Source organism: Inquilinus sp. 2KB_23 (assembly GCF_052115705.1).
Taxonomy (GTDB): domain Bacteria; phylum Pseudomonadota; class Alphaproteobacteria; order DSM-16000; family Inquilinaceae; genus Inquilinus; species Inquilinus ginsengisoli_A.
Genome location: NZ_JBFRHF010000020.1, coordinates 111,915 through 153,166, shown reverse-complemented (window position 1 = coordinate 153,166; position 41,252 = coordinate 111,915). Strand labels below are relative to the sequence as shown.

The following is a 41,252-nucleotide window of genomic DNA, read 5'->3' as shown; positions in this document are numbered from 1 at the left end:
CGGCCGAGTGGGAGCGCCGCTTCGCCGAGATGACCAGGCAGATGGACCGGCCGGAGCTGATGGCGATCGCGGAGACCCGCCCGGCGGCGGAGGCCGTCGCCCTGATCTGCCCGACCTTCGGGCTGCCGCCGGAGCAGGCGGAGCGCTGGGTCGCGGAGGGGGACCGGTCCCTGGCGGAGATGGACCTGCCGCCGGTGGAGGACGATCGGCCGGAACCGGGCTCGGCCGGTGTCGAAAGACGCAAGCCGCCGGACACGGGGTGAGCGCGTAGGTTGGGTTCGCGTTGGGCGAACCCAACATTCCACCGCCTGCAATGTGTTGGGTTCGCGAGCCGCGAACCCAACCTACGAGGATGGTTTTGCCTTTCCCGCCCCCGGGCTTGACCCGGGGATCATGGGAGAGGCCGAAGGCGCTTGCGCCTCCGGGATGAGTGGCCGCGCCCTTCCGGCAGGCCTGCATGGATCGGCGTTTTGCCGAGGACGGCCGGCGCCCCGGCGCCCGGCCGAACCGGCCGCCGGGGCGGAGAAAATGCAGGAGCCGACCCGGGCCGGAGGGGAACAGTTCCGAAGGTCGGATGCATTTTGGTTGACAGGCCGGCAGCGGAGATTGTCGGCTGGCGTCGTTCTTCGATCGATCGGACCGGCATATCGCGGTCCCGCTCTCCCGGATCGCCAGCATCGGAGCCTCCATGAACGACGATCGCGTGCTCGAGGTCGACAATCTCCAGGTCTCGTTCTCCCTGGGCGGGGGCCAGACGCTGCGCGCCGTGAAGGGCGTATCGTTCCATATCGGACGGGGCGAGACGCTGGCCCTGGTCGGCGAATCGGGCAGCGGCAAGTCGGTCACCGCGATGACCATCATGCGGCTGGCCGAATATGACGGCGCCCGGCTGGCCGGCGGGTCGATCCGCATGCGCCTGGCGGGGGGAGAGGTGGTCGACCTCGCCCGTCTGCCGCAGAAGCGGATGCAGAGCGTGCGGGGATCCGACATCTCGATGGTGTTCCAGGACCCGATGGCCAGCCTGAACCCGGTGTTCAGCATCGGCTTCCAGATCGCCGAGGCGATCATGCGGCACCAGGGCAAGAGCGCGGCGGAGGCGCGCACCATCGCGCTGAACGCGCTGAAGCTGGTGCGGGTGCCTGAGGCGGAGAAGCGGCTGGACCAGTATCCCCACCACCTGTCCGGCGGCATGCGCCAGCGGGTGATGATCGCCATGGCGCTGTGCTGCCGCCCGTCGCTGATGATCCTGGACGAACCCACCACGGCGCTGGACGTCACCATCCAGGCCCAGATCCTGGACCTGGTGCGGGCGCTGCAGCGCGAGATCGGGATGTCGGTGCTGTTCATCACCCACGACATGGGCGTGGTGGCCGAGATGGCGGACCGCATCTGCGTCATGCTGAAGGGAGAGATCGTGGAAACCGGAACGGTCTACGAGGTGTTCGAGACGCCGCTGCACGCCTACACCCGCTCGCTGCTGGCCGCGGTGCCGCGCCTGGGCAGCATGGCCGACAAGGACGAGCCGGAGCGGTTCCCGCTGGTCGAGCTGCGCGATGATCCCGGCCTGGTCGAGACGCGCGGCGCCCAGGGCGTCGAAGCGGTGCCGGCATGACCCGCGCCCCCGTGCTGGCGGTCGAGAAGCTGACGACCCGCTTCGACCTGCGGTCCGGCGTCTTCGGCAAGGTGACGGGCCGCGTCCATGCGGTCGAGAACGTGTCGTTCGAGATCTTCCCGGGCGAGACGCTGGCCCTGGTGGGGGAAAGCGGCTGCGGCAAATCCACCATCGGCCGCAGCATCCTGCAGCTGGACCGGCCGGTCTCCGGCTCGATCCGGTTCGAGGGGCGGGAGACGCTGGGGCAGCCGGCGCGCGAGATCCAGGCGCTGCGCCGCCAGGTGCAGATGGTGTTCCAGGACCCGTTCAGCTCGCTCAACCCCCGCATGACCGTGGGGCAGGCGATCGCCGACCCGATGCGGGTCCATGGCGGCCTGTCGCGCGCCGAGGTCCAGGCGCGGGTCGCCGAGCTGCTGCAGCGGGTGGGGTTGACGCCCGAGCATGCGCGGCGCCACCCGCACGCCTTCTCCGGCGGCCAGCGCCAGCGCATCTGCATCGCCCGCGCGCTGAGCACCCGGCCGAAGCTGGTGATCGCGGACGAGGCCGTGGCCTCGCTCGACGTCACCATCCAGGCCCAGGTCATCAACCTGCTGATGGACCTGCAGGCGGAAACCGGGATTTCCGTCCTGTTCATCTCGCACGACATGGCGGTGGTGGAGCGGATGGCCCATCGCGTGGCGGTGATGTATCTCGGCCAGATCGTCGAGATCGGCAGCCGGCGCGAGGTCTTCGGCAACCCGCGGCACAGCTACACCCGCAAGCTGCTGGCCTCGGTCCCGGTCGCCAACCCGCGGGAGCGGCCGGAAAACCGCCTGCTGCTGGCGGACGAGATCCCCAGCGCGGTGCGGCCCGCCGACTTCCAGCCGGTGTTCCTGCCGATGCAGCAGGTGTCGGACCGGCATTTTGTGCGCGCGGAAGCCTGACGGGCCATGAGCTGGGGTTATATTCCAATACGCTAAAGGATTTTCAGAAAGGGGAAATTTGGGCGTATTGGGTATGGTCTTCTCGCCGGGCCTCAGACACACTGCTGGCAGATCGCCGTTCCAGGCGACCCCATAAGGGCAAACAACGCCCATCAGCAGGAGGCTTCTCGATGAAGAGTTGGATCGGCCCCAGCCTTGGCATCGCCTTGCTGGCCCTGTCCGGCACGGCGCAGGCCGAGCTGAAGAATCCCGGCACCCTGGTCTATCTGTGGACCGACGACATCCGCACGCTGGACCCGGCCTATATGGCGGACACCGCCAACACCTACGTGTCGATCAACACCTACATGCGGCTCCTGAACTACAAGGGCAGCGAGATCTCCGAATTCGTGCCGGCCCTGTCGACCGAGGTGCCGTCGCTGGAGAACGGGCTGATCAAGTCCGGCGCGGACGGGTCGATCAGCTACACCTTCCCGATCCGCAAGGGCGTCTACACCCACAAGGTCGGGGTCAAGGGCGCGGACGGCACCATCGCCTGGAAACCCTATGACGAGCTGACCGACCAGGAGAAGGCGGCGATCGCCCCCGGCTATGGCGAGCTGACCGCCGAGGACGTGCAGTATTCGCTGATGCGCGCGGTGCTGCAGGGCGACAGCTTCATGGCCAATGCGGTGACCGAGATGATCACCGCCGGCAAGTACCCGAACATCGAGGCCTGGGCCACCGACCTGGCCGGGGTGAAGACCTTCGCCGAGGTCGACCAGGCCGGCCTGGCCAAGGTGCACGACGCGCTGGCGCAGAAGATCAAGGTCGAGGGCGACAAGCTGGTGCTGGTGCTGGACGCGCCGTTCCCGGCCACGCTCGGCATCATGGCGCTGCCCTTCGCCACCTCGGTGATCGACCGCGAATGGGCGCGCGACCAGGGCGACTGGGACGGCGGCGCCGCCACCTGGAAGCCGTTCCACAAGCCCGAGATGGGCGCGGACAAGCTGTTTTCGGTCGAGAACGGCAGCGGCCCCTTCATGGTCGAGGACTGGGACCGGTCGCAGAAGAAGATCACCATGAAGCGGTTCAACGGCTACTGGCAGGGGCCGGCGTCGCTGGAGCGTGTGGTGCTGCGCTCGGTGCCGGAATGGACCACCCGGCTGCTGCAGCTCGAGGCCGGCGACGCCGACGTGGTCACCACCCCGGTCGAGTTCCTGGAGGAGGTGGGGTCCAAGCCCGGCATCAAGGTGACCGAAGGGCTGCCCAAGGTGTTCGGCCGGTCGCTGTTCTACATGTGGCCGGTCAGCGCCGTGGACAATCCGGCGATCGGCAGCGGCAAGCTGGACGGCAAGGGCATCCCGCCGGACTTCTTCAGCGACATCGATGTGCGGCAGGGCTTCAACTACGCCCAGGACTACCAGCTGCTGCTGGACGACGTGCATCTCGGCAAGACCGTGCAGCTGCGCGGGCCCACCGTGCGCGGCATCATGGGCTACCGCGCCGACAGCCCGGTCTACACCTTCGACCCGGACAAGGCGGCGGAGCATTTCAAGAAGGCCTGGGGCGGCCAGCTCTGGGAGAACGGCTTCGAGATGACCGCCTACATGACGCAGGGGCGGACCGAGGCCCATGCGGCGCTGTCGGTGCTGCAGCAGAACCTGGCTCGCATCAACCCCAAGTTCAAGCTGAAGATCCAGGAGCTGCAGTCGGCCACCTTCGCCGACAAGATCTATGGCGGGGCCGACCCCAGCGCGCCGATGGCCTACATGGGCTGGGGGCCGGACTATTCCGATCCGGGCGGGCCGCTGGGCGCCGCCACCTACTACCTGGCCAGCACCGGCCTGGTGGCCGGGATGAGCGGCAAGGGCTACCAGGAGCTGATGCGGGAGAAGTTCGACCCGCTCCTGAAGCAGGCGTGGACCACGGTGGATCCGGCGGAGCGGGAGAAGATCTACGCCAAGCTTCAGGACATGAGCTACGAGTACGCCACCACCCAGTTCCTGTGGGAGGAGTACGGCTTCATCGTCACCCGCGACTGGATCGACGGCTACGTCAACAACATGATCGTCTACGGGGCCTGGGACTTCTATCCCATCACCAAGAAGGAAAAGCAGTAGCCGCCGGGCCGGGCAGGGGCGCCAGGCCGGCGTCCCCGCCCGGCGCATGATTCCTTCCGCCCGGGACCTTCAATGCTGGCTTACACCATCCGACGGCTGTCCTTCATCCCGATCGTCTTCTTCGCGCTGACGCTGATGATCTTCGCGATGCAGATGATGCTGACCCCGACCCAGCGCATGCTGACCTATGTGCCCGGGCCCGACGCGCTGAAGGGCGGTGCGGCCCAGGTCGCGGCGCTGATCGAGAAATACGGTCTGAACGACCCGTTCCACCTGCAGTACGGCCGCTGGATCGGCAACATCCTGCAGGGCAACCTCGGCTGGTCGGAGACGGCGCGGATGCCGGTGGCCGAGGCGCTGGTCTCGCTGTTCCCGGCGACGCTGGAGCTGGTGATCTTCGCCTTCGTGCCGGGCATCCTCGGCGCGATCTGGCTGGGCAGCCGGGCCGGTGTGCACCTGAACCGGCCAATCGACCACGGCATCCGCCTGTTCACCGTGCTCGGCTGGTCGTTCCCGGTCTTCGTCTTCGGCCTCCTGATGCTGATGGTGTTCTACGGCTCGCTCGGCTGGTTCCCGCCGGGGCGGCTGAGCCAGTGGGCGCTGATCGAGGTCGGGGGCGACGGCTTCCGGCGCTGGACCGGGCTGAACACGGTCGACGCGCTGCTGAACGGCGACTGGCCGGTCTTCCTGGACGCGCTGCGCCACCTGATCCTGCCGGTGGTGACCCTCAGCTACGTCAACCTGGCATCGATGACGCGGATCATGCGCACCTCGATGCTGGAATCGCTGCGCCAGGACTATGTCCGCACCGCCCGCGCCAAGGGCCTCAGCGAGCGGGTGGTGCAGAACCGGCACGCCCGGCGCAACGCCCTGCTGCCGGTGGTCACCGTCGCGGGGATGGAGGTGGCGGCGATGCTGGGCGGCGTCGTCATCACCGAGACAATCTTCGACTATCACGGCATCGGCCAGTTCGCCGCGAACGCGGCCGCCAACCTGGACTTCCCGGCGGTGCTGGGCTTCGCCCTCTATTTCGCGCTGGTGCTGGTGGTCCTCAACCTGGTGGTGGACCTGCTGTACCCCTTGTTGGACCCGCGGGTGAGGCTGGCATGAAGATCGTCGCGTATCTGCTGCGCAACCCGTTGTCGCTGCTGGGCGTCCTGGCCCTGGTGGGCTTCGTCGTCGTCGCCGCGCTGGCCCCGGTGATCGCGCCGCCGGAGCCGTACCAGTCCTCGCCCTACGAGATCCCGCGCAGCGGCTTCCGCGCCACGCCGCAGCCGCCCTCGGCCCGGGCCCTGCTGGGCACCACCGAGGGGCAGTTCGACATCTATTACGGCCTGGTCTGGGGCACTCGCACCGCCTTCAAGATCGGCCTCGGCGTCGTCCTGATCTCGACCCTGATCGGCGTGCTGGTGGGGGCGGTGTCGGCCTTCTACGGCGGCATGGTGGACGAGGTGCTGATGCGCATCGTCGACGTCTTCCTGGCCGTGCCGTTCCTGATCGCGGCGATGGTGCTGACCACGCTGCTGGGCAAGGGCATCGGGCCGATGACGATCGCGCTGACCACCTTCGGCTGGATGAACTACGCCCGGGTCATCCGCAGCGAAATCCTGCGGGTGAAGGAGCTGGACTACGTCAAGGCCGCGCGGTCCTACGGCACGCGCGACATCCGGCTGCTGCTGCGGCACATCCTGCCGAACGCGTTCTTCCCGGTGCTGGTGCTGGCCACGATGATGACGGGGTCGATGGTGCTGACCGCCTCCGCCCTCAGCTTCCTCGGCGTCGGGGTCGAGCCGGGCTACGCCGATTGGGGCCAGCTGATCAGCTATTCCCGCAACTGGATCGTCGGTCGCGGCGACAGCCCGTTCCGCTATTGGTACACGCTGGCCTTCCCCGGCGCCGCGATCTTCCTGTTCGTGCTGTCCTGGAGCCTGCTGGGCGACGCGCTGCGCGACATCCTCGACCCCCGCCTCCGGACCTGAGAGGAGACGACCGAATGGACGCCCGTGCCCTGGCCGCCGGCCTGGAGGAATTCATCGCGCATGAGGTCGGCGACAAGGCGATCCCCTCGATCTCCTATGCCGTGGTCGACCGCGACACGCTGCTCGCCACCGGCCATGTGGTGCGGCCGGATCTCGGCCACCGGCTGGACGGAAGCTCGCTGTTCCGCATCGGCTCCCTGACCAAGATGTTCACCGCGATCGGCATCATGCAGCTGGCCGAGAAGGGGCTGCTCGACATCGACGCCGACGTCTCGGCCTACATCCCCGGCTTCTATCCGGCGAACCCCTTCGCCGGGCGCGAAAGCGGGCCGCACGGGCCGCAGGTGTCGTTGCGCAAGCTGATGAGCCACACCGCCGGCCTGGTGCGCGAGCCGAAGGACGGCCACTACCTCGACGACCGGCGGCCGGGGCTGCAGGTGACGGTCGAGGGGCTGAAGACCTCGGTGTTGAAGGAGGATCCCAGCGCCGGGATCATGCACTACTCGAACGCCGGCATCGCCGTGGTCGGCTGGGTGCTGGAGCAGGTCAGCGGCCTGCGCTATGCCGATTACGTCGCCCGCAACATCTTCGCGCCGCTGGGCATGGCGGACAGCAGCGCCGCTTTGGCGCCGGAGATGCGGGACCGGCTGGCCCCGGCCTGGATGTGGGATTTCGACCGCGACTTCCCCGCGCCGGTGTTCGACCTCGGCGGGTCCCCGGCCGGCGCCATCTTCTCCACCGCGCCCGACATGGCGAAGTTCGCCAGCTGCATGCTGCGCGGCGGCTTCGCCCCGGATGGCCGCTCCGTCATCTCGCCCGCCAGCCTGCGGCAGATGTGGACGGTGGTCGGCCGGCGCCCGGCCGGCCACAGCAGCAGCCAGAAGGGCTACGGCCTGTGCTTCGGCGTCGGCGAGGTCGATGGCTGGCTGTCGGTGGGCCATGGCGGCGCGGTCTATGGCTACGCCACCCAGATGGCGGCGCTGCCCCATGCCGGGCTGGCGGCGCTGACCTTCTCCACCCTCGACTTCAGCAACCAGATCGGCGACCGGCTGGCGAAACGGGCGCTGCAGCTCGCCTTGGCGTCGCGCCGGATGGGCCGGCCGCCGGCGCCGCCGGCGAAGCATCCGCCGCTGACCGCGGCGCACCTGACGGCGATGCCGGCCGTCTACCAGGCGGCGGATGGCAGCGAGAGCGTGGAGCTGCGGGAGAAGGACGGCCGCCTGTACCTGATGGGCGAGGGCGTGCCGCTGGAGCTGAAATGGCGCGGCGGCGACGCCTTCACCATCGACGGCCGCATCTATGGGGAGGGGGCGGACTATCCGCATCTCGACCTGACCGTCCACGCCGACGGGGCGCTGGGCTGGAAGGGCCAGGACTGGAACCGGCGCAACACCATGGCTTCCGACGTGCCGGCCGAGCTGGCGCCGCATCTCGGGGTCTACGGCCCGGACTTCAACCCGACCCATCTGCTCTACGCCGACGGAAAGCTGAAATGCCTGATCGAGTATTTCTGCACCCATGACTGCGAGCAGCTGCCGGACGGCAGCTGGCGCATGCACGGGATCCTATACGAGGGCGAGGCGCTGGAACTGGCGGCCCGGGAGGAGGAGGGCCGCACCGGCATCCGCGTCGGGCCGATGTTCCTGGTGCGCCATGCGGACGGACCGGCATAGCGACCGTCCATCGGCTCCCGGGACGCGGCTGCGGTGTCTCCTGATGGGCGATCCGGCCGGTTGAGCGGGCGCTGTCATCATCCGGTCATGACCGCCGTACTAAACCCGGTGAGATGCATGACCCCAGGATCGACAGCGCCGCCCCGCCGGCGCCCGTGCAGCCGGCCGATCGCGGCCGGGGACGCACAGCCGCCGCGCCGCTGCTGGCGCTGGACTCCTATTCGGTCTCCTTCTCGCACGGCGGCGACCGGGTGCCGGTGGTGCATGGCATCGACCTCGCCATCGCGCGGGGCGAGGCGCTGGGCATCGTCGGCGAGTCGGGTTGCGGCAAGAGCGTCACCTGGCTCGCGGCCCTCCGGCTGCTCGGCAAGGATGTCGCCGTCTCGGGCCGGGTCCTGCTGGACGGCCGCGACCTGACGCAGGTCTCCGAGCGCGAGATGTCGGCCGTCCGCGGCGGCCGGATCGGCCTCGTGTTCCAGGATCCCACCAGTTCGCTGAACCCGGTCTACCGCATCGGCGGCCAGATCTGCGAGGCGCTGCGCCTGCATCGCGGCCTGCGCGCCGCCGCCGCCCGGGCCGAGGCGCTGCGGCTGCTCGACCGGGTCGGCATCGCCGATGCCGGGCGGCGGCTGCGGCAGTATCCGCACGAGCTGTCGGGCGGGATGAACCAGCGGGTGATGATCGCGATCGCCCTGGCCGGCGAGCCGGATGTGCTGGTGGCCGACGAGCCGACGACGGCGCTGGACGCGACCATCCAGGCCCAGATCCTGGACCTCATCCGCGACATCCGCCGCGACACCGGCATGGGGCTGGTGCTGATCTCCCACGATCTCGGCGTGGTCGCCGAGCTGTGCGACCGCATCGCCGTCATGTATGCCGGCCGCGTGGTCGAGACCGGGCCGACCGATTCACTGCTGGCCCATCCGCGCCACCCCTACACGCGCGGCCTGCTGGCGGCGCTGCCGGACCTGGAAGGCCCGCGCACGCGGCTGACGCCGGTGCCCGGCACGGTGCCGTCGCCGCAGGCGATGCCGCCCGGCTGCGCCTTCGCGCCGCGCTGCGCCTCCGCCACGGCCCTGTGCCGCGCGATCGTGCCGCCGCTCACCGCGGCCGACGGCCCGCAGCACAGCGCGGCCTGCCTGCGGCTGGACGCCCCGGCTGCCGACACGACGGCCCACAGCTTGCCCGTGCTCGAAGGAATTCCGGCATGACCGCGCTGCTGTCGGTCGACCGGCTGGCCAAGCACTACCCGGTGGCCGGGGACCGCGCCGGCCGCGTGCTGCACGCCGTGGACGGGGTCAGCTTCACGCTGGAGGCCGGCCGCACCCTGGGCATCGTCGGCGAATCCGGCTGCGGCAAGTCGACCACGGCCAAGCTGGTGCTGGGGGTGCTGCCCGCCACCGCCGGCCGCATCGCCTTCGCCGGCGCGCCGGTGACCGCGGTGCGCGACGCCCGGTGGCGCGCCCTGCGCCGGTCGATGCAGATGGTCTACCAGGACCCGATGGCCGCCCTGGACCGGCGCCTGACCGTCGGCGACCAGGTGGTCGAGCCGCTGGCGATCCATGGCCTGGAGGCCGGCGACGCCGCGCGGCGGGACCGCGCCCTGGCGCTGCTGGAGGCCGTGGGCCTGCGCGGCGACCTGTTCCACCGCTACCCGCATGAGCTGTCGGGCGGCCAGCGCCAGCGCGTCGTCCTGGCGCGGGCGCTGATCCTCGACCCGAAGCTGGTGGTCTGCGACGAGCCGGTCTCGGCGCTCGACGTGTCCGTGGCGGCCCAGGTGATCAACCTGCTGCAGGACCTGCAGGGCCGTTTCGGCATGGCCTATCTGTTCATCAGCCACGACCTCAAGGTGGTGCGCCAGATCGCCGACGAGGTCGCGGTGATGTATCTCGGGCGCATCGTCGAACAGGGCCGGCCGGACCAGCTGTTCCACGCGCCGGCCCATCCCTACACCGAGGCCCTGGTCTCCGCCGTGCCGATGCCGGGGCCGCGCCGGCGCGAGCGCATCGTCCTGGCCGGCGACCCGCCGAACCCGGTGGACCGGCCGGCCGGCTGTGCCTTCCATCCCCGCTGCCCGCGCGCCCTGCCGCGATGCCGGACGGAGGCGCCGGCCCTGCGCCCCGCGCCGGACGGCAGGCTGGCCGCCTGCCACCTGGTCCCGGCCGACGCACGGGCCGCGGCCGCCTGACACCCTGTTTTCCTGCGCCCCAGTTTCTTGCGAGAGTGATGCTCATGACGCGTGACGAGAGGCCGACCGCGGACCAGGTGATCGTGGCGGTGTTCGACGGGCTGCGGCCCGACATGGTGACGCCCGACCTGACCCCCAACCTGCTGCGGCTCGCCGCCCGAGGCACGTGGTTCCGCGAGGCGCGCAGCGTCTTCCCGTCGGTGACGCGCGTCGCCACCACCTCGATCGCGACCGGCGCCCCGCCCACCGTGCACGGCATCGTCGGCAACGCCTTCTATCATCCGGCCGCCCTGCCGGAGCGGGTGTTCGACACCGGCAGCGGCGAGCTGATCCGGCGCGTCGACGGCCATCACGACGGCCGGCTGGTCGATGTCGACACCTTCGGCGACCGTCTGGCCCAGGCCGGCCGGCGGCTGGCGGTGGTGCACACCGGGTCGGCCGGGTCGTCCTACTTCATCAACCCGCGCGCCCGCCGCAACGGGCACTGGACCTTCTCGATCTCCGGGGCCGAGAGCACCCAGACGCCGGAGGCGGTGGCGGAGGTGGTGCAGCGCATCGGGCCGCTGCCGGAACGCGGCCTGCCGCGCCTCGACGAGCTGCGCTACGCCGGGCGGGTGATGGCGGAGCATGTGCTGCCGGTGCTGAAGCCCGACGTGGCGCTGGTCTGGTTCAACGAGCCCGACACCACCTACCACTACAAGGGCCTGGGCTCCCCCGAGGCCAAGGCCGGGCTGCGCGAGGCGGATGCCGCCTTCGGCGCCATCCTCGACTGGGTCGACGCCCAGCCCGATGCCGGGCGCATCGCCGTCATCGCCGCCTCCGACCATGGCCAGATCACGACCAGCGCGATCCATCCGCTGTTCGAGGAGGCCCGCCGGGTCGGCTTCGACATCGGCCTCAAGGACCAGCTGGGCGACGCCGCCTTCGTCGCCACCGGCGGCCGCAGCGGCGAGATCCGCGGGCTCCGCGGCGATCGTGCCGCCATCGACCGCATCGCCGCATGGCTGATGGACCAGCCCACGGTCGGCCATGTCTTCTCCCGCGGCGGCAACGGGATCGAAGGCGGGATCGCGGGCACCCTGTCGCTGTCCCTGCTGGGCAACGGCCATGACCGCCAGCCGGAGCTGATGTTCATCCTGCGCTCGGACCTGTCGGTCGACGCCTACGGCCTGCCGGGGCAGGGGATCATGACGCCGGGCGACGTGCCGCTGGGCGGCGGCATGCATGGCGGCATCAACCGGCACGAGCTCAACACTGTGCTGATCGTCGGGTCCGAGGCCGGGGAGGGCGGCCAGTCCACCGCACCCGCCGGGATCATCGACATCGCGCCGACCGTGCTCGGCCTGCTCGGGGTGGACCCGGCCGGCACCATGCAGGGCCGCGACCTGACCCGCCCGGCGCGGGAAGCGCCCCGGATCCTCCGGCACGAGGCCGGCGCGGGCGGGTTCCGTCAGACCGTCGATGTCGTGGAGCAGGACGGCCGCCGCTTCATCCTGGGCGGGGAATAAGAGCGTCTCCCCTTCCTGTCATTGCCGGGCTCGACCCGGCAATCCAGGGACGGCCGGTAACTGTTCCGGCCGCCCCTGGACCCTCGGGTCCAGCTGAGGGTGAGGCAGGGGGCTGCCCCTTTTGCTGTCATTGCCGGGCTTGACCGGGCAATCCAGGGGCCGTCGAGAGCCGTTCTGGCCGCCCCTGGATGCCACGGTCAAGCCGTGGCATGACAATCAGAATAGGTTGAGCCCAAGGATGGCGGTGGCTCACACCTGGCCGAACGACAGATTGTCCGGCCGCAGATCCATGAAGTAGAAGGTCGTCGGCCGCCAGGCGATCGACTTCTTGATCGCGTAGGCCTCGCTCGGCTGGTACAGGATCGTGGCCGGCGCCTCGTCCTCCCAGATGTCGAGCATCTCGCCGAACAGCGCCTTGCGCTTGGCCGGGTCGGTCTCGGCCTCGAGCGCCCGGCCGGCCTTGTTGAAGGCGTCGGCGGTGTTCCAGAAGCCCGACACCTGGATCTCGCCGCCCGGCCCCCAGGCGATCCACAGGGCGCCGAGCGGATCGGGCAGGCGGGTCGAGTTCGACCAGTTGAAGATCTGCGCATCGGGGCCGCGCATGCCGGTGTCGTTCTCGACCACCTGCAGCGAGGCGTTGATGCCGACCGCCTTCCACTGCTCGATCAGGATCTGCGCCGCCTCGACCGCGTTGGTGTAGTAGTTGGCCCGGGTGCGGTAGACGATCGGCTCGCCCTTGTAGCCGGCCTCGGCCAGCAGCGCCTTGGCCCGGTCCGGATCGAAGGGCAGCTTGCGGCCTTCGAGATACATCGGGCCGTATTCCGGGAAGTTGTGGCTGGCCGGCACCACGGCCGTGCCCTGCCACAGGGCGTCGACCAGCTGCTGGCGGTTGATCGAGCAGGTCAGCGCCTGGCGGATGCGCTTGTCCGACAGCACCTTGTCCTTCTCGTTGAAGCACAGCACATGGACATTGGCCAGCACCACCGACCGCACGTCGATGTCCGGATAGTCGCCGACGACGCTCGTCTGGTCGGGCGGGATGTTGGTGATCAGGTCGTAGTCGCCGGCGACCAGGCCGGCGACGCGGGCCGCCAGCTCCGGCACCCGCTTGAAGGTCACGCGCGCGGCGGTGGGCCGGGCCAGGAAATAGTCGTCGAAGGCCTCCAGCACGGTCGCGTCGGTGGCGTTGTGCGAGACCACCTTGTAGGGGCCGGTCGCCACCGGCTTCCGGGAATAGGCATCGAAGCCCATCTCCTCATAGGCGCGCTTATTGACGATCCAGGCGCACCAGGAGGCCAGGCGCTGCTCCAGCAGCACGTCGGGCGCCTTGGTGCGGAACCGCACGGTGTAGCGGTCGATCGGCTCCACCCCGGCGAGGATGCCGAAATACGGCCGGCCGCCGGGGATCTGGGCCTTCTCGCCCCACATCCGGCCGTCGCGGAAGGTGTAGGCGACGTCGTCCGAGGTCAGCTCGTCGCCATTATGGAACTTCACGCCTTGCCGCAGGGTCACGATCAGCTCGGACGGCGACACCCGCTCCCACTTGGTGGCGAGATGCGGCTTGAGGGCCGCGCCGCCGCCGTCGGGCGCGCCCAGGAAGTCGCGGCGGATCAGCGTGTCGAAGATCGAATAGGTGATGCGCGTGCCGACATTGGACAGCTCGCGCGCCGGCTCCAACGTCGCGGGCAGGTCGGCCACGGCGACGGTGAAGTTGGGGCGAGTGCCATCGGCGGCGAAGCCGGACGAGGCTGCGCCGATCAGGAAGGGCATGGCGGCCGCTCCTTCCAGGACGCGACGGCGGGAGATCGTGATCAACTCTGGTCTCCTTCAAGATCGACCCGGACAGGTCCAGGCAAGAAAGCGGGGAACGATCCGCCTCAGGGCGGCGGTGCGGCGGGCGGCTCCGCCCCACGGGCGAGAAGGCGGGGGTCGTCGAGCAGGATCGCGTCGGGCGCGAGGATCCGCAGCCGGTCCAGCCCGTCGCGGTCGACGACGCCGACCGGGAAGGGGGGATACTCGGGCAGCGGCTCGGCGCGCGGCTGGCCGACCATGATGGTGAGGCGCAGGCCCTGGGCGCGCACGCCGGCGGACCGCTCGACGGTGGCGGCCCCCTGCCACAGCCGGAACCAGTCCGCGCCGGCGGTGCGGGCGGTGGGCGCGGAGTCGGGATCGGCCGCGAAGGCGAGGATGGCGATGTCGGGCGCCAGGGCCCGGGCCGCAGCCACCAGGCCGAGATCGCGCAGGCCGAGCAGCACCCGCGCCCCGGCGCCGGCCGCCGCCACGGTGCCCAGGATCGGCGGCAGGACGGCCGGGTCCGGCAGCTTGACGTCGAGCAGCAGGCCGAGCGGGTCGGAGGCGGCGATCGCTTCCGCCAGCGTCATCACCCCCGGCAGCAGCCGGCGCAGCGTCGCCAGGTCGAGCCCGGCGACGGTGCGGGGATCGCCGCACAGGCGCCGCAGGTCGGCGTCGTGGACGCAGACCAGGGCGCCGTCCCGCGTCAGGCGGAGATCGGTCTCGACCGCATCGGCGCCGGCCGCGGCGGCGGCGCGGAACGCCTGCGCGGTGTTCTCCGGCGCCAGCAGGGCGCCGCCGCGATGGGCGATGGCGAGGGGCCGGTCGCGGGCCGGCGACCATGAGAAAATCACGGCGTCACCTCCTGCCGAGGGTGGGGTCGAACCGGTCCCGCAGCCAGTCGCCGAACAGGCTGATGGCCAGGGTGGTGAGGAAGATGGCGATGCCGGGGAAGACGGCGATCCACCAAGCGTTCAGAAGATAGCGCCGCCCTTCGCCCAGCATCAGCCCGAGCGAGGTGCCGGGGGGCTGCACGCCGAGCCCGAGGAAGGAGAGCGAGGTCTCGAGCAGGATGGTGCCGGGGAAGTTCAGCGTCGCCTGCACCACCAGCGAGGCGGCGATGTTGGGCAGGAGATGGCGCAGGATCACCCGGCCCGACCGGGCCCCCAGCGCCTCGACCGCATTGATGTAGTCGCTCTTCTGCTCCGACACGACCAGGCCGCGCGCCAGGCGGGTGTAGCGGTCCCAGCCGTCGATGCTGACCAGGATGACGAACAGCACCAGGCTGTTGCCGAAGAACGCCAGCATGGTGAGGGCGAGCAGCAGGGCCGGGATGGCGGCCTGGGCGTCGACCAGCATCATGATCAGCTGGTCGGCCAGCCCGCGGAACCGCGCCGCGACGAAGCCCAGCAGGGTGCCGACCACCGCCCCGATCAGCGTGCCCAGGACGGCGATCAGGATCGAGCTGCGGGTGGCGTAGATCAGCCGGCTGAAGACGTCCCGGCCGAGATGGTCGGTGCCGAGGAGATGGGTCATGCCGCCATCGGCCGACAGCGGCGGCCGGAAGCGCGCGACGAGGTTCTGGGTGGTGTAGTGCAGCGGCGCCAGCTGGTCGGCGAAGACCGCGACCAGGATCATCAGCACAAGGAAGCCGGCCGAGGCCATGATCACCGGCGACATGGCGAGGCCAGCACGCCGCTGCGGCACCGCGGGGTCGATGCTCGCGGTCATGCCGCGGCCCCGCGGGCCGACCGGAAGCCGCCGAGGCGCGGGTCGATCAGGATGTGGACCACATCCACCAGCAGGTTGGCGGAGACCATGATCAGGGTGATGGTCAGGATGCAGGCCTGCACCACCGGCAGGTCGCGCGTCGCCACCGCATCGACCAGAAGCCGGCCGAGCCCGGGCCAGGCGAAGATCGTCTCGGTCACCGCGCCGCCGGCCAGGATGCCGCCGATCTCGATGCCGAGGAACATGAGCAGCGGCACCGCCGCGTTCGGCAGCGCATGACGGACGACCAGGCCGAACGGCCGCACACCGCGCCCCTTCGCCGCCCGGATGAAGGGCTTGCCCAGGACCTCCAGCGTCGAGGTGCGGGCGAAGCGGGCCAGCCGCCCGGCCAGCGGCAGGCCGAGGGTCACCATCGGCAGCAGCAGGTGCAGCGGCGTCTCGGAGCCGGCCGAGGGCAGGACGCGCAGCTTCAGCGCGAACAGCAGGATCAGCAGGATGCCCAGGAAGAAGATCGGGATGGCGTAGCCGAACACGGCGGATGCCATGGCGATGCGGTCTACCGCGCTGTTGTGTTTCAGCGCCGCGACGATGCCGAGCGGCAGCCCCACCAGCAGCGCCAGGATCAGGGCCGACAGGCCCAGCAGCGCCGTCTTCGGCAGGGCGTCGACCACGGCGGTGAAGGCCGGGCGGTCATCGGCGAAGGAGATCCCGAAATCGCCCCGCGCCGCGCTGGCGAGATACAGCCCGTATTGCTCGACCAGCGGCCGGTCGAGGCCCCACAGCTCGCGGTAATAGGCGCGGACATCCGGCGGCGTGTCGATCGACAGCATGATGTCGGCCGGATCGCCGGCCAGCCGCAAGGCCAGGAAGACGCCGGAGACGCATAGAAACAACGTCAGAACAGCCCGTGCCGCGCGCACGGCCAGGAAACGCAACACCCGTCGATCCGCCTCTGCCCGGTGATGGAGACGGGAGATCTACAGGTCGTTGATGAAGGGTTGATGACAGGGCGGAAGACTCGAATTCCCGACGCGGATCGCGCCGGCTGTTCCAGCGCGCTTGATGACGCCGAGCCCGACGCCTTGCCCCGACGGCTCGTGGGGCTCAGGGCCCCTCTGCCACGCGACGGCATTCCTGGCGCAGCAGGGTCAGGAAGCGGCGCTGTACCCGGGTCGGCAGCCAGCCTGACCGGATGGTGGTTCCGACCATCCGCTGCGGCGACCCGAGGCGGATCGGCAGCATCACCAGGACGGCGCCCTTGACCTCGTGGCGGGCCTGCGAGTGCGCTAGCAGGGTCAGGCAGTCGCTCTCTGCCAGGATCGCGGTCATCATCGTCAGGGAACTGGTTTCGGCCACGATCCGCGGCCGCACGGGCAGGCGCGCGAACAGCTCCTCGACGAAGGCCCGGCGGGGCGTGTCGCGGGCGGGCGCCACCCAGGGAAAGCGGGCCAGGTCGGCCTCGCTCAGCACGGTTTCCTTCGCGAGCGGGTGCCCAGCGCGGGCAGCGACCACATGCGGATCGGCGAACAGGGGCCGTTCCACCACGTCGTCGCCCAGGCGCGGGTCGCGCAGGGCGCCAACCAGAATGTCCAGCTCCCCGCCGCGTAGCCTGGCCACCAGCGTCTCGTGCGGGGCCTCATCGAGCTCCACCCGCACCGCGGGATAGTCGCGCAACAGCAGGGCGACGGTGCGGGCCAGGACGGGCTTGGGTATCAGCGGCAGGCAGCCGGCCGACACCCGGCCGCCGGTGGCGTCGCGCTCGGCCTCCAGCTCGTCCAGCGCCTGGTCGATCTCGTACAGCGCCAGGCGAAGGCGGCCGGCGAACAGGGCGCCGGCCGGCGTGGCCGAAAACCCCTGCGGCGTGCGGCGATACAGCGGTGTCCCCACCGTCTTCTCCAGGTCGCGCGCCGCGCGGTGCAGGCTCGGCTCGGCCAGGCCCAGATCCTGGGCCGCCGCCCGGAACGACCCGCGGCGGACGATGGCGAGATGGGCGCGCACCTGCGGCGTCGAGAGGTTGCGCGAGACCAGCCGGGCATAGGACCGCGCCGTCTCGGCGCCCAGCTCCTGCACGCCGAGCTCGATCCGCCGCAGCATCCGTTCCACCCGCCGGTGCAGCAACCGGCCGGCGCGGGTCGGCTGGCTGCCGCCGGGACCGCGGTCGAGCAGGCGGACGCCGACCACGTCCTCCAGTCTGTGCAGGGCATGGGTCACGGCGGGCTGCGACAGGCCGGTCTCCTGCGCCGCCCCGCCGGCCGAACCGGCGCGGACCACGGCATCGAAGATCGTCAGCGGTCTCAGGGTGGGCTGGATCGACATTGCAGGTCCCGGAATTCTCTCCCAGAGACTTAGCCATAATCTATGCCTCACGTCGTCGTTTCTATGAATCCGGCCGGGCGGTTCGGGGCTAGCGTTCACTCCAGGGGCCGAGAGAGCGTCGCTATGGGAGGACGAGCTTGGACGTCGCCGACAGCCATACCCATGTGATTTCGCGCGATGTGGAGCGGTATCCGCACGCCCCGCTCGGCGGGCATCAGTCCGACTGGTCCCAGGCCCGTCCGGTCGACCATCATGGCCTGGTGGCGGCGATGGACGAGGCCGGCAGGGGGCCTCGACCGCCACCGCCTTCATCCCGCTTGTGGTCGAGCGGTTCGGGGCCGACCGCATCCTGTGGGGGTCGAACTTCCCGGCCGCCGAAGGGGACCTGGCCGTCCTGCTGGACGAGGCCAAGGCCGGCCTGGCCGTGCTGCCCGAGGCCGATCGCGCGGCGATCCTGGCGGGGTCGGCGCGCCGGCTCTATCCCGGGCTCGGGGCACCGCGCCATGGCTGATCCGGTTCGGCTGAAGACGGTGCTCGGCACCTATCCGCACACCGCGGCGCTGAAGTCCGGCGCCCTGTGCAGCGATGAGGTGGCACTGGACTTCGTCGAGGTCGAGCCGGTGCACAAGGCCTTCGCGCCGATGGTGCGCCGGGCGGAATACGATCTCAGCGAGCTCGCCATCGCCACGGCGCTGCAGGCCAAGGCCTATGGCCGGCCGGTAGTGCTGCTGCCGGCGGTGCGCGCCTGCAGCGCGGCTGCCTGATCTATCACCGGGCCCATGGCGTGGTGGCGCCGCAGGACCTGGTCGATGCCCGGATCGGCGTGCGCGCCTACACCCAGACCACGGGGCTGTGGGTGCGGGCCCATCTGGCCGAGGATTACGGCCTGCCGATCGAGCGGATGCGCTGGGTCACCAGCGACCCCGCCCATGTCGAGGAGTACGCCGACCCGCCGATCGTCGAGCATGTCTCGGGCGAGCGGAGCCTACCCGACATGCTGCGCGATGGCGGGCGATCTTGGCCCAGGGCACGGTCAAGGAGACGCTGGGCTCGGTCAACCTGCCGCTGGTCTGCGCCGGCCAGCTGGTCCTGCCCGGCGACCTGGTCGTGGCCGATGATGACGGCATCGTGGTGGTGCCACGGCTGCGGGCCGAGGCGGTGCTGCGGCTGAGCGAGGCGCGCGAGCGCAAGGAGGCGGAGACGCGGGCCCGGCTGAAGGCCGGCGAGCTCGGCCTCGACCTCTACGGCATGCGCGACCGGCTCCGCGCCAAGGGGCTGGTCTATGTCGAGGCCGGGGACGCCATGCCCTGACCGCGGCGGGGCTTTGACCTCGGGATCCCGATCAGCGGGCTATACAGGGCGCGCGTGTTTGGCTCACAAGGCTTCAGTCCATTCGAAGAGTGAGCGCACGACATGGCACGCCAGGACAGCGGACCGTCCGAACCCGATGCCGCCGGAAACACGCGCGACCGGATCAAGTCGGTCGCCGCCGAACTCTATGTCCTGAGAGGGCACGAAGGCTTCAGCTTCGGCGACATCGCTGCGTCGATCGGGACGACGCGGGCGAACATCCATCACCATTTCGGCAGCAAGCAGCAGCTGATGGGGGAGTTGATCGAGGACATCGCGTCGAATGCCGAAGCCCGCATCGAGCGGTACTGGATGGCGGGGGACGCGGCGTTTGCCGAACGGCTGTCGATGCAACTGGACGACCTCCGCCGCTACTACGAGCGGTTCAACAAGGGCGACCAGGACCGCAATGTCTGGAGCCCGCTGTCGCGGCTGCGCCATGACCTGCCGACCCTCGGCGACAAGGCGGTGGCGGCGCTGGAACGCGTCAACCGGACCTACGAGACCTGCCTGCGGCACGCCGTCGACCAGGCGGTCAAGGCGGGGCAGCTGCGCCCGGACGCCGATGCGGACGACATCGTGAGGGTGCTTCGCGTCACCCTCTTGTCCTGTCCGCCGATGACCCAGGATGCCGGCAGGTTCGAGGAGATCGACCTGCTGTTCCAGGCCCTTGGCCGCATGATCGGTGCCGGCGCACAGCGGCAGGGCCGATCGTCCCGAGGCGAGTAGTCGATGCAAGAGCCCGTTGACAGCTTTCGCGGCCTCGGATACTTACTTACAGGTAAGTCAGCGCTGATTGTTCAAGAGGCGCGCGAGGCCGGTCTGGGGAGGCAAGGCAAGTGTTGCGGGATCAAAGCTTCGCGGAATTCGAGGTCCGGCCGTTCACCGGCTCGCTGGGCGCCGAGATCATCGGCGTCGACCTGAGGACAGTCGCCGACGACATCTTCCAGGACGTCCTCCGCGCGCTGCACGAATACCATGTGCTGGCCGTCCGCGATCAGGACCTGGTGCCGGCGACATTCCAGCAGGTCGCCCGCCGCTTCGGCCCGTTCAGCGGCAACCCGGTGCACACCCCGATGCCGGGCTTCGACGACATCGTCAAGTTCGTGCGCGAACCCGACGACACCGGCAAGGTGATCGGCGAGGACTGGCACATGGACCTGGCCTGGCTGGCGCGGCCGCCGGGCGTCACCATGCTCTATGGCGAAGAGATCCCGCCGGTCGGGGGCGACACCTGCTTCACCAGTCTCGAACGCGCCTATCAGTCGTTGACGCCGCGGCTGGTCTCGATCCTCGAAGGCCTGACCGGCATCCACAGCGGCCGCGGCGTCTTCGCGATCAACGCGCTGCAGAAGCGGCTGGGCGTGACCAAGGACATCGAGGCGATCGAGAACGCCGCGGTGGAGCACCCGGTGATCTGCACCCACCCGGTGACGGGGCGGCGCTATGTCTTCGTCAGCAGCGTCCTGACCCACTTCAAGGGCATGACCGAGGAGGAAAGCCGGCCGCTGATCGACTTCCTGTTGGCCCGGGCGACGCGGCCGGAGTTCAACTGCCGGCTGCGGTGGGAGCCGCGGACGCTCGGCATGTGGAACAACCCGTTCGTGCTGCACACGGCGATCAACGACTATCCGGGATACCGCCGCGTGATGTATCGCACGACGGTCGAGGGCGCGGTGCCGGCGGCCGCCGTGGCCTGAGACGGACCGCGGCGCCGGACGACCGCCGCGCATTGCCAGGGCAGCCGCCGTTCGGGGTCATGAAGCGTCGGCCCCCAAGCCTGAAGACCATGACCCGGGAGGCAAAATGCAAACGCGGTTCAAGCGTCTGCGACAAGGTCTGACGGGAACGTTGCCGTTCGTCGCGCCCGTGCACGTCCTGGTGCTGGGCGTCATCGTGCTGCCCTCGCTGTTCGTCGTCTGGCTCAGCTTCCAGGCCTCGACCTTTGGTCAGGCGCCGACCTTCGTCGGCTTCGACAACTATGCCCGCATCCTGGGTGACGCCTATTTCTGGCGGTCGCTGCTGAACACCGTGATCGTCGTGGCGGTCGCGGTGCATGTCGAACTGCTGGCCGGCCTCGGCATCGCCCTGCTGTTCGCCAGCGGTCTGCCGGCGCGTCGCATCCTGCTGGTCGTGGTGCTTGCCCCCTATGCCATCAGCGAGGTGACGGCGGCGGCGATGTGGCGCTTCCTGTTCGACCCGGATGTCGGCCCGGTGACCCTCGCCATCCAGGCGCTGGGGCTGCCGTCGCTCGACTGGACCTTCATCCCGATACACGGGCTGACGCTGGTCGGGCTGCTGACCATCTGGCTGCACCTGCCCTTCACCTTCATCATCCTCTACGCCGCCCGGCTGGCGATCCCGAAGGACCTGTATGAGGCCGGCCGGACCGATGGCGCGTCGTCGTTCCAGCTGTTCCGCAACGTCACCCTGCCGCTGCTGGCGCCCGCCATCCTGATCGCGATGCTGTTCCGCTATATCTTCGCCTTCCGGCTGTTTTCCGAGATCTGGCTGATGACGCAGGGCGGGCCGGCGCGCACCACCGAGGCGGTGGCCGTCTACCTCTATCTCGAGGCCTTCCGCTACAACTCCTTCGGGACCGCCGCCGCCACCGCCTGGATCATGGTGCTGGTCTCGCTGCTGCTGGCGACATTCTACATCCTGCGGCTGAAGCGGGGGATGGCGGCCGATGCGCGCTGACCGCCGCCTCATCGGCATCGGCAAGGCGGTCGCGGTCGCGGCGATCGTCCTGTGGTCGATCTTCCCGATCGCCTTCATCGTCCTGTCGTCGTTCAAGCCGGGCCGCGACATCTTCGCGGTGCCGCCGAAGCTCCTGTTCCAGCCGACGCTGGTTCACTACGCCAACCTGTGGGAGCGCTGGGGCAGCTTCTTCGACGGACTGGTCAACAGCCTGATCGTGACGGCGGGTTCGGCCGTGCTGGCCGTCGCCATCAGCTCACTGGCCGGCTTCGTGTATTCGCGGCAGAAGAGCCGGCTGCTCACCGGCTCGATCTTCTTCCTGATCGGGGTGCGGCTGATCCCACCGATCGTCGTTACCCTGCCGCTGTTCCCGATCGTCAACTGGCTCGGGCTGAACGACACGCATCTGGTGCTGATCCTGCTCTACACCAGCTTCTTCGTGTCGCTGGGCACGATCCTGATGCGCACCTTCATCGACCAGATCCCGCGCGAACTCGACGAAGCCGCCATCATCGACGGGGCCAGCCGGCTCACGGTCCTGCGCCGGATCATCCTGCCGCTGGCCGCGCCCGGCATGCTGGCGGTCGCCGTCTTCGTCGTGGTGTTCGCCTGGAACGAGTTCCTGTTCGCCTTCATCTTCACCGCGACCAAGGCCAAGACCGCGCCCTTCGTGCTGTCGGAGATGATCAGTTCGGTCGACGGGGTCGACTGGGGCGTGCTGTTCGCCGCCGCGACGGTTCAACTGCTGCCGGTTCTGGTGTTCGTGATGGTCATGAACCGGTTCCTGGTCGCCGGCCTGACGGCCGGCGCAACCAAGGGGTGATCGACACCCACCACAGGGGAGGACAAGCGTGGCAATCAATCTGACAAGGCGGGGACTACTCGCCAGCACGATGGCCGGCGCCGCGACGATGGCGCTGGGCCGCGCCGCCCTGGGACAGACCAGGACGCTGAACGCGCTGTCGCACCTGGTGCACCAGAATGTGCTGACCAAGGGCAGCGCGGGCGACGTGATCGCCCCGTGGTGCAAGGCCGCGGGGGCGGAGATCACCTGGACCACGTTGGACAGCAATCCGCTGCAGGACCGGCTGTTCCGGGAGGCGAGCCTCGGCCAGACCACCTTCAATGTCGGCTTCGTCGTCGACAACCGCATGACGCCGCAGATCGCCGGGCTGTTCGAACCCCTCGACGGCTACCAGGCGTCCGACCCGATCGAGGATATCGACGACATCGCCCCGGGCCTGCGCCGCGCCATGACTGTCGGCGGCAAGACCGTCGGCATTCCGGTGCGCCACGCCACCCAGGCGCTGTTCTACAGCGAGGCCCTGCTGGAGGAGGCCGGCATCGCCGCGCCGCCCACGACGGTCGAGGAACTGGTCGAGCAGGCGAAGAAACTGACCTTCACCTCCGCCGCCGGGACGCCGGTGACCGGGATGATCCTGGCCAGCGACCTCGCCGTCTTTCCGGTGATGTTCGCCCGGGCTTTCGGCGGCGACTTCATCGGTTCGGACTTCAAGGTGGTCCCGAACCGGGAGGCGATGGAAAAGGGCCTGAGCGTGCTGGCCGACCTGTTCCAGGCCCGCGCGCTGCCCCGCAGCTACGCCAACACCCGCAACGACGACATGGTGACCTGGCTGCAGCAGGGCCGGGCCGCGTTCGGCGTGCTGCCCTTCGCCCGGTTCGCGCAGCTGAACAACCCCGAGCAGTCCTCGGTCCCGGGCAAGATCAAGGCGGTTGAGTTTCCCGGCTCGGCGACACTTCCCGCCGGCAGCACCATGGCCGCGGTGGTGGAATCCTGGGCCATGGTGATCCCGGCCAATTCGGCCGACAAGGACCTGTCCTGGAGCTTCATCAAGGCCGTCTCCAGCAAGGCGGTCACGCTGGGTGCGGCGTGCAACGGCAACGGCCCGGTCCGCGTCTCGACCTATGCCGACGCCGATTTCGCGGCGGCGCAGCCGCTGGCCAAGATCGAATCCGCCGCGCTGGCCAAGGCGCGCCCGGCCTTTCCGGCCTTCCCCGAGGCGGTGCGGGCGCAGGCGACGTTCCTTGAGGAGGTCCAGCTTGCGGTGCTCGGCCGCAAGACACCGCAGGAGGCGGTTGCGGCGATCGTGGAGAGAGTCACGCCACTGATGCCGGCCTGATCGAGCCCGGCGCCGACGGCTCGAGCAGAGCGCCAGACCCCGCAGCATCGGCTCGGTCGACCTGTGCCGCGGTATTGGTCGATCTCTCCCTCGGGCCGATCCCCAAGGCCGCACTCGCACGATAGGCTTGTCTGCAAGGCTCACGAATGACGTGGGTGTCGGTCGACCGACGTGAGGTCCGCTTCCCGTCGCTGCCCGGCCGGAACAGGACATGCGGCAGAATGGATCGGCTTCCCACCTCGATGCTCTTGGAGTCCCCGCTCGCGCACCTGAACCTGGTCGGCGTCGCCGGGATCATCGTGTGGCACCTGATCCCGGGACAGCGATCGAACACCCGGCTCCTGGTGCAGATCGCGTTTTTCGCGGTGATGACCGCGATTCTCGTCCGCAGCAACCTGTCTCCATCGATCTCCGAGGGGCGCCCCACCGAGTATGACGGTGCCTTGCTCGTCGTCTCCGCGCGGCTCCTGTGGTGGACGCATCTGGCCTGGGCCCTCATCGGATTCGTGCGCATCTACCTCGTCCTCGAGAGCCGCCCCCACGAGGCGCGCCTGCTCCAGGACCTTGTCGTTGGAACCGTCTATCTCGGCGTGGCCCTGTCGGTCCTCGCCTTTGTCTTCGGCATTCCGATCGGCACTCTGGTCGCGACGTCGGGCGTCATCGCCATCATTCTCGGCCTTGCCCTTCAGAACACGCTCAGCGACGTGTTTTCCGGCGTCGCCATGACGCTTGGCCGGGCTTTCGCGATCGGCGATTGGATCGTTCTCACCGACGGGACCGAGGGGAGGGTGGTCGAGAGCACCTGGCGCGCGACCCATCTCCTGAGCGGCTCGAGCAACATGGTCGTGCTGCCGAACAGCCTTCTGGCCCGGCTGGGTGTGACCAATGTCAGCCGGCCCGACGAGTCGCATCTGGTGTCGCTGACCGTGCGTCTCGCCCCGACGCGGATGCCGGCATCCATCATGGAGGTGATGCATCTCGCCCTCCTCAGCGCCGATGCCACCGTCAAGGACCCGCCGCCGTCGGTCGCCTTGAGGGGCCTGGATGCGGCGGCGCTGGAGATGGAGCTGCAGTTCCGGGTCGCCAGCCCGGCGAAGCGGACGCAGGCCCGGAACGAGGTCTTCGATCTCGTCTACCGCCATTGCAAGGCGGCGGGGCTGCTGCTGGCGCTGCCGCCGGACGCCTTGATTGCCGCCACGGACCTGCCCACCGAGGAGACGGCGCGTCCGCCCCATGTGTCCCCCATGGCCCTGATCGAGGCGATGCCGATCTTCGCGGCCCTGACGCCCGAGGAGAAGCAGGCCCTCGCCGACGCGACCTCCACGCGGGAGTATCGCAGGGGCGATGTCATCGTCCGCGAGGGCGGCACGCTGTCCGCGCTGATGATCCTCCGCGCCGGCGTCGTCGTCATGCATCGCGGCGGGGAAGAGGCCGGCCGGCTGGCTCCCGGCGACTTCTTCGGCGAGACCGGGCTGCTGGCGGGCATGGGAGAGGTCTGCACGCTGGAGGCCATGACGCGCGTCGTGGTCTACGAGGTCGATCAGGGCGCATTCGAGCCCCTGATCCACAACCGCCCGGCCCTGGCCGAGGATCTGGCCCTGAGCCTCTCCGCGCGGGCGCTGAAAGCCCAGGCGAAGGCGGCCCACGGGCCGAAGCATGACCGCAGCCCGCACTTCTTCCTGGGGGCCATCCAGACCGTGTTCCGGAGACGGCCGGTGGGCTGACAGGGATGGCCGAACCGTCGTTTGATTAAGGATAAACAATATCCTCAATTATCGTTGCGATCCCTATTAAGGACTGTTAGGGTCCGAATTATGGTTCACCTGACCGCAATCGCCTCATCGAACCGGGATTGGCCATGAACACGGTCGCCGCAACCGAGCGCCCCCTGGTGCTGATCGTCGATGACGACGAAGCCGTGCGCTTCGCACTGCAGGAGCTCATGCTTTCGGTCGGGCTCGATGCCGCCGGGTTCGCATCGGCGCGCGAGCTGCTGGACGCGACACTGCCGGACCGTTCGGGATGCCTGGTCCTCGACGTGCGCCTGCCCGGGACGAGCGGGCTCGATCTGCAGCAGCATCTCGCATCCAACGGCAAGGACAAGCCGATCGTCTTCCTGACCGGCCACGGCGACATCCCGATGACGGTCCAGGCGATGAAGGCCGGCGCCATCGATTTCCTGACCAAGCCGGTGCGCGACCAGACCTTGCTGGACGCCGTCACGATCGGCATCGAGCGCGATGTCGCCCAGCGTGCCAAGGCCCGGGTCGCCCGGCTGCATGGCGACCGCTACAAGACCCTGACCCGGCGTGAGCGGCAGGTGATGTGCGCCGTGGCGCTGGGGCGCTTCAACAAGCAGGTCGCGTTTGACCTCGGCATCAGCGAGGTCACCGTCAAGCTTCATCGCAGCAATACGATGAGGAAGATGAACGCCACATCCGTCGGTGAGCTCATTCGCGCGTGGGAGGCCCTTCCGCCGGACCTTCGCGAGGAGGAGCCGACCTAAACCACGGGATAGTTACGGGTGGGCCGCGGATGGCGCGACATGGGGGCACAGCCGCATCAATGAAGGCCATCCGCTTGTCCAAGGTGCCCGTGATCGCGATCGTCGACGATGACGAAGCCATGCGCGACGCGTTGTCGGAGCTTCTCCAGGTGATGGGGTTTTCCTGCAGCGCCTTCGACGGTGCGGCGGCCTTCCTCGCGCACCACGCACCCGGACGGTTCGACTGCCTCATCACCGACGTGCGGATGCCGGGGATGGACGGGATCGATCTGCATCGCCGGCTGCGCGCCCTCGGTTCGACCCTGCCCGTGGTCATCATCACCTCCGCGCCCGATCCGGCAACGCGGGCGCGGGCGCTGGACGGCGGCGCCTGCGCCTACCTGGCCAAACCGGTGGACGACAGCGCGCTTCTCGACCACCTCAGGTCGGTGCTGGGCCACGACGACGGACGCGACGAACAGCTCGACGAAGAAGACTTACCCGGAGGCTGATATGTCCGAGATGCGTTCTTCGACCAGCGAGCTTCACGCCGGGTTCGTCCCGGAGTTCGATGCGCTGTATCGCGGGTCGCCCTATTGGGAGCTCGACACGGCGGACGCCCGGATGTTCGTCGGCGCCGGTCCGTCGGGCCGCGAGCCCCAGGCGGATTGGGTGGGGGAGGTGCTGGGGCGCTCCCGCGTCGTGGGCCTCAACGAGCGCGCCGCGCATCTGGTGGGGGCTCCTGCGGGCCGCGAGGAGATGATCGGCCGGCCCATCGCGGAATTCTGGCCGCCGGACAGCCAGGATGATCTTGCCGAACTGATCGCTGATGTCGCGACCGACCGGTCCCCTCGCGTGATCCGGACACGCGACATCGGCTCGTTGCTGCTGCAGGATCCCGTGCTGACGGTGTGGCGCTCGCATGAGACGGGCGCCGACACGGTGTTCGTGGCCGTGAGGGGCGCGGTGAACGACCGCCGTTCCTACTGGTCGCTGCGTGCGAGCGAGGAACGCTACCGCAAGCTCATCCACCACATACCCAACCCTCTCCTCCGGGTCGACGCGAGGGCGATGGGCCGGGTGTTCGCGCGGCTGAAGGCAGAGGGCGTCAACGACCTCGATTCCTATCTCGATGCCCATCCGGAGCTGCTCGCCTTCGCGGAGCAGAGCGTGCGCATCACGGAGATCAACCGGGCCGCGGCGCTGCTGTTCGGCGCGACGAGCGCGACGGATCTTGTCGGCCCGGTGAAATGCCTGCTCCAGGCGTCCCCCGAGACCACCCGGAGGGTCATGGTCGCGCAATTCGACGGGCGCCGCAGCCATGCCGAGGTGATGAAGCTGTGCACGCTCGATGGCCGGCTGCTCGACGTTCAACTGGCGGTGACCTTTCCGACGCCGCCGGAACAGCTGGATGTGACGGTCATCAGCCTGGACGACCTCACCGACCGGCTTCGCACCGAGGCGCAGCTTCGCCAGCTTCAGGCCGATTTCACGCGGGCTGCCCGCATCTCGACCCTCGGCGAGCTCGCCACCTCGATCGCGCATGAGGTGAACCAGCCGCTCGCCGCGATTTTCACCAATGCGGAGACCAGCCTGCGGTGGCTCGCGCGCGACGAGCCGAACCTGGCGAAGGTCGTGCAACTAACGACCCGGATCGCGGCGAGTGCCCGCCATGCGACCGAGATCGTCCAGCGCATCCGGGCGATGACGGCGAAACATGCGCCGGAGCGCCGGCCCCTGGAGCTGAACGAGGTGGTCGACGAGGCGCTGCTGTTCCTTCGCCATGACATCGAAACCCGCTCGATCCGATTGTCGGCAAGGCTCGGGCTCGGCCTGCCCCGCGTGATCGGAGACCGGGTCCAGCTGCAGCAGGTGATCGTCAACCTGCTGGTCAACAGCGCCCAGGCCATCGGCCAGGCCGGCGCGAAGGGCGGGCTGGTCGAACTGAGCACCGGGCTCAGCGAAGCCGGCGAGGTCGTCTTCGTGATCCGGGACAACGGGCCCGGCATCCCGGCTGAAGACCTCGACCGCATCTTCGAGGGCTTCTTCACCACCAAGGACGAAGGAATGGGGCTGGGCCTCGCCATCTGCCAGTCGATCATGACGGCGCATGGCGGCGGCATCGTCGCCTCGAACCGTCCCGAGGGCGGCGCGTGCTTCCGGCTGTGGCTTCCGGCGGAGCCCATCGCGGCGCAGGGCTGGGAGACGCGGCCGCTGTAGGCCCGACCTGTGCCAAGGTCGAGGTTCGTCCATCCTTTGATGTGCGGGATTGGCGGTCGGCACAATGGTCGGGGAGGGGGCGATCCGCGATCCTTCCGCTCGTTGCCAGGCGCCGGCCGCGGGGTGAAGGGGAGGGACCCTCGACCGGGGCGGCCGCCGATGGCCAGACCGTGAGAGGTGAATCCATGAAGATCGTCGTCATCGGCGGGACCGGCCTGATCGGGTCCAAGGTCGTGGCCATGCTGAGCCAGAAGGGCCACCACGCCCTCGCCGCCGCCCCGAGCACGGGCGTCGACACCGTCACCGGCCAGGGGCTGGCCGAGGCGCTGACGGGGGCCGACGTCGTCGTCGACCTCGCCAACTCCCCGTCCTTCGAGGAGCAGGCGGCGATGGAGTTCTTCCAGACCGCCGGCCGCAACATCACCGCGGCGGAGGTGAAGGCCGGGGTCCGGCACCATGTCGCCCTGTCGGTCGTCGGCACCGAGCGGCTGCTGGAAAGCGGCTATTTCCGCGCCAAGCTGGCGCAGGAGCGCCTGATCAAGGCCTCGCCGATCCCCTACACCCTGCTCCGCGCCTGCCAGTTCTTCGAGTTCATCCGCACCATCGCGGACATCTCCATGGTGGATGGCGCCGTGCGCCTGCCGCACACGCTGTTCCAGCCGATGGCGGCGCAGGACGTCGCGGCCGCGATGGCCGAGGCGGCGCTGGCCGCACCGGCGAACGGCATGCGGGAGGTCGGCGGACCCGTCCCGGTCCATCTCGACGACATGATCGCCAAGGTCCTCGCCTACGACAAGGATCCGCGCCAGGTGATCACGGACCCGCAGGCGCCGTATTACGGCATCAAGGTGGACGACCGGTCGCTGATGCCCGGCCCGGATGCCCGCCTCGGCTCCACCACCATCGACTGGTGGCTGGCCAACGTCCCGCCGCCGAAGAAGAAGTGACCGGCGACGTCCATCAAGAAAGGACTCAGCGATGCTGAAGCAGATCTGCGTCGGCGTGGCCGTGCTCATGGGGGTTCTGGCCGAGGCGAACGGCGTGTTCATGCTGTTGTCGCCGGACGCCTGGTACTTCGCGGTGCCCGGCGTCACCACGACCGGCCCGTTCAACCAGCACTTCATCCGCGATATCGGACTGATCTTCCTGTTCGTCGGCACGTCCTACCTGTTCGGCGCCGCGCAGCCGCGGCACCGGATCATCTTCTGGGCCGCGCCCACCCTGTGGCTGGGCGGCCACGCCCTGTTCCACTACTGGGAGGTCGCCGTCGGCATCTGCGGGCCGTCGGTGCTGATCCGCGACTTTCCGGCGGTGACGCTCCCGGCCGCGATCGGGGTGCTCCTGACCCTCTGGGCGATTTCGGACGCCCGCTCGACCCATTCCCTCAGAGAGAGATACTCATGACCCCGCGCCTGAACATCTTCCAGGTCGCCCCCGAAGGGACCAAGGCGATGATGGCCGTCGGCACCGCTGTGGAGAACAGCGGCCTCGAGCACAGCCTGATCCAACTGGTGAAGCTGCGCGCGTCGCAGATCAACGGCTGCGCCTTCTGCATCCACATGCACGCCACCGACGCGGTGAAGCATGGCGAGAGCCCGATGCGGATCCACCTGCTCGATGCCTGGCGGGAATCCCCTGTGTTCACCGACCGCGAGCGCGCCGCGCTGGCCTGGACCGAGAGCCTGACCAAGGTCGCCGAGACGGGCGCCCCCGATGCCGACTATGCGGTGCTGAAGGGCCGCTTCAGCGACACCGAGATCGGCAACCTCACCCTGCTGATCGGAACGATCAACCTGTGGAACCGGGTGCAGGTCGGCCTCCGCGCCATCCCCAAGGTCGACGTGCCGGCCAAGGACGCCGCCTGATCGATCCGGAGACTGCGCCGCCCCGGCGGCGCAGTCCCGTCACCCCAAGCAAGACGTTCCATCCCGATAATCGACCCGCCGTTGACCTCGCTGAAGCGGGCCAATACTGTCGGCCCCTTCTTTGACATTCCGGGGGCCGCCATGGCCCAGATCCTGGTTCAGGGCCTGGCGAAGACCTATCGCGTGGCCGAACGCGATCCCGGCGTGCTGGGCGCCGTGCGCGGACTCGTCCGCCGACGCTGGCGCACGGTGGAGGCGCTGAAGGACGTCAGCTTCGCCTTGGAGCGAGGGGAACTCCTGGGCTTCATCGGCCCCAACGGCGCGGGTAAATCGACCACCATCAAGATTCTCTCGGGGATCCTGCGGCCCGATTCCGGCCGGGTCGAGATCGACGGTCTGGTTCCCCATCTCGACCGCATCAGCCACGTTGCCCGCATCGGCGTCGTGTTCGGCCAGAGGACGCAGCTGTGGTGGGACCTGCCGGTCATCGACGGCTTCGACCTGCTGCGCGACATCTATCGGGTGGATCCGCGACGCTACCGGACGACCCGCGACGAGCTGGTCGGGATGCTCCGGCTGGAGCGTCTTCTCGACCAGCCGGTGCGACAGCTCTCGCTCGGCCAGCGCATGCGGGCGGAACTTGCCGCGGCCCTGCTGCACGAGCCGTCGATCCTCTTTCTCGACGAGCCGACCATAGGCCTCGATGCGCCTTCGAAACTGGCGGTGCGGGAATTCATCAAGACACTGAACCGCGAGCGCGGCGTCACCGTCCTGCTCACCACCCACGACATGCATGACATCGAGGCCCTGGCTGAGCGGGTCATCGTCATCGGCCATGGCCGGGTCCTAGCGGACAGCCCCTTCGAAGCCCTGCGCGCCACCGTGCTCACCGAGCGCCGGCTGTTCGTGGATTTCGCCCAGGATGCGCCTGATCTCGCCTTGCCCGGCGTCGAGATCCGGGGTCGCAGCGGACGGTCCATGGAGCTTGCCTTCGATCCCCGCATGACCAACGCCCCGGCGCTCATCGCGGCCATCACGGCAGGGCACGCGGTCGACGACATCCATGTCGAGCAGCCGGCCATCGAGGAGGTCATCGCCCGGTTCTACGACCTGCACGGCGCCGGCGAGGCCTGACCCATGGAGGCCCTCCGTCCCTACATCGCGGCCTTTTCCTCGCGATTCCTGCTGATGATGCAGTATCGGGCCGCGGCCGTGGCCGGCTTCGCCACCCAATGCTGGTTCGGCGCGGTGCGCGTCATGGTGCTGGCCGCTTTCTACCTTGGCGCGCCGGAGGCCGCCGCCGGCACATCCTTCGACCTCTCCCAGGCCGTCACATACACCTGGCTGGCCCAAGGCCTCCTGGCCCTGCTGCCCTGGGCCGCAGATCCCGATATCGCCGCGGCGGTGCGCACAGGCGCGATCGGCTACGATCGGCTGCGACCGGTGGATGCCTATGCCCTCTGGTATGCCCGCACGGCCGGCTGGATGACGGCCCGCGTCGCTCCCAGACTGGGTCTGATGGCTCTCGCGGCCGGGGTCGGCCTGCCCCTGCTCGGCCAGGCGGAATGGGCCTGGAAGCCGCCGCCGAATGCTTCCGCCGCCCTGCTTTTCATCCTCTCGCTGTCTTTGGCGGCAGCGCTCTCCTGCGCTGTCGTCATGCTGATCAACATCGTCGTGGTGGCGACGCTCAATGCCCGGGGTGTCAACTCCCTGGCCATGCCGGTGGTCATCGTCTTCTCCGGCTCCCTGCTGCCCTTGCCGCTCTATCCCGACGCGATCCGCGCGGCGCTCTTCATCCAGCCCCTGGCCGGCGTCCTCGACATCCCCAATCGGATCTATTCCGGCGCGCTGGCGGGCTTCATGGCCTGGGCGGGAATCGGGCTGCAGGCGTTCTGGACCTTCGCCCTGATCGTCGCCGGCCGGCTGTGGCTGCGCCGTGTCGTGCGCCGCCTCGAAGTCCAGGGAGGGTAGGGCGGTGAACGGCATCACCCTGCTCGTCCGGTATTTCACGGCCTCGATCCGCAGCCAGATGCAATACCCGGCATCGGCGATGATGCTGACCTTCGGGCAGCTGGCTTCGACGGCCATCGAGATCGTCTCGATCTGGGCCTTGTTCGACCGGTTCGGGGCCGTGAAGGGCTGGGGCTTCGGGGAGGTGATGTTCTTCTACGCCCTGATCGGCATCAGCTTTTCCATCGCCGATTTCGTGACCCGCGGATTCGACGTCTTCGGCACCGATTTCGTGCGCACGGGCGATTTCGACCGCCTGCTGCTCAGGCCCCGGTCGGCGGCGCTGCAGCTGGTGGGCCATGACTTCCGTATCAGCCGGTTCGGGCGGTTCGTGCAGGCGGCCGTCATCCTGGTGGCAGCCACCGAATCCCTGCAGTTCATGTGGACCCCGGAGACCGTCGTCCTGGCCCTCTGGACGATCGCCGGCGGCACGGCCTTCTTCGTCGCCCTCTTCATCTTTCAGGCCGCCATGGCCTTCTGGACCATCGAAAGCCTGGAAGCCGTCAACGCCCTCACCTACGGCGGCGTCTATGCGGGCCAGTTCCCACTCGGCCTCTATGCCCGCTGGTTCCGCACCTTCCTGACCTTCATCGTGCCGCTGGCCTGCGTGGCGTATTATCCGGTGCTCGCCATCCTGGGGCGATCCGATCCCCTGGGCGCCCCCGATTGGTTTCTGCCGATGGCGCCGGCGGCGGGATTCGGCCTCCTGGCCCTCTCGTTTCTGGCATGGCGGATCGGAGTGTCGAAGTACATGTCGACCGGCAGCTGACTCACCCGGTACGAGGTGATCAACCGACGAACCCCATCCGCAGGCTGCGTGGACACAGTGCTCGTGGAGTCGACGGGGGCCGGAGCCACTGCCGGTCGCCTCACCGGGGCCGGCGGACGGCCCTGAGCTTGCCGGTGGGGCCGCCGCCACAGAAGAACTGGTCGCCGCCGTCGGATTCCAGCCCCGACACGGCGGTTCCCGGCGGCATTTCGAGAATTTCCAGGGCCTCCCCGGTCTGGGGGTCGATCCGCCTCACGTCGCTCTCGTCGCCCTCCCAGGTGCCGTGCCAGAGCTCGCCGTCGACCCAGCTGACCCCGGTGACGAAGCGGTTGGATTCGATGGTGCGGAGAACCGCCCCGGTCTCGGGGTCGATCTGGTGGATCTTGCGGTCCCGGTACTGCCCCACCCAAAGCGTCCCTTCGGCCCAGGCCAGCCCGGAGTCGCCGCCGCCGCCGGGCGCCGGGATGGTGGCGAGCACGCGGCCGGTCTTCGGATCGATCTTCTGGATGTGCTCCTCGGCGATCTGGAACAGGTGCCGGCCGTCGAAGGCGGTGCCGGCATGCGCGGCGACCTCGATCGAGCGCACCGTCTCCCCGGTCGCGGGATCGAGGGCCTTCAGCGAGTCACCGGCGGCAAACCAGACGTGCTGGCCGTCATAGGTGACCCCGGCCACCTGGTCGACGCCCGGGAAGGGGCCGTATTCGCGGACGATTTCGGCTGCTGATCGTTTCATGGGTCCGTCCTCATCACTCGATGCCACCACCCTAATCCCCCGGCAGCGGCGCCGGGAGTAACAAGGTGGTCGTGAATCCCGGCACTGGCGGGGTCATCCAGCGAAGCGCCCGCCCGCGCCCGAACGACTGCACCTTGCCGGCCGCCGCCAGCGCGTCGAGGCCCCGCTGCACGGTGCGCTGGCTGGCGCCGAGCGCCAGCGCCAGGGCCGAGCTCGACCAGGATTCACCGTCGGCGAGGAAGGCCAGCACCGCGGCATGCTGCTCCTCGACGGGCCGTGCCAGCACCACGACCTCGCCGGCACGGCGCGGCACCAGCGCGAACCCGCGCTGGGTCGCGCTCACGCCGGCCAGCGGCCGCAGCATCGTGCGAAGCCGGCCGATCTCGACCCGCAGCCGCGCGCGATGCGATTCATCGGCGTGCTTCGCGCCGAAGGCCCGCGCGAGGAGCGTGCCTCTCGGCACGTCCCCGGGCCAGGCCTCGCCCAGCGCGCGGGCCAGCGCGAACAGCACCGGGCGCGTCGCGAGCGAGACCACGGTGCCGGCGTCCCGCACGGCATGGCGGCACGCGTCCACCACGAGCGCCTCCGACGCCAGCAGCGCCTCGACCTCCTCGAGCAGGAGCGGGCGTTCCTCGCCACGCGCCAGCAGGCGTGCCGCGGGCGTATTCAGGACCAGGGATGCGCTTTCGACCTCCGCCGTCAGCGCGGGAATGCCGGCGGCGCGCGCGGCGCTCCCGGCCCGGACGAGCGCCGCGCGCGCGGCCTGGGTCTGCAAGCGCCGCATCGCGATCCCCGCGACCACCAGCTCATGGGCGGCCTCCAGCGCGGGCGGCAGGGGCGCGGGGTCGAGATCGGCGAGGGTGCGCTCGGCCTCGTCGAGGCGGCCGATCAGGAGCAGGCGGCGGACCGCGAGATACCGGGCATGCGCGGCATTGACCCGGTCGCCATGCGCCTCGAGCGTCGCCCGCGCGGCGTCGAGCGTCTTCGCCGGCCAGCCCAGGTCGCGCGAAGCGAGGGCGATTTCGGCCTCGGCGACGACGCAGCGCGCGCGGGCCACCGACTCTCTCGGGCCGAAGGCGCGCGCCGCCCGCCGCATGAGAGCCTTGGCCCGAACCAGATCGCCGAGCTGCGCCATGGCGATGCCCCGCAACGCCAGCGCCGGGGCGTCGTCGCGCAGGGCGACCCGCTTCAGGGCGCCGAGGGGATCACCCGCCGCGAGCGCGCGGGCCGCAGCCGTGATCAGCGAGTCCACTGGAATCCCGCCACACTTGTCACTCCCCCCGTTCCGCCATCCGGCCCCAAGTCTATCCCGCGGCTGACGGCCGCGGACAGCATCGCGAACGGATGGAGGCGCGAAAATGGCGACGACCGGGACGCATCAGGGATCTCCGGTCACGGCCGGCCTCGGCGCCGCGGACTGGTTGTCCCTTGCCGCCGCCCCGACCTTCGCCGCCATGGCGCTGCTGACGCCTGGTCTTGGCGGAATGCCGGATATCTGCTCGGTCGCCCCGAACGCATCCCCGCTGAGTGGAATGGTGCCGATGTACTGGCTCATGGCCGCCGTCCATCTGGCGCCGTGGCTGAAGCTGGCCTCCCGGCGGCGCAGCGGGGCCCGCCGGTCCTGATCCGCGCAGCCGGACTCCCGCCACACTTGTCACTCCCGGCATCCGATGCCCCGGCGCCAATCTCTTTCACGACCCTAAGCCCCAAAGGAGAAGGACGATGACCACGCACCCGACTGGCACACGCGAAGAGTGGATGGCTGCCCGCCTGGATCTGCTCGAGGCGGAGAAGGAGCTGACGCGGCGCAGCGACGAGCTGGCGCAGTGGCGTCAGGACCTGCCCTGGGTCCGGGTCGACAAGGGCTATCGGTTCGAGACCGAGAACGGGGCTGCCGCGCTGCCGGACCTGTTCCGTGGGCGCTCGCAGCTCCTGATCTACCACTTCATGTTCGGGCCCGACTACACCGCGGGGTGCCCGTCCTGCTCGGCGATCGCGGACGGGTTCGAGGGCATCGCCGTCCATCTGGCGAACCACGACGTCACGTTGTCGGCGGTGTCGCGGGCGCCGCTCGCCACGCTGCAGGCGTACCAGCGGCGGATGGGGTGGAGCTTCCCCTGGGCATCCTCGCTCGGCGCGGATTTCAACTTCGACTTCAACGTCTCGCTCACCGAGCAGCAGCAGCGCGAAGGCACCGCCGAATACAACTACCGGCGCGAGCCGGCCTGGGTGGGGCGCGGGATCGGCGACTCGCTGACGAAAGGCGGCGAGGGGCCCGTGGCCAAGATGGCGGGCATGACCGGGACCGACGTGGCCACCTATGTGCGCGAGCGGCCCGGCCTGAGCGCCTTCGTGCTCGAGGACGGCGTCGTCTACCACAGCTATTCCACTTATGCCCGCGGGCTGGACGGGCTGTGGGGCATGTTCCATTGGCTCGACCGCGCCCCCAGGGGGCGCAACGAGACCGGCATCTGGTGGCGCCGCCACGACGAGTACGGCAAGCGCTGAGTCCAACTCACCTGCCATCCCCACCCGAAGGAGAGCGAACCATGAGCGACGCCGCGTTGCAGTCGGACACCCGGGACATCGTGGTGGATAAGGATATTCCGCAACCCCCAGAGGCGGTCTGGAAGGCACTCACGACCGCCGGGATGATCGCCCGCTGGATCAAGGAGCCGGTCGGGTTCGAGCCCGTGGTGGGCAACCGCTTCACCTTCCAGACGACGCCGGCCGGCGCCTGGGACGGCGTCATCCATTGCCAGGTGCTGGAGGTGAAGCCGAACGAGCGCCTCGCCTATGCCTGGAAGGGCGGGCACGAGGCAAATGTCGGGTACGGCTCGCGGCTGGACACCGTCGTCACCTTCATCCTGACCAGGATCGAGGGCGGAACCCACCTTCGCCTGGTCCATTCCGGCTTTCTCGTGCCGCGGAACCAGACGGCGCTCACGAGCCTGGGCGATGGCTGGAACAAGGTCGTCGAGACGCTGGGCGACGTCGCCGGCGAACAGGACCGGCCCGACCGGCACGATTGCTGCCAGCCGGGCATGACCATAAAGGGAGAGACGGCATGAGCGTGGCTTACACCGGCGGATGCGCCTGCGGCGCGATCCGCTACGAGATTTCCGCGGAACCGATGTTCATGAACGACTGCCAGTGCCGCGACTGCCAGCGGAAGAGCGGCACCGGGCACGGGTCCTACCTGACCTTCCCCGACAGGGGGCATGTGAAGCTCGAAGGCGAAGCGACGCATTGGGACATCGTCGGCGACAGCGGCAACGTCAAAACGCGCGCGTTCTGCCCCATCTGCGGGTCACCGGTCTATCTGACCTTCGCGGCCATGCCGGACCTGTTCACCATCCACGCCGCGAGCCTCGACGACCCCGGCCGATACCAGCCGCAGGTGGTGACCTACGCCATGCGCGGCTACGCCTGGGACCACCTCGATCCGGCCCTGCCGAAATTCGACAGGATGCCGCCGATGTGACCTGCGGCCGGGAATGCTCTATCCCCGCCCGTCGGCTGCCGGATCGGGGAGGGGGCGCACGACGGTGTCCTCCGGTTCCAGCGCGCGGCCGTCCTGGGAGCGGAGCTCCAGCTTTCGCACGGGAAGGCCCCGCTTCCGGTCGACCAGAACGACATGGGCCTCGTCGGGCTCGAAGAAATAGTCCTCGCCCCACTGCCGGAGCGCGACCAGCACGGGAAACAGGCCGCGTCCCTTCTCCGTCAGCACGTAGTCCTGATAGGGGCTGCCGTCGGATGCCGGGACGGTGTCCATGATGCCGTGGGCGACGAGGCTGCGCAGCCTGGCCGCAAGGATGTTCTTCGCGAGCCCCAGGCTCTTCTGGAACTCCCCGAACCGGCTCAGGCCGTCGAAGGCATCGCGGACGATCAGCAGCGTCCATCCGTCACCGATCGCATCCAGCGGCCTGGCAACGCCACAGCGCGACTCCCTGTGGCTGGTTCTCTTGACCATCGCGACGTCACCCCGCGCTCGATCTCCAGCATGCCGTCGCCCGGCTTCGCCGGGCAGATCGCGGTTTACCTTGTCCATCATATAGTAGTTGCAGTTTAAAACCTCAAGCGATATGAGGTGGGAGGTTTTAATTTGAAACTTAAGCGCCGACGGCGCAAATCCGGAAGAGGAGACGTCTGTGGTCCCATCCGACGCCAGCTTCGGCGGCACCTTCCCGTTCGTGCCGCATGTCACCGGCGCTCCCGGCTTCCGGATGCACTATGTCGACGAGGGGCCGCGCGACGCGGAGGTCGTGCTGTGCCTCCATGGCGAGCCGAGCTGGGGCTATCTGTTCCGCCATCTGATCCCCGCGCTGAGCGGCAACTGCCGCGTGGTGGTTCCCGACCATATGGGCTTCGGCAAGAGCGAGACGCCGCAGGACCGCAGCTATTGGCTGCAGGACCACATCGACAATCTGGAGCGCTTCGTCCTTGCGCTCGATCTCGACCGCATCACCCTGGTCATGCATGATTTCGGCGGCCCGGTCGGCATGGGGCTCGCCGCCCGCCACCCTGACCGCATCCGTCGCGTGATCTCGACCAACGGGCCGACCCCGTTCGGCCAGTCCGATCTGCTCGATCGGCTGGTGGCGAATGCCGGCGTCTCACCATGGTTCCAATGGATCGCGAAGGCCGAGGCGGATGGCAGCCTCGAAGCGGTGCTGGGCCAGCTCGGCTTCAACATCCTCAGCACACTCAAGCTCAACGGCTTCGAGAACAATGCGCTGATCACCGACACCTGGCTCGCGGCCTATGGCGCACCCTTCGCGTGCCCGGCCGACTGCCTCGGCGCGATCGGCTGGGCCAAGGGCTTCGCCACGGGCGCGCACCGATTCGAGACGCCCGACGCCGCGGCCGACCGCGCGATCCGCGCCAGGCCGGCCCTGGCCATCTGGGGAGAGGCGGACCGCACGCTCCTCCCCGGGCATTTCCTGCCGCTGTTCATCCAGCTCTTCCCGGCCGCGCCGGTCCGTCGCCTGGCCGGGGTCGGCCATTACTGCCTCGAGGATGCGCCGGATGTGGTCGCAGCTCTCGTCGCGGACTTCATTCGACAGACCTAGACCGGCGGTCTACAGCTCCGGGAGCTGGCTTGGGTAGGCGGATGCGGCTCATGGGAGACAGTCGATGAAGGCCGTGCGGACCGACCGGGAGATCGATTGCCCAGGCATCGACGCCGCCCTGCGCGCGCGCGGCGTCGATCTGGTCACCCTGCCGGACGGCGTTTCCGAAGCCGATCTCATCGGCGCGGTCGCCGACGCCGACCTGCTGCTGATGTGCTACACGCCGGTCACCGCGCGGGTGATCGACGCGGCCCGCAGGCTCAAGGGCATCGTCAAATACGGCGTCGGCATCGATGCCATCGACATGGCGGCGGCGATGCGGCGCGGCATTCCCGTCGTCAATGTGCCGGAATACGCCGAGGAAACGGTGGCGGAGGGTGCGTTCACCCTGATGATCGCGCTGGCCAAGCGCCTGCCCGAGATCACGCAGGCGATGTCGCGCGACGGCTGGATCTGGCCGGCGCAACGCTGGCTGGGCCGCGACATCTCGGGGGCGACGCTCGGCCTCGTCGGCTGCGGCCGGATCGGGCGGAGCATGGCGCGCATGGCGGGCCAGGGGTTCCGCGCCCGAATCCTCGGCTACGACCCCCATGTCGATGCCGCGACGCTGCAGGCCGCCGGGATCGAGAAGGTCGACGACCTGCAGGCCATGCTGCGCGCCTGCGATTTCGTGTCCGTGCACTGCGCGCTGAGCGACAGCACCCGCGGCCTTGTCGGCCGGGCCGAGCTGGCTTGCCTGAAACCCTCCGCGATCGTCGTCAACGTCTCGCGCGGCGCGCTGATCGACGAGGCGGCCCTGGTCGAGGCGGTCGTCGCGGGGCGCATCGGCGGCGTCGGCCTCGACGTCTATTCGGTGGAGCCGCTGACCAAATCGGGGCATCCGATGAGCGCGCTGTTCGATCGCGACAACGTGATCCTGTTTCCGCACCTGACCTTCTTCACCGCCGAGGCGATGCGCCGGCTCGAGGAGGACACGCTGGCGCGCTGCCACGAGATCCTCGACGGCCGTCCGGTGACGGTGCGGTCGCACGATCCGCGGCTGCGGGCACAGAGGGCAGGCATCGTCTTCGGCTGACCAAGGCGCCGCTGAAGATCATTCAAGCATCAAGGACGAGGAGGCCGGCACCGAGGCCTATGGCAGCAGGACCGTCGCGCCGGTGGTCAGCCGCGCTTCGAGCCGGCGGTGCGCCTCGGCCGCCTCGGCGAGCGGCAGGCGGGCATGGACCGGGACCGTCACCGCGCCGCTCGCAACCACGCGGAACAGGTCCGCGCTCATGGCGAGAACGTCCTCGCGCCGCACCAGATGGTCGAACAGCAGCTGCGACGTGGCGAAGATCGAGCCCTTCCGCATCAGCAGCCCGATGTCGAAGGGCTCGGCCGGTCCCGATGCCGCGCCGAAGCTGACGACGGTGCCGAAGCGCCTGAGGCAGTCGAGCGACCCCGCGAAGGTCGCCTTGCCGACGCCGTCATAGACCACGTCGCAGCCGCGGCCGCCGGTGATCTCCCGCACCCGCGCGACAAAATCCTCGTGGCCGTACTCGATGACATGGTCGCAGCCGTTCCGGCGCGCCAGTGCGGCCTTCTCGGGTGAGCCGACCGTGCCGATGACGGTCGCGCCGAGATGCTTCGCCCATTGCGTCAGGATCAGGCCGACCCCGCCCGCCGCCGCATGCACCAGGACAGTGTGCCCCGCCTCGACGCGAAAGGTCCGGCGCAGCAGGTATTGCGCGGTCAGGCCCTTCAGCATCATCGCGGCGCCGGTCTCGAAGTCGATGGCGTCGGGCAGGGGGACCAGGAAATGGGCCGGCACGATGCGCTCCTCGGCATAGGAGCCGAGGGTCTCGACATAGACCACGCGGTCGCCCGCGGCGAAGCCCTCGACGCCCGGGCCGACCGACACCACCTCGCCGGCGCCCTCGTTGCCCGGCGTGAAGGGCAAAGCGGGCGGGGCATAGGCGCCGCTGCGGAAGTAGATGTCGACGAAGTTGAGGCCGATCGCCCGGTTGCGGACACGGACCTCGCCGGGGCCGGGCTGGCCGATGTCGATGTCCTCATAGGCCAGCACCTCCGGCCCGCCATGGCGG

General features: G+C 69.3%; 43 protein-coding genes (1 of these 43 only partly in view). 34 read left to right on the top strand and 9 right to left on the bottom strand.

From position 1 onward, the window contains the following. From AB4112_RS24330 to AB4112_RS24285, 10 genes are all read left to right on the top strand, one after another. Positions 1 to 263: hypothetical protein (locus AB4112_RS24330; protein WP_441723504.1), on the top strand; the 263-nt coding region annotated here is incomplete at its 5' end. Between the two features lie 425 nt (positions 264 to 688). Beyond that, positions 689 to 1,612 carry an ABC transporter ATP-binding protein gene (locus AB4112_RS24325; RefSeq protein ID WP_441723503.1) on the top strand — a complete coding sequence of 308 codons (924 nt, stop codon included), beginning with the start codon at positions 689 to 691 and terminating at the stop codon, positions 1,610 to 1,612. After that, positions 1,609 to 2,535, top strand: a complete 927-nt coding sequence (locus tag AB4112_RS24320) for an ABC transporter ATP-binding protein (protein WP_309792409.1) — start codon at positions 1,609 to 1,611, stop codon at positions 2,533 to 2,535. The genes AB4112_RS24325 and AB4112_RS24320 overlap by 4 nt, the downstream gene beginning before the upstream one ends. Before the next feature lie 170 nt (positions 2,536 to 2,705). After that, a complete protein-coding gene (locus AB4112_RS24315) occupies positions 2,706 to 4,637 on the top strand; it encodes an ABC transporter substrate-binding protein (protein ID WP_309792408.1) in 1,932 nt (643 codons plus the stop codon). A gap of 72 nt (positions 4,638 to 4,709) precedes the next feature. Beyond that, a complete protein-coding gene (locus AB4112_RS24310; protein ID WP_309792407.1) occupies positions 4,710 to 5,747 on the top strand; it encodes an ABC transporter permease in 1,038 nt (345 codons plus the stop codon). After that, positions 5,744 to 6,616: an ABC transporter permease gene (locus AB4112_RS24305; protein WP_309792406.1), complete on the top strand. Its 873-nt coding sequence runs from the start codon at positions 5,744 to 5,746 to the stop codon at positions 6,614 to 6,616. Before AB4112_RS24310 ends, AB4112_RS24305 begins: the two co-directional genes overlap by 4 nt. A 14-nt stretch (positions 6,617 to 6,630) precedes the next feature. After that, positions 6,631 to 8,289 carry a serine hydrolase domain-containing protein gene (locus AB4112_RS24300; protein ID WP_441723502.1) on the top strand — a complete coding sequence of 553 codons (1,659 nt, stop codon included), beginning with the start codon at positions 6,631 to 6,633 and terminating at the stop codon, positions 8,287 to 8,289. Positions 8,290 to 8,402: 113 nt separating this feature from the next. Next, complete coding sequence (locus tag AB4112_RS24295) at positions 8,403 to 9,500, top strand: ABC transporter ATP-binding protein (protein ID WP_441723501.1); 1,098 nt, start codon at positions 8,403 to 8,405, stop codon at positions 9,498 to 9,500. Next, positions 9,497 to 10,477, top strand: a complete 981-nt coding sequence (locus tag AB4112_RS24290; RefSeq protein WP_441723500.1) for an ABC transporter ATP-binding protein — start codon at positions 9,497 to 9,499, stop codon at positions 10,475 to 10,477. Before AB4112_RS24295 ends, AB4112_RS24290 begins: the two co-directional genes overlap by 4 nt. Before the next feature lie 44 nt (positions 10,478 to 10,521). Then, on the top strand, positions 10,522 to 11,985 hold the full coding sequence (locus AB4112_RS24285) for an alkaline phosphatase family protein (protein ID WP_441723499.1): 1,464 nt from the start codon (positions 10,522 to 10,524) through the stop codon (positions 11,983 to 11,985). A 249-nt stretch (positions 11,986 to 12,234) separates the two neighbouring features. Here AB4112_RS24285 and AB4112_RS24280 read toward each other — a convergent pair whose 3' ends face one another. The 5 genes from AB4112_RS24280 to AB4112_RS24260 form a co-directional block, all read right to left on the bottom strand. Continuing rightward, positions 12,235 to 13,755 carry an ABC transporter substrate-binding protein gene (locus AB4112_RS24280; RefSeq protein ID WP_441723498.1) on the bottom strand — a complete coding sequence of 507 codons (1,521 nt, stop codon included), beginning with the start codon at positions 13,753 to 13,755 and terminating at the stop codon, positions 12,235 to 12,237. A 107-nt stretch (positions 13,756 to 13,862) separates the two neighbouring features. Then, the gene (locus AB4112_RS24275; RefSeq protein ID WP_441723497.1) at positions 13,863 to 14,630 is read right to left on the bottom strand and encodes a glycerophosphodiester phosphodiesterase; all 768 of its coding nucleotides are present in this window, start codon (positions 14,628 to 14,630) and stop codon (positions 13,863 to 13,865) included. Between the two features lie 4 nt (positions 14,631 to 14,634). Further along, positions 14,635 to 15,507 carry an ABC transporter permease gene (locus AB4112_RS24270; RefSeq protein ID WP_441723496.1) on the bottom strand — a complete coding sequence of 291 codons (873 nt, stop codon included), beginning with the start codon at positions 15,505 to 15,507 and terminating at the stop codon, positions 14,635 to 14,637. After that, positions 15,504 to 16,445, bottom strand: coding sequence for an ABC transporter permease (locus tag AB4112_RS24265; RefSeq protein WP_441723495.1), 942 nt, complete (start codon positions 16,443 to 16,445; stop codon positions 15,504 to 15,506). The genes AB4112_RS24270 and AB4112_RS24265 overlap by 4 nt, the downstream gene beginning before the upstream one ends. A gap of 166 nt (positions 16,446 to 16,611) precedes the next feature. After that, positions 16,612 to 17,823 (bottom strand): LysR family transcriptional regulator, encoded by a 1,212-nt coding sequence (locus tag AB4112_RS24260; protein WP_309792397.1) that lies wholly within the window; start codon positions 17,821 to 17,823, stop codon positions 16,612 to 16,614. 67 nt (positions 17,824 to 17,890) lie between these two features. Here AB4112_RS24260 and AB4112_RS24255 point away from each other — a divergent pair, with 67 nt between their 5' ends. From AB4112_RS24255 to AB4112_RS24170, 18 genes are all read left to right on the top strand, one after another. Further along, positions 17,891 to 18,334: an amidohydrolase family protein gene (locus AB4112_RS24255; RefSeq protein WP_309793148.1), complete on the top strand. Its 444-nt coding sequence runs from the start codon at positions 17,891 to 17,893 to the stop codon at positions 18,332 to 18,334. Next, positions 18,327 to 18,587: a hypothetical protein gene (locus AB4112_RS24250; protein WP_309792395.1), complete on the top strand. Its 261-nt coding sequence runs from the start codon at positions 18,327 to 18,329 to the stop codon at positions 18,585 to 18,587. The genes AB4112_RS24255 and AB4112_RS24250 overlap by 8 nt, the downstream gene beginning before the upstream one ends. Before the next feature lie 253 nt (positions 18,588 to 18,840). Continuing rightward, the gene (locus AB4112_RS24245; protein WP_309792394.1) at positions 18,841 to 19,134 is read left to right on the top strand and encodes a hypothetical protein; all 294 of its coding nucleotides are present in this window, start codon (positions 18,841 to 18,843) and stop codon (positions 19,132 to 19,134) included. Between the two features lie 102 nt (positions 19,135 to 19,236). After that, positions 19,237 to 19,902 carry a TetR/AcrR family transcriptional regulator gene (locus tag AB4112_RS24240; protein WP_309792393.1) on the top strand — a complete coding sequence of 222 codons (666 nt, stop codon included), beginning with the start codon at positions 19,237 to 19,239 and terminating at the stop codon, positions 19,900 to 19,902. A 110-nt stretch (positions 19,903 to 20,012) separates the two neighbouring features. Further along, positions 20,013 to 20,873, top strand: a complete 861-nt coding sequence (locus AB4112_RS24235) for a TauD/TfdA dioxygenase family protein (RefSeq protein WP_309792392.1) — start codon at positions 20,013 to 20,015, stop codon at positions 20,871 to 20,873. A gap of 151 nt (positions 20,874 to 21,024) precedes the next feature. Further along, on the top strand, positions 21,025 to 21,873 hold the full coding sequence (locus AB4112_RS24230) for a carbohydrate ABC transporter permease (RefSeq protein WP_441723494.1): 849 nt from the start codon (positions 21,025 to 21,027) through the stop codon (positions 21,871 to 21,873). Beyond that, entirely contained in the window at positions 21,863 to 22,696 is an 834-nt protein-coding gene (locus AB4112_RS24225; RefSeq protein WP_309792390.1) for a carbohydrate ABC transporter permease, read from the top strand. Before AB4112_RS24230 ends, AB4112_RS24225 begins: the two co-directional genes overlap by 11 nt. Positions 22,697 to 22,724: 28 nt before the next feature. Next, on the top strand, positions 22,725 to 24,014 hold the full coding sequence (locus AB4112_RS24220; protein WP_441723493.1) for an ABC transporter substrate-binding protein: 1,290 nt from the start codon (positions 22,725 to 22,727) through the stop codon (positions 24,012 to 24,014). 221 nt (positions 24,015 to 24,235) lie between these two features. Then, a complete protein-coding gene (locus AB4112_RS24215) occupies positions 24,236 to 25,738 on the top strand; it encodes a mechanosensitive ion channel family protein (RefSeq protein WP_441723492.1) in 1,503 nt (500 codons plus the stop codon). 134 nt (positions 25,739 to 25,872) lie between these two features. After that, positions 25,873 to 26,520, top strand: coding sequence for a response regulator transcription factor (locus AB4112_RS24210; RefSeq protein ID WP_441723491.1), 648 nt, complete (start codon positions 25,873 to 25,875; stop codon positions 26,518 to 26,520). A 59-nt stretch (positions 26,521 to 26,579) separates the two neighbouring features. Further along, a complete protein-coding gene (locus AB4112_RS24205) occupies positions 26,580 to 27,011 on the top strand; it encodes a response regulator transcription factor (RefSeq protein WP_309792386.1) in 432 nt (143 codons plus the stop codon). Between the two features lies 1 nt (position 27,012). Continuing rightward, entirely contained in the window at positions 27,013 to 28,719 is a 1,707-nt protein-coding gene (locus AB4112_RS24200; protein WP_441723490.1) for an ATP-binding protein, read from the top strand. Between the two features lie 185 nt (positions 28,720 to 28,904). Continuing rightward, positions 28,905 to 29,666, top strand: coding sequence for an SDR family oxidoreductase (locus AB4112_RS24195; RefSeq protein ID WP_441723489.1), 762 nt, complete (start codon positions 28,905 to 28,907; stop codon positions 29,664 to 29,666). 31 nt (positions 29,667 to 29,697) lie between these two features. After that, the gene (locus tag AB4112_RS24190) at positions 29,698 to 30,123 is read left to right on the top strand and encodes a hypothetical protein (protein ID WP_441723488.1); all 426 of its coding nucleotides are present in this window, start codon (positions 29,698 to 29,700) and stop codon (positions 30,121 to 30,123) included. Beyond that, positions 30,120 to 30,584, top strand: coding sequence for a carboxymuconolactone decarboxylase family protein (locus AB4112_RS24185; RefSeq protein WP_441723487.1), 465 nt, complete (start codon positions 30,120 to 30,122; stop codon positions 30,582 to 30,584). The genes AB4112_RS24190 and AB4112_RS24185 overlap by 4 nt, the downstream gene beginning before the upstream one ends. A 141-nt stretch (positions 30,585 to 30,725) precedes the next feature. Continuing rightward, on the top strand, positions 30,726 to 31,718 hold the full coding sequence (locus AB4112_RS24180) for an ABC transporter ATP-binding protein (protein WP_309792380.1): 993 nt from the start codon (positions 30,726 to 30,728) through the stop codon (positions 31,716 to 31,718). A 3-nt stretch (positions 31,719 to 31,721) separates the two neighbouring features. After that, entirely contained in the window at positions 31,722 to 32,555 is an 834-nt protein-coding gene (locus AB4112_RS24175) for an ABC transporter permease (RefSeq protein WP_441723486.1), read from the top strand. A 4-nt stretch (positions 32,556 to 32,559) separates the two neighbouring features. Continuing rightward, the gene (locus AB4112_RS24170) at positions 32,560 to 33,363 is read left to right on the top strand and encodes an ABC transporter permease (RefSeq protein ID WP_441723485.1); all 804 of its coding nucleotides are present in this window, start codon (positions 32,560 to 32,562) and stop codon (positions 33,361 to 33,363) included. A gap of 100 nt (positions 33,364 to 33,463) precedes the next feature. On the opposite strand, the gene AB4112_RS24165 is transcribed toward AB4112_RS24170, so the two are convergent. Both AB4112_RS24165 and AB4112_RS24160 read right to left on the bottom strand, forming a co-directional pair. Continuing rightward, complete coding sequence (locus AB4112_RS24165; protein WP_441723484.1) at positions 33,464 to 34,096, bottom strand: Vgb family protein; 633 nt, start codon at positions 34,094 to 34,096, stop codon at positions 33,464 to 33,466. 31 nt (positions 34,097 to 34,127) lie between these two features. Further along, a complete protein-coding gene (locus AB4112_RS24160; protein WP_441723483.1) occupies positions 34,128 to 35,348 on the bottom strand; it encodes a hypothetical protein in 1,221 nt (406 codons plus the stop codon). A gap of 106 nt (positions 35,349 to 35,454) precedes the next feature. Here AB4112_RS24160 and AB4112_RS24155 point away from each other — a divergent pair, with 106 nt between their 5' ends. The 4 genes from AB4112_RS24155 (at position 35,455) to AB4112_RS24140 (ending at position 37,580) form a co-directional block, all read left to right on the top strand. Next, on the top strand, positions 35,455 to 35,721 hold the full coding sequence (locus AB4112_RS24155) for a hypothetical protein (RefSeq protein WP_441723482.1): 267 nt from the start codon (positions 35,455 to 35,457) through the stop codon (positions 35,719 to 35,721). A gap of 97 nt (positions 35,722 to 35,818) precedes the next feature. Then, positions 35,819 to 36,604: a DUF899 domain-containing protein gene (locus AB4112_RS24150; RefSeq protein WP_309792373.1), complete on the top strand. Its 786-nt coding sequence runs from the start codon at positions 35,819 to 35,821 to the stop codon at positions 36,602 to 36,604. A 41-nt stretch (positions 36,605 to 36,645) separates the two neighbouring features. Continuing rightward, complete coding sequence (locus AB4112_RS24145) at positions 36,646 to 37,167, top strand: SRPBCC family protein (protein WP_309792372.1); 522 nt, start codon at positions 36,646 to 36,648, stop codon at positions 37,165 to 37,167. After that, positions 37,164 to 37,580: a GFA family protein gene (locus tag AB4112_RS24140; protein ID WP_441723481.1), complete on the top strand. Its 417-nt coding sequence runs from the start codon at positions 37,164 to 37,166 to the stop codon at positions 37,578 to 37,580. The genes AB4112_RS24145 and AB4112_RS24140 overlap by 4 nt, the downstream gene beginning before the upstream one ends. An 18-nt stretch (positions 37,581 to 37,598) precedes the next feature. Here the strand turns inward: AB4112_RS24140 and AB4112_RS24135 are convergent, their stop codons facing one another. Then, positions 37,599 to 38,069, bottom strand: a complete 471-nt coding sequence (locus AB4112_RS24135; protein WP_441723480.1) for a winged helix-turn-helix transcriptional regulator — start codon at positions 38,067 to 38,069, stop codon at positions 37,599 to 37,601. A 178-nt stretch (positions 38,070 to 38,247) separates the two neighbouring features. Here AB4112_RS24135 and AB4112_RS24130 point away from each other — a divergent pair, with 178 nt between their 5' ends. Beyond that, a complete protein-coding gene (locus AB4112_RS24130; RefSeq protein WP_309792368.1) occupies positions 38,248 to 39,168 on the top strand; it encodes an alpha/beta fold hydrolase in 921 nt (306 codons plus the stop codon). 64 nt (positions 39,169 to 39,232) lie between these two features. Beyond that, positions 39,233 to 40,243 (top strand): 2-hydroxyacid dehydrogenase, encoded by a 1,011-nt coding sequence (locus AB4112_RS24125; protein ID WP_309792367.1) that lies wholly within the window; start codon positions 39,233 to 39,235, stop codon positions 40,241 to 40,243. 57 nt (positions 40,244 to 40,300) lie between these two features. On the opposite strand, the gene AB4112_RS24120 is transcribed toward AB4112_RS24125, so the two are convergent. Next, positions 40,301 to 41,252: the 3' portion of a quinone oxidoreductase family protein gene (locus tag AB4112_RS24120; protein ID WP_441723479.1), read on the bottom strand. 20 nt of this gene lie beyond the right edge of the window; the window shows 952 of its 972 coding nt (coding positions 21-972); the start codon falls outside the window, past its right edge — the gene reads right to left on this strand; it ends in the stop codon at positions 40,301 to 40,303.

Bases quoted from the DNA above. Each gene is read 5' to 3' on its own strand.
- AB4112_RS24325 (WP_441723503.1), top strand. From the start codon at position 689: ATGAACGACGATCGCGTGCTCGAGGTCGACAATCTCCAGGTCTCGTTC.
- AB4112_RS24320 (WP_309792409.1), top strand. From the start codon at position 1,609: ATGACCCGCGCCCCCGTGCTGGCGGTCGAGAAGCTGACGACCCGCTTC.
- AB4112_RS24315 (WP_309792408.1), top strand. From the start codon at position 2,706: ATGAAGAGTTGGATCGGCCCCAGCCTTGGCATCGCCTTGCTGGCCCTG.
- AB4112_RS24310 (WP_309792407.1), top strand. From the start codon at position 4,710: ATGCTGGCTTACACCATCCGACGGCTGTCCTTCATCCCGATCGTCTTC.
- AB4112_RS24305 (WP_309792406.1), top strand. From the start codon at position 5,744: ATGAAGATCGTCGCGTATCTGCTGCGCAACCCGTTGTCGCTGCTGGGC.
- AB4112_RS24300 (WP_441723502.1), top strand. From the start codon at position 6,631: ATGGACGCCCGTGCCCTGGCCGCCGGCCTGGAGGAATTCATCGCGCAT.
- AB4112_RS24295 (WP_441723501.1), top strand. From the start codon at position 8,403: ATGCATGACCCCAGGATCGACAGCGCCGCCCCGCCGGCGCCCGTGCAG.
- AB4112_RS24290 (WP_441723500.1), top strand. From the start codon at position 9,497: ATGACCGCGCTGCTGTCGGTCGACCGGCTGGCCAAGCACTACCCGGTG.
- AB4112_RS24285 (WP_441723499.1), top strand. From the start codon at position 10,522: ATGACGCGTGACGAGAGGCCGACCGCGGACCAGGTGATCGTGGCGGTG.
- AB4112_RS24280 (WP_441723498.1), bottom strand. From the start codon at position 13,755: ATGCCCTTCCTGATCGGCGCAGCCTCGTCCGGCTTCGCCGCCGATGGC.
- AB4112_RS24270 (WP_441723496.1), bottom strand. From the start codon at position 15,507: ATGACCGCGAGCATCGACCCCGCGGTGCCGCAGCGGCGTGCTGGCCTC.
- AB4112_RS24260 (WP_309792397.1), bottom strand. From the start codon at position 17,823: ATGTCGATCCAGCCCACCCTGAGACCGCTGACGATCTTCGATGCCGTG.
- AB4112_RS24250 (WP_309792395.1), top strand. From the start codon at position 18,327: ATGGCTGATCCGGTTCGGCTGAAGACGGTGCTCGGCACCTATCCGCAC.
- AB4112_RS24240 (WP_309792393.1), top strand. From the start codon at position 19,237: ATGGCACGCCAGGACAGCGGACCGTCCGAACCCGATGCCGCCGGAAAC.
- AB4112_RS24225 (WP_309792390.1), top strand. From the start codon at position 21,863: ATGCGCGCTGACCGCCGCCTCATCGGCATCGGCAAGGCGGTCGCGGTC.
- AB4112_RS24215 (WP_441723492.1), top strand. From the start codon at position 24,236: ATGGATCGGCTTCCCACCTCGATGCTCTTGGAGTCCCCGCTCGCGCAC.
- AB4112_RS24210 (WP_441723491.1), top strand. From the start codon at position 25,873: ATGAACACGGTCGCCGCAACCGAGCGCCCCCTGGTGCTGATCGTCGAT.
- AB4112_RS24205 (WP_309792386.1), top strand. From the start codon at position 26,580: ATGAAGGCCATCCGCTTGTCCAAGGTGCCCGTGATCGCGATCGTCGAC.
- AB4112_RS24200 (WP_441723490.1), top strand. From the start codon at position 27,013: ATGTCCGAGATGCGTTCTTCGACCAGCGAGCTTCACGCCGGGTTCGTC.
- AB4112_RS24195 (WP_441723489.1), top strand. From the start codon at position 28,905: ATGAAGATCGTCGTCATCGGCGGGACCGGCCTGATCGGGTCCAAGGTC.
- AB4112_RS24190 (WP_441723488.1), top strand. From the start codon at position 29,698: ATGCTGAAGCAGATCTGCGTCGGCGTGGCCGTGCTCATGGGGGTTCTG.
- AB4112_RS24185 (WP_441723487.1), top strand. From the start codon at position 30,120: ATGACCCCGCGCCTGAACATCTTCCAGGTCGCCCCCGAAGGGACCAAG.
- AB4112_RS24180 (WP_309792380.1), top strand. From the start codon at position 30,726: ATGGCCCAGATCCTGGTTCAGGGCCTGGCGAAGACCTATCGCGTGGCC.
- AB4112_RS24175 (WP_441723486.1), top strand. From the start codon at position 31,722: ATGGAGGCCCTCCGTCCCTACATCGCGGCCTTTTCCTCGCGATTCCTG.
- AB4112_RS24165 (WP_441723484.1), bottom strand. From the start codon at position 34,096: ATGAAACGATCAGCAGCCGAAATCGTCCGCGAATACGGCCCCTTCCCG.
- AB4112_RS24155 (WP_441723482.1), top strand. From the start codon at position 35,455: ATGGCGACGACCGGGACGCATCAGGGATCTCCGGTCACGGCCGGCCTC.
- AB4112_RS24150 (WP_309792373.1), top strand. From the start codon at position 35,819: ATGACCACGCACCCGACTGGCACACGCGAAGAGTGGATGGCTGCCCGC.
- AB4112_RS24145 (WP_309792372.1), top strand. From the start codon at position 36,646: ATGAGCGACGCCGCGTTGCAGTCGGACACCCGGGACATCGTGGTGGAT.
- AB4112_RS24140 (WP_441723481.1), top strand. From the start codon at position 37,164: ATGAGCGTGGCTTACACCGGCGGATGCGCCTGCGGCGCGATCCGCTAC.
- AB4112_RS24135 (WP_441723480.1), bottom strand. From the start codon at position 38,069: ATGGTCAAGAGAACCAGCCACAGGGAGTCGCGCTGTGGCGTTGCCAGG.
- AB4112_RS24125 (WP_309792367.1), top strand. From the start codon at position 39,233: ATGAAGGCCGTGCGGACCGACCGGGAGATCGATTGCCCAGGCATCGAC.